This is a genomic window from Terriglobus sp. 2YAB30_2 (assembly GCF_052114765.1).
GTDB lineage: Bacteria > Acidobacteriota > Terriglobia > Terriglobales > Acidobacteriaceae > Terriglobus.
Genome location: NZ_JBFRFJ010000002.1, coordinates 571,974 through 629,644 on the forward strand (window position 1 = coordinate 571,974; position 57,671 = coordinate 629,644).

The 57,671-nt window shown below is 58.2% G+C and carries 39 protein-coding genes and 2 tRNA genes (1 of these 41 only partly in view); 30 read left to right on the forward strand and 11 right to left on the reverse strand.

The features are described 5' to 3' along the window. The 8 genes from smc to AB4Y89_RS05045 all read left to right on the forward strand — a co-directional run. On the forward strand, window positions 1-3,197 hold the 3' portion of the coding sequence (gene smc / locus AB4Y89_RS05010) for a chromosome segregation protein SMC (protein ID WP_442299792.1). Its footprint begins 682 nt before the window's first position; only the last 3,197 of its 3,879 coding nucleotides appear in the window; its start codon lies beyond the left edge, outside the window; it ends in the stop codon at window positions 3,195-3,197. Between the two features lie 107 nt (window positions 3,198-3,304). Further along, the gene (locus AB4Y89_RS05015) at window positions 3,305-4,297 is read left to right on the forward strand and encodes a YihY/virulence factor BrkB family protein (protein WP_442299793.1); all 993 of its coding nucleotides are present in this window, start codon (window positions 3,305-3,307) and stop codon (window positions 4,295-4,297) included. Between the two features lie 66 nt (window positions 4,298-4,363). Continuing rightward, a complete protein-coding gene (locus AB4Y89_RS05020) occupies window positions 4,364-5,257 on the forward strand; it encodes a phosphoribosylaminoimidazolesuccinocarboxamide synthase (protein WP_442299794.1) in 894 nt (297 codons plus the stop codon). A 65-nt stretch (window positions 5,258-5,322) separates the two neighbouring features. Continuing rightward, entirely contained in the window at window positions 5,323-5,856 is a 534-nt protein-coding gene (locus AB4Y89_RS05025; protein ID WP_442299795.1) for a CvpA family protein, read from the forward strand. A gap of 31 nt (window positions 5,857-5,887) precedes the next feature. Further along, a complete protein-coding gene (locus AB4Y89_RS05030) occupies window positions 5,888-6,178 on the forward strand; it encodes a helix-turn-helix domain-containing protein (protein WP_147648210.1) in 291 nt (96 codons plus the stop codon). A 141-nt stretch (window positions 6,179-6,319) separates the two neighbouring features. Further along, window positions 6,320-8,173 carry a hypothetical protein gene (locus tag AB4Y89_RS05035; RefSeq protein ID WP_442299796.1) on the forward strand — a complete coding sequence of 618 codons (1,854 nt, stop codon included), beginning with the start codon at window positions 6,320-6,322 and terminating at the stop codon, window positions 8,171-8,173. Window positions 8,174-8,229: 56 nt separating this feature from the next. Then, a tRNA-Gly gene (locus AB4Y89_RS05040) sits at window positions 8,230-8,304 on the forward strand. A 38-nt stretch (window positions 8,305-8,342) separates the two neighbouring features. Beyond that, window positions 8,343-8,417, forward strand: a tRNA-Cys gene (locus tag AB4Y89_RS05045). Window positions 8,418-8,690: 273 nt separating this feature from the next. On the opposite strand, the gene AB4Y89_RS05050 is transcribed toward AB4Y89_RS05045, so the two are convergent. Together AB4Y89_RS05050 and AB4Y89_RS05055 are read right to left on the reverse strand one after the other, a co-directional pair. Then, a complete protein-coding gene (locus AB4Y89_RS05050; protein ID WP_442299797.1) occupies window positions 8,691-10,661 on the reverse strand; it encodes a hypothetical protein in 1,971 nt (656 codons plus the stop codon). Window positions 10,662-10,928: 267 nt separating this feature from the next. Continuing rightward, entirely contained in the window at window positions 10,929-13,037 is a 2,109-nt protein-coding gene (locus AB4Y89_RS05055; protein ID WP_442299798.1) for a beta-galactosidase, read from the reverse strand. A 235-nt stretch (window positions 13,038-13,272) separates the two neighbouring features. Here AB4Y89_RS05055 and AB4Y89_RS05060 point away from each other — a divergent pair, with 235 nt between their 5' ends. From AB4Y89_RS05060 to AB4Y89_RS05095, 8 genes are read left to right on the forward strand one after another with little or no spacing between them, the layout of a single operon-like run. Then, the gene (locus AB4Y89_RS05060; protein ID WP_442299873.1) at window positions 13,273-14,769 is read left to right on the forward strand and encodes a B12-binding domain-containing radical SAM protein; all 1,497 of its coding nucleotides are present in this window, start codon (window positions 13,273-13,275) and stop codon (window positions 14,767-14,769) included. Further along, complete coding sequence (locus tag AB4Y89_RS05065) at window positions 14,763-16,325, forward strand: B12-binding domain-containing radical SAM protein (protein ID WP_442299799.1); 1,563 nt, start codon at window positions 14,763-14,765, stop codon at window positions 16,323-16,325. The genes AB4Y89_RS05060 and AB4Y89_RS05065 overlap by 7 nt, the downstream gene beginning before the upstream one ends. Window positions 16,326-16,340: 15 nt before the next feature. After that, a complete protein-coding gene (locus AB4Y89_RS05070) occupies window positions 16,341-17,828 on the forward strand; it encodes a B12-binding domain-containing radical SAM protein (protein WP_442299800.1) in 1,488 nt (495 codons plus the stop codon). Continuing rightward, a complete protein-coding gene (locus AB4Y89_RS05075) occupies window positions 17,825-19,222 on the forward strand; it encodes a B12-binding domain-containing radical SAM protein (protein ID WP_442299801.1) in 1,398 nt (465 codons plus the stop codon). The genes AB4Y89_RS05070 and AB4Y89_RS05075 overlap by 4 nt, the downstream gene beginning before the upstream one ends. After that, window positions 19,219-20,025: a class I SAM-dependent methyltransferase gene (locus tag AB4Y89_RS05080; RefSeq protein WP_442299802.1), complete on the forward strand. Its 807-nt coding sequence runs from the start codon at window positions 19,219-19,221 to the stop codon at window positions 20,023-20,025. The genes AB4Y89_RS05075 and AB4Y89_RS05080 overlap by 4 nt, the downstream gene beginning before the upstream one ends. Continuing rightward, window positions 20,022-21,485 (forward strand): B12-binding domain-containing radical SAM protein, encoded by a 1,464-nt coding sequence (locus AB4Y89_RS05085; RefSeq protein WP_442299803.1) that lies wholly within the window; start codon window positions 20,022-20,024, stop codon window positions 21,483-21,485. The genes AB4Y89_RS05080 and AB4Y89_RS05085 overlap by 4 nt, the downstream gene beginning before the upstream one ends. Then, window positions 21,482-23,371, forward strand: a complete 1,890-nt coding sequence (locus AB4Y89_RS05090) for a methyltransferase domain-containing protein (RefSeq protein ID WP_442299804.1) — start codon at window positions 21,482-21,484, stop codon at window positions 23,369-23,371. Before AB4Y89_RS05085 ends, AB4Y89_RS05090 begins: the two co-directional genes overlap by 4 nt. Next, on the forward strand, window positions 23,364-24,401 hold the full coding sequence (locus tag AB4Y89_RS05095; protein ID WP_442299805.1) for a radical SAM/SPASM domain-containing protein: 1,038 nt from the start codon (window positions 23,364-23,366) through the stop codon (window positions 24,399-24,401). The genes AB4Y89_RS05090 and AB4Y89_RS05095 overlap by 8 nt, the downstream gene beginning before the upstream one ends. A gap of 15 nt (window positions 24,402-24,416) precedes the next feature. Here AB4Y89_RS05095 and AB4Y89_RS05100 read toward each other — a convergent pair whose 3' ends face one another. The 4 genes from AB4Y89_RS05100 to AB4Y89_RS05115 all read right to left on the reverse strand — a co-directional run bounded on the left by AB4Y89_RS05100 (window position 24,417) and on the right by AB4Y89_RS05115 (window position 30,682). Continuing rightward, window positions 24,417-24,932, reverse strand: coding sequence for a DinB family protein (locus tag AB4Y89_RS05100; RefSeq protein WP_442299806.1), 516 nt, complete (start codon window positions 24,930-24,932; stop codon window positions 24,417-24,419). 10 nt (window positions 24,933-24,942) lie between these two features. After that, entirely contained in the window at window positions 24,943-27,669 is a 2,727-nt protein-coding gene (locus AB4Y89_RS05105) for a TonB-dependent receptor (RefSeq protein ID WP_442299807.1), read from the reverse strand. A gap of 53 nt (window positions 27,670-27,722) precedes the next feature. Next, complete coding sequence (locus tag AB4Y89_RS05110; RefSeq protein ID WP_442299808.1) at window positions 27,723-28,865, reverse strand: PepSY-associated TM helix domain-containing protein; 1,143 nt, start codon at window positions 28,863-28,865, stop codon at window positions 27,723-27,725. Window positions 28,866-29,134: 269 nt separating this feature from the next. After that, window positions 29,135-30,682 carry a cation:proton antiporter gene (locus tag AB4Y89_RS05115; RefSeq protein WP_442299809.1) on the reverse strand — a complete coding sequence of 516 codons (1,548 nt, stop codon included), beginning with the start codon at window positions 30,680-30,682 and terminating at the stop codon, window positions 29,135-29,137. Between the two features lie 216 nt (window positions 30,683-30,898). Here AB4Y89_RS05115 and AB4Y89_RS05120 point away from each other — a divergent pair, with 216 nt between their 5' ends. Next, entirely contained in the window at window positions 30,899-33,466 is a 2,568-nt protein-coding gene (locus AB4Y89_RS05120) for a TonB-dependent receptor (protein WP_442299810.1), read from the forward strand. A gap of 86 nt (window positions 33,467-33,552) precedes the next feature. Then, complete coding sequence (locus AB4Y89_RS05125; RefSeq protein ID WP_442299811.1) at window positions 33,553-34,443, forward strand: LysR family transcriptional regulator; 891 nt, start codon at window positions 33,553-33,555, stop codon at window positions 34,441-34,443. A gap of 39 nt (window positions 34,444-34,482) precedes the next feature. Here the strand turns inward: AB4Y89_RS05125 and AB4Y89_RS05130 are convergent, their stop codons facing one another. From AB4Y89_RS05130 to AB4Y89_RS05145, 4 genes are all read right to left on the reverse strand, one after another. Beyond that, window positions 34,483-35,472, reverse strand: a complete 990-nt coding sequence (locus tag AB4Y89_RS05130; protein ID WP_442299812.1) for a beta-propeller domain-containing protein — start codon at window positions 35,470-35,472, stop codon at window positions 34,483-34,485. A gap of 92 nt (window positions 35,473-35,564) precedes the next feature. Next, the gene (locus tag AB4Y89_RS05135) at window positions 35,565-35,915 is read right to left on the reverse strand and encodes a plasmid mobilization protein (protein ID WP_442299813.1); all 351 of its coding nucleotides are present in this window, start codon (window positions 35,913-35,915) and stop codon (window positions 35,565-35,567) included. Window positions 35,916-35,945: 30 nt separating this feature from the next. Then, the gene (locus AB4Y89_RS05140) at window positions 35,946-38,615 is read right to left on the reverse strand and encodes an ADOP family duplicated permease (protein ID WP_442299814.1); all 2,670 of its coding nucleotides are present in this window, start codon (window positions 38,613-38,615) and stop codon (window positions 35,946-35,948) included. A gap of 1 nt (window position 38,616) precedes the next feature. Beyond that, window positions 38,617-38,946: a PadR family transcriptional regulator gene (locus AB4Y89_RS05145; RefSeq protein WP_442299815.1), complete on the reverse strand. Its 330-nt coding sequence runs from the start codon at window positions 38,944-38,946 to the stop codon at window positions 38,617-38,619. Window positions 38,947-39,120: 174 nt separating this feature from the next. Here AB4Y89_RS05145 and AB4Y89_RS05150 point away from each other — a divergent pair, with 174 nt between their 5' ends. The 12 genes from AB4Y89_RS05150 (at window position 39,121) to AB4Y89_RS05205 (ending at window position 56,064) form a co-directional block, all read left to right on the forward strand. Continuing rightward, window positions 39,121-40,380 (forward strand): efflux RND transporter periplasmic adaptor subunit, encoded by a 1,260-nt coding sequence (locus AB4Y89_RS05150; protein ID WP_442299816.1) that lies wholly within the window; start codon window positions 39,121-39,123, stop codon window positions 40,378-40,380. A gap of 21 nt (window positions 40,381-40,401) precedes the next feature. Continuing rightward, complete coding sequence (locus AB4Y89_RS05155; RefSeq protein ID WP_442299817.1) at window positions 40,402-41,112, forward strand: ABC transporter ATP-binding protein; 711 nt, start codon at window positions 40,402-40,404, stop codon at window positions 41,110-41,112. A gap of 4 nt (window positions 41,113-41,116) precedes the next feature. After that, window positions 41,117-41,482, forward strand: coding sequence for a hypothetical protein (locus tag AB4Y89_RS05160; RefSeq protein ID WP_442299818.1), 366 nt, complete (start codon window positions 41,117-41,119; stop codon window positions 41,480-41,482). 61 nt (window positions 41,483-41,543) lie between these two features. Further along, window positions 41,544-44,096: an ABC transporter permease gene (locus tag AB4Y89_RS05165; protein ID WP_442299819.1), complete on the forward strand. Its 2,553-nt coding sequence runs from the start codon at window positions 41,544-41,546 to the stop codon at window positions 44,094-44,096. A gap of 20 nt (window positions 44,097-44,116) precedes the next feature. After that, a complete protein-coding gene (locus AB4Y89_RS05170; RefSeq protein ID WP_442299820.1) occupies window positions 44,117-44,824 on the forward strand; it encodes an ABC transporter ATP-binding protein in 708 nt (235 codons plus the stop codon). Beyond that, a complete protein-coding gene (locus AB4Y89_RS05175; RefSeq protein ID WP_442299821.1) occupies window positions 44,821-46,719 on the forward strand; it encodes a TolC family protein in 1,899 nt (632 codons plus the stop codon). The genes AB4Y89_RS05170 and AB4Y89_RS05175 overlap by 4 nt, the downstream gene beginning before the upstream one ends. 19 nt (window positions 46,720-46,738) lie before the next feature. After that, window positions 46,739-48,145, forward strand: coding sequence for a sigma-54-dependent transcriptional regulator (locus AB4Y89_RS05180; protein WP_442299822.1), 1,407 nt, complete (start codon window positions 46,739-46,741; stop codon window positions 48,143-48,145). Next, entirely contained in the window at window positions 48,135-49,583 is a 1,449-nt protein-coding gene (locus tag AB4Y89_RS05185; RefSeq protein ID WP_442299823.1) for a sensor histidine kinase, read from the forward strand. The genes AB4Y89_RS05180 and AB4Y89_RS05185 overlap by 11 nt, the downstream gene beginning before the upstream one ends. Window positions 49,584-49,738: 155 nt before the next feature. Beyond that, entirely contained in the window at window positions 49,739-52,270 is a 2,532-nt protein-coding gene (locus AB4Y89_RS05190; protein WP_442299824.1) for an ABC transporter permease, read from the forward strand. Between the two features lie 187 nt (window positions 52,271-52,457). Further along, window positions 52,458-54,272 carry a hypothetical protein gene (locus AB4Y89_RS05195; protein ID WP_442299825.1) on the forward strand — a complete coding sequence of 605 codons (1,815 nt, stop codon included), beginning with the start codon at window positions 52,458-52,460 and terminating at the stop codon, window positions 54,270-54,272. 109 nt (window positions 54,273-54,381) lie between these two features. Then, window positions 54,382-55,269: a VOC family protein gene (locus AB4Y89_RS05200; RefSeq protein WP_442299826.1), complete on the forward strand. Its 888-nt coding sequence runs from the start codon at window positions 54,382-54,384 to the stop codon at window positions 55,267-55,269. Window positions 55,270-55,320: 51 nt separating this feature from the next. Further along, entirely contained in the window at window positions 55,321-56,064 is a 744-nt protein-coding gene (locus AB4Y89_RS05205) for a 3-keto-disaccharide hydrolase (protein WP_442299827.1), read from the forward strand. 24 nt (window positions 56,065-56,088) lie between these two features. Here the strand turns inward: AB4Y89_RS05205 and AB4Y89_RS05210 are convergent, their stop codons facing one another. Then, a complete protein-coding gene (locus tag AB4Y89_RS05210) occupies window positions 56,089-57,447 on the reverse strand; it encodes a D-arabinono-1,4-lactone oxidase (RefSeq protein WP_442299828.1) in 1,359 nt (452 codons plus the stop codon). Window positions 57,448-57,671: the final 224 nt, after the last annotated feature.

A 57,671-nucleotide genomic window follows, 5' to 3' on the forward strand; every position in this document is an offset into this window, starting at 1 on the left:
GCGAGAACTACGCGATCATCGGTCAGGAGCGCATCGGTCAACTGCTGAGCTCCAAGCCGTTGGACCGCCGGGCCATCCTCGAAGAGGCCGCCGGCGTTACACGCTTCAAGACCAAGAAGCGGCTGGCTGAGCTCCGCCTTGAGGCTGCCAAGCAGAACCTTGCCCGCGTCAATGACATCTTCGACGAAGTCACGCGCCAGATGGCCAGCCTGAAGCGCCAGGCGGCCAAGGCAGAACGCTATGTGGCCCTGCGCGATGAACTGCGCACCAAACTGCGGGTTGTGCTGGCAAGTAAGCTGGCGCAGATGGACGCCGAACAGGCGAATACGGCCCAGCAGATCGCCTCTCTGACGGAAACGATCGATAGCCAGGCTGCAGAGTTCGAGACCCTGGACGCCGAGGCCAGCACCGGCCGCGCCCGCGGCTATGAGCTGGATGCCGCCATCCGCGAAGCGGGTGTCCGCTCCAACCAGACTGCCGTTGAGCTGGAGCGCGTGGTGGCTCGCACAGCCTCGAATACCGACCGTATCTCCGAGCTGGAAACACGTCTTGAGACCGGCAACGCCGAGCTCGCCCAGATCCGCCAGCAGATGGAGACTCTGGCCGCCGAACGTGCCGAGACACAGTCGTTCCTGGAGTCGGCAACGGCTGAGGCCGCTGGCGCCCGCGAGCTGGCGCAACAGAAGCAGGCTGAAGCTCAGGAAGCGGTGCGCGCCGTAGGCTCCTCAGAGCGTGAAGCCGAGGCGCATCGTCAGCAGGCCATCCAGTGGATGCAGCGTACCTCGCAGGCCCATCGCGAAGAGGCCCAGGCAGCCGAGTCGCTGGCAGGCCTGGAGCGCGAAGCCGAGCGCCTGACCGCCGAATCAGAGACGGCCCGCCAAGAGCTTGAGGCGCTGGGGCAGCGTCGTGGACAGGTTTCGATCGAGTTTGAGTCGGCCACCGATCGGCTGCAGCGCCTTGAAGCCGAGATCGCCGATCTGCGCATTCAGCTTGAGAGCAAACGGTCAGAAGAGTCTGAGACCAAGCGCCGTGGCGACCAGCTTCGCGCCGAGGTTGCCACCCTGCTGGGCCGCCGGAACTCACTGGAAGCCCTGATCCGCGAGCACAGCTATTCGACGGATACGGTCCGTAACATCTTCCGCCACAATGCCGCCACCAGCACGGTTGCGCCCATCGGAACTCTCGCCGACTTTCTGGAAGTCGATGGCCAGTATGAGCAGGTCGTCGATGAGTTCCTGCGTGACGAGTTGAACTACATCGTCGTCAAGAGCTGGGACGCCGCCGACCAGGGCATGCAGATGCTGCGGTCGGATGTTGAAGGCCGCGCGACCTTCCTGGTGCATCCTCCGGACTCACAGGCTCGGTTCCCTTTCACCGCGGGCATGGAATCCACGGCGAACACCACCGGGCACACCGGCATTGTGCCGCTGAAGAACTGCATCCGCGTATTGAACGGTTTCGGCAAATCGCTCGAGGTGGTCCTGCCGAAGCTGCGTGAGGGATATGTCACTCCGGACTCTTCCACGGCGCGTGACCTTGCGCTGCAGAATCCGGATGCCTTCTTCCTTTCACCATCCGGCGAGACCTTCCATAACGTTACGGTCACCGGCGGACGTCCACGCGGCGAAGGCCCCCTGGCGCTGAAGCGCGAGCTGCGTGAGATTCAGACCAAGCTGGAGGGGCTTGAAGCCGAACTCTCGCAGACCGAGATTCATGCCGCTACCCTGGCCCGTCAGATCACTGAACTGTCACAGCTTCTGGAGCACAAGCAAGCTGAGCGCCGCGAAGCCGAACGTGAGTCTGCTAACCAAGGCGCGGCCCTGCGCCAGATGGAGTCGGAGGCTGCCCGTATTGAGCGTCGCCTGGCCGAATGGCAGCTCTCTGTCGAGCGCAACCGCGAAGCCCGCAATGCCAAGCAGGACCTGATTAGCCGCAAGCAGGAAGAGGCTGCAAAGTACGAGGCCGAGCGCGCCTCTGCCGAAGGCCGTATCGCCGAGTTCACGGCACGCATGGACGAGCTGCGTCTGAGCCGCGAGGTGCTGCAGTCTGAGGCCGCCGCAGCCTCAGCGCAGCTCGCCGGCCTGGAAGAGCGCCGTCGCAATGCAACGGCTGCCTTTGAACAGAACCAGCGCATGTTCAACGGCCAGCAGCAACGGCTCCTCCAGATGGAACAGCAGCTTACGTCCGGAGCTACGGAGAAGCAGCGCCGCGAAGAGGAAAACCTGCAACTGGCCGAGCAGCAGACCGTGCTGGCAGCTCAGCGAGAGCAGGCAATCTCCGAACAGCAGACACTCACCTCCGAAGCGACAGCGCTACGCGCCTCGCTGACTGAGCTTGAACAAAAGCTGAAGACGCTGCGTATCGAAACCGATGCTCTGCGGGAAAAGCGCAGCGCACTCACAGCACAGGCAGCACGTCTGAGCTCGGACATCGAGCATCTCGAAGCACAAACCATGGCGGACCTGGGTGTCGAGGCAGCGGAGCTGCGTGCTGACGAACTAACGCTGCGTATCAGCGGAGATGAGCTTACCGCAGCCGGCGAAGAGACAGGGAACCTGAAGCAGAAGCTCGAGAACATGGGACCGGTCAACATGATGGCCCTGGAAGAGTTTGCCGAGACCGAGCAGCGCCACGGCTTCCTCGAAAGCCAGCGTAAGGATCTGTTGGATTCGATCGAGAACACCCACCAGTCAATCAAGGAAATCGACGAGGTCTCGCGCACCAAGTTCGAAGAGGCCTTTACACAGATCAACGAGAACTTCTCAACCACCTTCACCAAACTGTTCAATGGCGGCCAAGCCATGATGAAGCTCACCGATCCGGACAACATCTCCGAGAGCGGTATCGACATCATCGCTTCGCCTCCGGGCAAGAAGCTGCAGAACATTTTGCTGCTCTCAGGTGGAGAAAAGGCCCTTACCGCGTTCTCCCTGCTGGTCGGCATCTTCCTCTACGCTCCGGCGCCGTTCTGCATCCTGGACGAAGTCGATGCGCCTCTGGACGAAACCAACGTTGGCCGCTTCGCCAAGCTGGTAAGCGAGATGTCGGCAAATACACAGTTTGTGGTGATTACGCACCATAAACGCACCATGTCAGAAGCCGACATGATCTACGGCGTCACGATGCAGGAACCGGGCGTCTCGCGCATTGTCAGCGTGAATCTGAACCGGGCAGACCGGACAACGAACGCAGCCTAAATACAAGCAACAAAATGACAAAGGGCCTCCATCGCGAGGCCCTTTGTTTTGTCTCGTTGAGATAGGCATCCAAACCCTGCTGCGATCCAGCCATCCAACGTAGATGCATGTTGCTGGATGCCCAACCCGAGCCGAGGAGTCCTTCGGCGCCGCAGTACGTATGGGACATGGTCAACCGGTCTCCGCTGCGATCTCTATGGAACCTAGAAGGCATCAGCCTGCGTGTTGTGCTGCGACGAACCGCGCGATCGCTCCTGAAAGATGACTTGTTAGGCCGTTCGGCACAGCTGGCGTATTACTTCCTGTTTGCAGTCTTCCCCGCGCTCATCGCAACCAGTTCGCTGCTCGGCATTGCGGCCAAATCCGCAACAGGGTTTTACATGCAGATCCTGCAATATCTCGCCAAGGTGATTCCGCCGGAGGCATTCGACCTGGTGCTGCACACCTTCGATCAGACGACGGCACATTCCACCACCGGAAAGGTCACCATCGGCTTGCTGGCAGCGCTGTGGTCTGCCTCCGTCGGTGTTTCAGCCATGCAGGAAGCCTTAAATTCGGTTTACAACATCCGGGAATCGCGCTCGTATCTGCGGGCTCGCCTCTCCGCCGTGGTGCTGACAGTCGTGATCTCCATCATGCTTACCTTCTCTTTGTCGTCAATGCTGGGAGGTGACCTGCTCGGCCACTGGTTTACGGCGACGATGGGCCTTCCCGCAGTGGTGGGCTGGATGGCGCGCATTCTCGGGTATGCTGTCGGCGGTTCATTCCTGGCATTGACGATCGCCTCGCTGTACTATTTCGCGCCAAACTTCAAGGTTCGCGCCTGGCGATGGCTTACACCCGGGGGAGCACTCGGCATTACCTGCTGGCTGACGGCCTCCATTGGGTTGAGAACCTATCTGCATTTCTTCAACAACTACTCGGTGACCTACGGCTCTCTGGGAGCTGTCATCATCCTGCTGACGTGGTTTTACCTGACAGCCCTCACAATCCTGCTGGGAGCAGAGTTCAATTCAGAGCTGGAAGCGGCAATTGCCGAACGCAAGCTGGCGCGAGAGCAGCTCTCGCATCCACCTAAGCCGAGGAATGAGGCCGCCTAGAACAGATCGACGCAGCGGTATCTTCCCGCCTCGAAGTAACCACTTGATACACTCATGTTTTCCCATATGCATCAAGCACTTCTTCAAACCGACCTGCCTCTACCGCTCACTGCTCGCGGTAAGGTGCGCGACATTCTGGCGGTCAGCGACCGTGAACTCCTGTTCGTTGCAACCGACCGCATCTCGGCATTCGATCATGTGCTCGGCTCGGGCATTCCTGACAAGGGTAAGGTGCTGACGCAGCTCTCTCTCTTCTGGTTCGAGCACCTGAAGGAGGTCGTCCCCAACCATCTGATTGCAGCCGACGTCGCCAAGTATCCGTCTCCATTGCCGGACTATGCCACGCAACTTCAGGGGCGCTCGATGCTGGTAAAGCGAGCTGAGATGTTCCCAGTTGAGTGTGTCGTTCGCGGATACATCTCCGGCTCCGGCTGGAAGGACTACCAGAAGACCGGCATGATCTGCGGCATTCCTCTGCCCAAAGGGCTGCGCGAGTCCGACAGGCTACCGGAACCGATCTTTACCCCCGCAGCCAAGAACAACGTGGGGCACGACGAGAACATCTCGTTCGAAGAGGTGATCCGGGTGGTCGGGCAGGAAACCGCCACCAACCTGCGTGACCTGACCTTGGCCATCTATGCCAAAGCCTCCGCTCATGCCGAATCGAAGGGGCTGATCCTGGCGGATACGAAGTTCGAATTTGGCGTAAGCGACGGCGCCATCACGCTGGCGGACGAGGTGTTGACGCCGGACTCCTCCCGTTATTGGCCCGCCGATCTGTACTCTCCCGGCGGGGCGCAACCCTCCTTCGATAAGCAGTATGTGCGCGACTACCTGGAATCGATCCACYGGAACAAGCAGGCTCCGGCGCCCGCTCTGCCGGAGGAGGTCATCGTCAATACCCGCGCGAAGTACCTCGAGGCGTATCAACGCATCACCGGCCACCCTCTTCAGGCGTAGCCAAATTGAGGTGTAGCCAAAGAGTCAACAGCTAAATCCGCCAGCTATCACTCAAAATAAAAGTGATGACTCCGGTGGACTACGCCATCGTCGCTCTGCTTGCCTGGTCGGTGATTGCCGCCTTTCTGCGTGGCCTCATCCGGTCACTGTTTTCTTTGGCAGGCATCGCGGTCGGCATCGTGCTGGCGGGTATGTACTATCCGCAGGTCGCGGCTGTTCTGGCTCGATGGATCACGGCACGGCCAGCCGCTGAGACGGCGGCATTTCTGATCATCGCCTTTGCGGTTATGCTGCTGGCAACACTGGCCGGCCTTGCCATCCGCAAAAGCTGTGAGGCCGTTGGACTTGGCATGGCTGATCGTCTGGGAGGAGCCTGTTTTGGATTCCTGCGGGGTTGTCTGGCCGTTACGGCAATTGTCATGTCCGTTGCGGCTTTTTTGCCCAAATCGACCCTGTTTCGCCAGTCGTACCTTGCTCCCTATTTCCTAACCGCATCGCATGGGGTATCCTTCATCGTGCCAACTGATTTTCAGCAGCGCGTGATGAACGGTGTCTCGCAACTCAAAAAAGAGGCCGCTACGGTCTCCCGACATCGGTAAGAGAACGACTGTAACTTTGAATGAGGAAGAAATGAAGCGAGAACTTGAGACTCTAGTCGCACAGATGCACAATGCAGGAATCAGCTATACCGACGCTGTGCGCGAGTTCAAGAAGCGCTACATCCTCGAAGTGCTTGCGCATCATCGCGGCAACCAGTGCAAGGCCGCGGAAGAGCTGGGCATGCACCGCAATACACTCTCCCGTACGCTGGCCGAGCTGAACATGGACTCGAACGCCATCCGCAATGGCCTCCGCCGTCCCGTGCGCAGTGAGCGCAATGTGGAGCGGCCGGCATTCAATGTTGTTGTCGGCGCACGCTAGAGCGTTTTTCCTGTAGGTCTTGCGTAGGGCTTCTGCATTCATGGGCGTTTTCCGCAATGAAAACGCTGCAACACTCCTTTATCGGGATACCAAGCAACAGGAAAAACACTCTAATCCCTTTCTTTCGCGTCTAACTCTTCGATGAAGCATCTTCGCATCACCGTGGCCGCAGTTTTGTTTGCGGGCGCCGCGTGGTCGTACGTCGGTGCGCAGACTCCCGCGAAACCAGTCTCGGCAAAACAGGCCAGGAAGGCTGCCGATTCTTATTTGGACGGTGCGCGGGCACTGGACCGGAACGATCTGGTTGCCGCCGAAAAAGCCTTCGCCCGGGCTTTCAAGCTGGATCCCTCCAAGGCTGAATATGCCGCCGCCGCGCTAACTGCCCGGGAACACCGTGTCACAGGGCTCGTACAGCAATCAGCCAATGCCGGACTTTCGGGGAACCTGACGGATGCATCCCGCCTTCTGGAACAGGCACGTGCCCTTGCCCCGGACAATCCTATCGTTACGCAGCATTTCGCCAACCTTGACACTACGCCGCGTGTTGAGGCGGTGCCGACTTTGCCTGCCGATGCGGTGCCACAGCTTGCCGGTCCAATCTCCCTGGCCCTCAAAAACACTCCGATCAGCCTGCACCTGCGGGGAGGGGCCCGCGAAGCCTACATGGCAGCCGCCAATCAGGCCGGCCTCCGCGTTATCTTTGGCAACGGCCTCAGCGGCGAGCAGACGAAGATTGATCTCGACGGCCTGACCTATCAGCGTTCTCTCGATATCCTTGGCCAGCTCTTCCACACCTTCGCCGTTCCCATTGACGAACACACCATCATCGTCGCCGGCGATACCCTGGAGAATCACGACCAGTACGAGCATCTCTTTCAGGAAACGGTGTATCTTGCCGGCCTGAACAACACGCAGATGACCGAGCTGGGTAACGTTGTGCGCCAGGTCTTCGATATCAAGCTGGCGACAGTCCAGGTAAATTCAGGAAACCTGGTGGTACGAGCACCGCAGCAGTCCATCAACGCCATGAATGCCGTGCTCAGCGACCTTCTGGATGGCGGAAGCGAAGTTGTCTTTGACCTGAAGGTCTATTCCCTGGACACCTCGCGTACGCGGAATGTAGGCATCATTCTTCCAACGCAGCTCAGCGCTTACAACCTTGCATCACAGGCGCAGAGCATCATTTCGTCCAATCAGAGCCTGATCAATCAGCTCTATGCAGCCGGCATCTTCACTTCGTCGACAACACCGACACAGATTGCGCTGTACCTGTTGGCTTCGGGAGTTGTGAGCTCCAGCTTGCTGACCAATTCGTTCCTCGCGGTTGGCGGAGGCCTGACGACTACTGTCCTTTCTGCCGGACTCACACCGATACTGAACCTGGGTTTCACGTCATCTGATTCACGTGCACTGGATGACGTGATGCTGCGTGTCCGCGACCGAGAGCAATCGACCTTCCGCGCGGGAACGCGCTATCCGATCGCTACCTCTCTTTATTCGGACCTCACTTCGTCGGCATCATCAACAGCCTCATCCCTGCTGGCGCAGTATCTTGGAACCAACTCCTCCTCATCGAATCTGCTAAGCAACGCCATTCCGCAGATTCAATACGAAGACCTGGGACTGACCCTCAAGGCCGAGCCGACCATCCAGAAGACCGGGGACATTCACGTCAAGATGGACTTCAAGATCGAGGCCTTGGCTGGAACCTCGCTGAACGGCATCCCTGTACTCGCAAGCCGTCAATATGCATCAGACGTCACGACACATGACGGAGACACCATCATGCTGGTCTCGGCCATGTCGGAGCAGGAGGCGTACGCGGTAAGCGGCTTGCCGGGGCTGAGCGAGCTGCCTGGCTTCGGCAGCACCACAAACAAGCAGAGCTCACGCAGCAAGAGCGATCTGGTCATTCTGTTGACGCCCCACATCGTTCGCAACCGCCGCAAAGGAAATACAGGCCCCCTGGTTCCGATCACCGTTTCCAACAACTAAGTCACGGGCGGACTTGATTGATTTCGCCCCAATCGATATAGTTGTTCTTGGAACGGGCGGGAGTAGCTCAGTGGTAGAGTGCTTCCTTGCCAAGGAAGATGTCGCGGGTTCAAATCCCGTCTCCCGCTCCAATAAAGTCCCTCCACTGCTGTCAATCCCTACAGCATTCGGCGCGGTACCCAAGTGGTAAGGGAGAGGTCTGCAAAACCTTTATGCGTCGGTTCGATTCCGACCCGCGCCTCCAAACTCCCCAACAACTTAGCGACTTACGAAAATCCTCCAGCCGACGCTAAGCTCCAATAGAAAAACTCCCTCGTACAGATCCCACTGGATATCCCTTCCAAATGCCTCCAGAGCACTTCCCTGTTTCTGGGGTATGACGGAAGAGACGTGTAGCGGCGTTTTCATTGCGGCAAACGGCCATAGATGGGGAGCCTACACTACATCCGCAGATGCTCTAGCCTGGAACCGGCTTCCAGTTACAAACTCTTTTGGGCTGCGGTCCGACAGGCTGCTCCTATTTACTGATTCTGAGATTGTCGAATTGCACTCTCGACCAATCGCTCCCAAAGCCAACCATTCCTGAAGAGTGTGCGGTATCTTGAACCACTGCAAGTTGCTTCCCGTCTAAGAGCGCGGTGATTGAGGCTCCCTGAAACTGCAGCTCTATTCGATGCCACCCTTGTCCGATATCAATATGTCCCTGAGCAAGAGCCGTCGGAGCATTCTTGAATCGCGTCGAAAGCAGTGACCACATACCATTCGCTTCCATCTTGAGAACATAAGCGCTTGGATACATAGCCTTGTGGTCCTGGAAGACATCCGCGGAATCTATCCGCCCAAGTAGCGTTGCGACACCATTCTTAGGCACCGTTACATCGATACCAATTTTGTAGTCGCTCCACTTGATGTCACCTGCGATGGTGAATGGATCAGGCCGTGGCGACCAGGGAGTTGGCTTTTCCGTGATCTTCTGTTGCAGGCAGTGGCCGGTGCGTCCGTCACATGCAGCCGCTTCAAATGCGCCGTCCTGATCGCTCAGATACTTCGCAGTGCGACCGATTTCTACTGCTTCAAAATCGTCAGCATAAGGGAAAGGAAATGCCGCAGCTGCAGGCGGACGGCTTGTACCGCGATTTTGGCCGATAGTTGTCGTGATGGTATAGATGGAGCCCGGTTCAAAGTCATACGTCAATCCGCCGTCTTTCACGGGAATAGCAGCAACCTGTTCAAACGTCTTTGTTGCATTCGTCTGCCAGACAAACGCGGTCTCGTTGCTTAGTCCCCTGCCCACCTGCAGTGTGACGTGTTGCATACGGTTCGCGGACGTGGTCTCCAGGACGACGCTCCAATCAGCGGGCTTGTTCCCTGCCAGAGGAGCGTGCATCGCGACATAGGTGCCGCTATCGCCAGGCAAATAGCCTGTCGCAGTATTCATGTACTTCCATCCCGGGTCTACAAACTGTGTCGTATGCGCCGTTACCCAGATCGTGGATTGCACCTCGTAGTTTCCCGACCACGGCGTATTGGCATACATCAGACCGGAGTTCGGCGCTGCAAGGAGATCGTAGTACGAGGTGATTGGGCTCCAGATTTCGGTTTTGGTGAAGTGCCCCTTGATGTAGTTCTCGTTGTAACGCCGCGCCAGGATACGCCCTCCGTGAGCCCAATCTCGCGCGATGAAGGGACCGCTGCCAGGGTTTGGTTGATCTTCACTGGACCAGACGCGGCGTGGAGTGTCCTGAATCGCTGCCGGTGCAATTCCTGGAACCTCGGCAGGATAATGTACGCCAATCACGTCGACAGCTTTATCCAGCACCGGATCCGCGTTCACTTTATCCAGTACCGTATACATGCCGGAATTCGGAGTCAGGTCGCAGCAAACGATCTTGGTCTTCAGGCCATGCTGGTCAAGCACCGTGCGCAGCAACTTTACCCATTCATAGTCGGGCCGGCGCTCGTTCCATGCTCCGGTGTATTCAATGTTCAGACCTTGTTTCTGAGCTCCCGCCAGGAAGTCTGCAATGTATTCCGCCATATCCTTGCTAAAGAATTCACCATGTCCCACCCAACCAGGCGCGCCCCAGGCCAGCGTATCCAACACAATTGCCGGGTTGCGCTTTCGTGCTTCCTTCATCAACCACCATTCATACCCGCGAGAATAATCATGGTCAGCTGCTGATCGCATGTGGCTGGGCTCGGAACCATCCGTGGAGTTGACGTCCGAGCCTATTTCAACTTTCAAATGCTGTAGCGAAGCCCCGAACTTCGGCTTGAACAGGAAGTCCAGGATCTCTGACCTCTGCGGTTCCGGATAGTCAATCAGCAGGCGGGAACTGGCTCCGGCACTCACAGCGCCGAGTCCTTCAAACACCTTACCTGGGCTGGTTGCGTCCAGGCGAATCGTCGTCTGTGCCGCACAATGCATTCCGGACAGAAGTCCGGCTAAAGCAGTTAGGACAAAAAGACCGCGGTGCGTGACATTCATAGTGCCTTATTTTAGAAGAACCCATTTCAGATACTGCATCTGGATCAAAACTGCAATGGCTTACGCTCATTCACTTTTCGCAAATAATGCGATAGCTCTAGGGGTTGCGGAGGATGACGCCACCACACGATTGGTCGTCGAAAGTGTATTGCAGAATCTCTATGTAGTTATGTCGACCTAGTCGGCAAAAGAGTCCCCCTCTTCAAAGAATTAAATATGACAGTTCATGACTGAAGCCTTCGTTGTCAGTCATGAAAAGATGCGCGGCTATTGTCCGCTTTCCTCCACAATCGAAACTCCCCACGGAGCAAGCTCCAATACCTGTCCGTGATTAATCTGCTTTCCTGAGAGAAGCTCACTTCCCTTTTGATAGGCATAGCTCGCCTGCTGCTTGTCCTTCGAATAGTTCAGGAAGTAGTGGACCGGATGTCCGTTCTGCAGGATTCCGCTACGGACAATCAAAGGAAAATGAGAGCCAGGCAGCGACTCAACCCCGGCTCGTTTCGCAGCATCTCCAAGAATCTTTTCAGCCATCGCATCCGTCGGCATGAATCCCAGATATGTGACTTCACCCTTGCCATAGCTGTTGCGCGTTACGGCGGCGTACGCGGGCCACGACGAGTGCTTGTAGCGAGCAAGGACGGTTGCGGTGGTAGGTTTCAGGAACTCCATCCACCAGCGGGCCTTATTGTCCTGCTCTCCGACACCGAACGGATCACCATCCAACGTGACACCCTCCGGAATTGCGAACTCGCTGTATTTCACGCCTGCTGCCTCAGAGATTCCACCAGGCTGTGAGGCGTAGCGCACCTTCGTGTTCTCGTCGGAAAAACCGCTCTTGAAGGTGTAGACGAGGTGACCTCCGGCTTTGGCGTAGCCATTCAACTTCGCGATCTCCGCATCACTGGCCGAGTACAGCGCGGGCACAAGGATCAATTTGTAGTCGCTCAGCGGGACGGTCGACGACGGAGAGATGAGATCCACCTCTACGTTCATGCGGTAGAGCGAGTCGTAGAGAGAACGAAGCACCTGGTTGTAGCCGATGCCGCCGTCGGTATTGATGCGGAATGCGTCGAAGCCATCGAGCGCCGTATTGCTCACATATACCGCAACCTGATTGTGCTTCTTCATATTGACGAGCTTGCTTCCGAGCCGCTGTAGATCGGCGCCGATGGTCTTTGCTTCGTCGTAGGTCGGGTTGGGCTGGTAGTCCTGCGTGAGCACTCCTCTCCAATAGGTTTCGATCCCATTGGCAGTTGTGGCCCAGTGCCAGTACTCCACCATGTTGGCGCCGGAGGCGATGTGGCTGAAGGCCTGCAAACGAAGCTGGCCGGGATAAGGTGTCCAATTCGGAAACCCCTGCGCCTCGGTCTCCATAAGAAGGAAGTTCTTCCCGTTCTTCATGGAGCGGGCAACATCGCCGCCAAACGCAATCCCCGTGCCGGTGAGCTTGTCCTGGCTCGGGTAGTAGATGTCGATACCGGCGACATCGAGCGCTTTGGCGGCCTCCCAATGGTTCACTTCGGGTTGGACGCCATAGGAGTAACCCTGCCAGCTTAGATCGAAGTTCTGCGTGATGAACTGCCCCGGCCGGTAATGTGCGCGCACCAGTCCAGCCTGCCAGGCAAGGTACTCCGTTACCAAACCCCGCTGAAATTCTGAAAATGCATTCGACAGGCTGGCGTTAATCGAAGCATCTACCGAGGGAAAGTCCTCCCAGCGGTTGATGCGATTGCTCCAGTAATCGAGACCGAAGGCATGGTTGACCCCGTCCAGGCTCGGGAACTTACGCTGCATCTCCTTGACGAACGCCGCCTGCACATTCGCTCCGGTATTGCCGTATGCCTTCGTTTCATTGTCGACCTGGTACCCGATGACCGCCGGGTTGTCCTTAACGTGGTCCACCAGCGCAACAATCACCCGCTCGGCCGCTCGCCGGAACTCGGGATTGGTGATGTCCATATTCTGGCGGGGGCCATAGTGGGCCTGCCCCTCGCGGCGGACGACCAGGATCTCCGGGTGCTGGCGAGCCAGCCATGTCGGAATCGCATAGGTCGGCGTTCCGATGATGACCTTGATCCCGTTTCGTTGCATGGCGGCAAGTGTGCGATCGATGTGAGAGAAGTCGAAGACGCCGGGCTGGGGTTCCAGGGTGCCCCAGGTAGACTCCGCGATGCGGACGACCGTAATGCCGGCCGCCTTCATCATCCGAGCATCTTCTTCGACGCGGTCGACCGGGGTGTATTCGTCGTAATAGGCGACGCCAAAGAGGATCGTATCCGGCAGCTGAGCAATCGCCCGGGAAGCATGCAAGCCAGCCAGTACTAGAAGGGCGATCTTGCCGATTGAACCAAGTAAACGTTTACTTCCGATCATCTGGGTCTCCACTTTCCGGTTGCTGTTGCCGCCGTACCATCACACCAAATGAATGGCAGATGTGGCAAGCCTTTTGAAATCAGCTCCATCGGGCTCGCTTTCCCGCACAATGACAAAGCAAAAACAAGTCGCCCACACAGTTACAAATCGCTGACATGCAGGTGACATTGCCATGAGACGGGGTCTCTATCGTTTTTCTTGAACGAGGTATCCGAAACTGGCACGCTCCCGCAAAATCGTCTTCTTCTTCCCGTCGTTCGCCAGTACGGAAGCGACGGCGCCGTTAGGTATTCTTGCCGTTTCGACACCTCTGGAACGTGCCGGCTATCAGATCTGTCTGATCGATTCGACGATCACGCCTGACTTCCAGAAACGGGTTCTCGAAGAGGTAAAGGACGCCCTCTGCCTGGCCGTCTCCCTGGTCACTGGACCAATGATCCGGGAGACCGTCGCCATTGCCAGAGCCGTGAAAGAGTGGAAACCTGACTTCCCCATCGTCCTGGGCGGATGGCATCCGTCGCTGTTGCCACAGCAGACGCTCGAGGCTGCCTGCGTGGATTACGTCGTCCGCGGACAGGGCGAAGACGCAATGCTGGAGCTGGTGCAGCACCTCAGCAGTGGATCGGCACCGGATCTGATCGCAGGTATTGGTTTCAAGCGGGACGGCCGCATCATCTTTACTCCCGAGAGACCGCTACGCCCCCTCGTCGAGATGCCGCCAAAGGCCTACCACCTGGCCGACTTCGATGCCTACGAGCGCTCCTGTGGCCGCCGCTGGGCGATGTATACCTCCAGCCTTGCCTGCCCATTCAACTGCGCCTATTGCACCAACGGCGGCGTCTACGGAAGAAAGTGGAACGCCCTCCCCCCGGAACAATTTGTCGAAGAGACCGTCGATCTAAGCCGGCGCTATGAGCTGGAGATGATCTGGGTGGTCGACGACAACTTCCTCGTCGATCTGGATCGCGCACGAGGCATCGCCGAGGGCCTGGTCCGCGAGAATTCGCATTACACCTGGAGCATCCAGGCGACGACGAATCTGGTAGCAAGGCTGTCACTGGAAGACATGCGTTTGCTGCGCCGCGCTGGACTGCGGCAGGTATGCCAGGGCGTCGACTCAGGATCGCCCGCGATCCTAAAGGCGATGAACAAGGACTTCCAGGACTTCGAGTCGATCTACGAGAGCGCAGCGCGTTGCCTGGAGGCAGGCATCCGTCCCTCCTTCAACATCATCTTCGCCTTCCCTGGCGAAGGAGCGAAGGAGCGCCGCGAGACTGTCGAATTCATGCTCGACGTTTGCCGCAAGTTTCCGGGAGCGGAGTTCTGGACGAACATCTTCACGCCTTACCCGGGCTCGCCGATTTTCAAGCGCACGGCTGAGATTGGCATTGAGCCGCCGACCACTCTGGAAGGCTGGGCGGACTTCTTTCCCCGCTACACGGAACTTCCCTGGCTGAAGGGCGAGGACCATAAGCGGCTTCAGGATACCCGCGAGTACCTGCGCCTGGCCTTCAACCGTATTCCCATCGCCGCCGACACGCGTCCGCCGATCATCCGGCTGGCCCAGAAGGCAATCTCCTTACCGGCCCGCTGGCGTCTGGATCACGATGCGTACCGTTTCCCGGTCGATATCTGGCTGAACAACAAGCTGAAGAAGCGGATCCCTAAAGGAAAGCCGGCCGTGGATGCCAAGCGCCTTGCGCGTACCCCGGCGGAGGCAGCGGCATGCTGAACGTGCTGCCAGCCAGCGCCATCCGGCCGGCTCCGGCGCACAGTTCACCACGCCCATCGCCCGGCCGAAACAAGGTCGTTCTGTTTTATCCGCCCTATGACGGTCCGCCGCTCGGGGCACCACTCTGTCTTCTGGCGCTCGCCGGAGTTCTGCGTGATGCAGGTTTCAGAGTCAGTATTATCGACGCCTGCATTCATAAGGACTACCTGCAGCGCATCGTGGCGGAGAGTGCCGACGCTGTCTGCGTCGGGATCTCCGTGCTGACCGGACCGATGATTCGCGGAGCTATCTCCGCGGCAAAGGCTCTGAAGGCTTCTCGCCCCGAACTTCCGGTGGTATTTGGCGGGTGGCATCCCTCGCTGGAACCGGCACAGACCGTACGCGAAGCGTACGTAGATGTCGTTGTACGCGGACAGGGTGAGCTAACCATGCTGGAGCTTGCCCAAGCCTACACCAACGGTAGTTCGGTTGGCCCGATCGCAGGCATCCACTGGAAGCAGGATGGCGAGATCATCGAGAATCCCGAGCGCACCGTCGCTCCCATCGGCAGCTTCGCGGCGCCCGCCTACGACCTGGCGGACTTCGATGCCTATGAGCCGCTCAATGGGCATCGCAAGCTGGCCTACGCCACCAGCGTTGGCTGCCCGTACGCATGTAACTACTGCACCGACATGGTGGTATACCGGCGACGCTTCAATGCCTACGACGCGGACCGGGTGGTGGGTGAGCTCGTCGATCTGGTTCGCACGTACCGGATCGACGAGGTTGCCCTGCTCGACTCGAACTTTCCCGTGGACGTAAAGCGGGCTCTCGCGATTGCACGCGGGATCGTGAACTCCGGAGTTCGCTTCCAGTGGACCTTCCAGGCCTCGACCGATTTCCTCTGCCGCATGACCCAGGACGAGGTACAGCTCCTGGCCGACAGCGGCGTAAAGGTGATGGGCTTCGGTACTGAGTCAACCGCTCAGCGTGTCCTCAAGCTGATGAACAAGCGCCACCAGCGTGTCGACGAAATGTACGAGACGGCACGCAAAGCGCACGTCTCCGGCATCAAGATTAACTTCAACCTTATATTCGGCTATCCCGGGGAAACAGAAGAAGATAGGGTACTTACCTTCCAGACAATGAGCGACATCGTGGAACAGTACAACAATGTCCAGTTCTCTCCAAATTTGTTTACCCCCTATCCCGGCATCCCCATTTGGCCGCAACTTCGCGAGCTGGGAGTGAGGGCGCCGCAGACCCTGGAGGAGTGGATCAAGCTGCCGCTCAGCGTCAATGCCCTGCCATGGCTGCAGGGAGAGGAACTCGAACGCCTGAGGCGGATGACGGACTATTTCCTGCTGAACGGTAAGGTTCACCGCCGACATGACAAGGAGCCCTTGAAGACTGCTGTCCTTCGCCAGCTATTCAAACGCACCGTAAGCTGGCGCGTCCGCTCAAGCCATTACGGCTTTCCCTGGGAGCTCTGGGCTTCCAGACTTTCTGGACCACTTGCATCCCGCAGATCGTTGGTGACCGGCCAGGAACTTCCTGACCAGGCAGCCGCGTGTTAGCACGGAGTCCCCACGATGACAGACATACTTCTTACTCACTCCTATCACCTGGCGAACGATCCGAAGCAACTGCGGAAGATGCAGCCCTATGCCCCGCTGGGCACGCTCTACGCCGCGGCGGCACTCCGGGATTCCGGAGTGCCGGTAACGGTCTTTGATACCACCCTGCAGAATCCTCTCCACAGCCTGAAGTCGATGCTTCAGCTGGAAAATCCAAAAATTCTAGTGATTTACGAGGATGACTTCAACTTTCTCTCTAAGATGTGTCTGCTTTCCATGCGTCAGACGGCAGAACAGATCGCACGGCTGGGGAAGGCGGCAGGGGCGGTCGTCGTCGCACATGGTTCCGACGAGACTGACTTCGCGGAAGAGTACCTGAAGGCCGGCGTGGACTACATCCTGACGGGAGAGGCAGAGAACACGCTCACGGAGTTGTGCCAGGCCATCCTTGCGGGCCAGGATCCATCTGGAGTCCCAGGCTTGATCTGGAAGGATACGGCAGGTTCGCTTCATCGCAGCGGCAGCAGCCCGGTTCGTAATACCGACTGGTCGAAGATGCCGCTGCCGGCGCGTGACCTCATTGACATGAGCCTCTACCGCGATGCCTGGACCGAAGCTCATGGGCACTTCTCTGCGAATGTCGTCGCCAGCCGGGGTTGCCCCTATTCCTGCAACTGGTGCGCGAAGCCAATCTCCGGCAACAAGTACCAGCTTCGCCCCGCCGCCGATGTCGCACAGGAGCTGCGTGATCTGAAGCAGCATCACGGTGCCAAACACATCTGGTTCAGCGACGATATCTTCGCCCTCAACCGGCACTGGCTGCAGGACTTCGCCCAGTGGGTACACACCTACGATGCCGTCATTCCTTACAAGATCCAGGCGAGAGCCGACCTCCTGCGGGAGGATGTCGTTTCCCTGCTGGCTGAAAGCGGATGTGACGAGGTCTGGATGGGCGTTGAATCGGGATCGCAGAAGGTTCTGGATGCGATGGACAAACGTCTTCACGTCGCGGATGTAGTCGCGGCAAGGACCCATCTTCGCGCTGCCGGCATCAAGGCATGTTTCTTCCTGCAGCTTGGCTATCCCGGGGAGGGTTGGCAGGAGTTGCTGGAGACACTTGCCCTGGTTCGGACCACGCGCCCGGATGACATCGGTGTCAGCATCTCGTATCCCCTGCCCGGAACGGTCTTCTACGAGCGTGTCCAGGCCGAGCTTGTGGCAAAGCGTAACTGGAAGGACAGTGACGATCTGTGTGTCATGTTCTCCGGCGCCTACTCCGACAGCTTCTATCGCACGATCCGCGATGCGCTGCACCTCGAAGTCCGCGGATGGAGCAGCGGTTCGGCCAATGAGCAGGAGGTAGCTGCCGTGTGGGAAGAGATTGCCGCTCTTGAGCCGCAGGAGCGGAGAGACGTGGACCACATGCCGCAGCCCCGCTCTGGCAAGGACTCTGCGAGTTTTCTACCGCTCCATGCACTAACACCTGCTGGAGGCGCCGTATGACTCCCGACCTGTTGCTGGCCCACGGCTACTTCCTCTACGAGGACCCCAAAGAGCTGCAGATCATGAAGCCCTATGCCCCGCTGGGCATTCTTTATCTGTGCTCGCATCTGCAGGCAAAGGGCTTCGACGTCGAGGTCTTCGATACAACCTTTTCGTCCAAGGCAGCTCTGATCGAACGCTTGCAAACCGGAACACCGTCAACGCTGGGCCTCTATGCCAATCTGATGACTCGAAGCAACATCGTGGAGCTGCTGCGAATCGCACGCGAGGCCGGCTGGAGGACGATCGTTGGAGGTCCGGAGCCTGGAGCCTACGCCAAAGAGTATCTGGATGCGGGCGCGGAGTTCGTGGTTCTGGGTGAAGGCGAACTGACGCTGGAAGAGTTGATGACTGCCATCCGCTCAGGCGGGCTCGATCAGGTGAGCAAGATCGATGGCCTGGCGTATCTCGAAGATGGAGAGCTTCGCCAGACCCCGCCACGGGCACAGATCAAATGCCTGGACGATCAGCCATGGCCTGCGCGCAAGATGGTGAACATCCAGAAGTACGTCGATACCTGGCGTACACACCACGGCAAAGGTTCAGTTAACTTCATCACGGCACGCGGATGCGCCTACCGCTGCCAGTGGTGTAGCCATCAGGTCTATGGCAACACCCATCGTCGCCGCGATCCGCTGCTGGTGGTGGATGAGGTGGAGTGGCTGCTCTCCGAGTACCAGCCCGACATGATCTGGGTCTCGGACGATGTCTTCACCATCAACCACACCTGGTTACGCACGTATGCGGCGGAGATGAAGCGCCGTGGTCTTCGCATTCCGTTCGAGTGCATCTCCCGGGCCGACCGTCTGAACGAAGAGGCGATGGATCTGCTGGCAGAGTTAGGCTGCTTCCGCGTCTGGATCGGGTCGGAGAGCGGGTCGCAGCGCATTCTGGATTCCATGCAGCGCGGCGTGAAGTTGGACCAGGTGCAGCGCGCCGTAGAGTTGAGCAAGACCCGCGGCATCGAGAGCGGAATGTTCCTGATGTGGGGTTACGATGGCGAGGAGCTTGAAGATATCGAAGCCACCATTCAGCACGTGAGCCGGACGCAGCCGGATATCTTCTTCACAACCGTCTCGTATCCGATCAAAGGAACGCCCTACTACAAGAAGATCCAGGACGACCTGATTCAGCTTGCACCATGGGGCACGAGCTCCGACCGGGAGATCAAGATTCGCGGCCGCCACTCTCGCCGCTACTACAGCTTCGCCGACAAGCTGCTACGCAGTGAGGTCGCTCTCGCCCGGATGCGTGACTTCAAGGCTCCGGACGAACAGGAGGCCAGCCGCCTGGCGGAAGAGATACGCAATGCCCGCATCGGTCTGATGGACGCGGCCGCAGAGGTAGAGGCATGATCGCGGCGCACCCAGCCGGCCAGGCTTTCGACGCGATGGCCGACACGTATGACGATGATTTCACGCAGAGCCACATCGGGCAGGCGCAGCGCTCTGTCATCATGCAGGATGCGTTCCGCATCTTTCACGGCCGCAGACGGCTCCTGGAACTGAACTGCGGTACCGGCGAAGACGCTCTGCGTTTCGCAGAGAATGGCTGGAGAGTGCTAGCGCTGGACGTATCGGAGCGGATGATTGCCTGCGCCCGTGTACGGCGGGAGAGCATAGGAACGACGGAGAATCCGCAGTTCCGGCAGGTAGCCACAGAAGACCTGCGTGAGGTCGCCGGAGAGTTCGACGGCGTCTTCTCGAACTTCTCAGGGCTGAACTGCGTCAGAGATCTCGCACCGGTAGCGGTAGCACTCGAAAACAAAACCACGCCTGGCTCTTCTCTGCTTCTATGCCTGTCGACACGTGTCTGCCTGTGGGAGACAGCGTGGTATCTGCTGCACGGCAAGCCTGCAAAGGCCTTCCGCCGGTGGACGGGAAGACATCAAGCCATGCTGCAAGGGATGCCGGTGGATGTTTATTACCCCACGCTGAGCACGCTCCGTAGTGCATTCCTGCCGTACTTCAAACTCCGCAGTGTGCGGGCGATTGGGCTTTTTGTACCGCCATCGTACGTTGAGAGCTGGGTACGGAAACACCCTCTTCTGCTCCGGATCTTTGTCCGGCTGGATATGGTCTTCTCCCGATTGCCGCTGTTACGCACCCTTGGAGATCACATGCTGTTGCACCTCGAGAAGACCGGGGAGGTTGGGTGATCCTTCTCTTTCATCCCCGTGCCGTGAAACCTCGAAGCCGCAGGCTTCCCCTCGCCGTGCTTGCTTTGGCAGCGGTACTGGAAGGTCGTGAGGAGTATGAGATCGTCGACGGCAACGTCGATGATGACCCATTGGGCACGCTCCTCAGCCTGATCGACAAACATCGGGTGGAACTGCTCGGCGTCTCGGTGATGCCTGGACCGCAGATGGCTGCCGGCATGGAGGTCTGCCGCGAGATCCGCAAACTGCGACCTCACGTTCCGATCGTCTGGGGAGGCTACTTCCCTTCCATCTATCCGGAAGCAACGCTCAATGCGAAGTACATCGACTTCGCGGTTCGCGGCCAGGGAGAGGACACCTTGCTCGAGCTTCTGGAGGCGCTTCGCGGAGAACGCACCTTCGACAGCATCCTTGGGCTTTCGTACAAGGACCAGTTCGGCTTCCATCGCAACAACGCGGAGCGCCCGATGAAGGGGCCGGACGCTTTTCCCTGGTCTCCGTTCCATCGGCTTCCCGTCGAGAAGTATCTTCGGCCCTCATTCTTCGGCAAACGCACCGCAGTGCACCACGCCAGCATCGGCTGCCCGTTCAACTGCAGTTTCTGCGGTGTACATGCGGCCTATGGCAGAACCGAAAAGTTCGAGTCTCCGGCGCGCACCGAGGCGATTCTGCGTCACCTGGTCGATCGCTACGGCGCCGACTCAGTGCAGTTCTACGACATGAACTTCTTCCTGAGCGAAGAGCAAGCCCGGGAACTCATGGACCGCATCGCCCCATTGAACCTGCGCTGGTGGTGCGAAGCGCGTGTTGACATCATGGCCCGCTATAGCGATGAGACCATGCAGGCCATCCGACGCGCCGGATGCACCATGATCTTCTTCGGTGCCGAGTCCGGCTCAGACTGGGCGCTGAAAGAGATGCAGAAAGGCATCACCACCGAACAGACGCTGATCATGGCTCGCCGCACACGTGAGGCCGGCATCATTCCGGAGTTCTCTTTCGTTGTCGGCAACCCAAAAGATCCGGAGCGCGATACACGCGAGACGCTGGCGTTCATCCGCAAGATCAAGCGCATCAACCCTGATTCAGAGATCATCATTCAGCACTACACGCCGACACCGCAGCGCGGCTCGATGTACGGCGACGTCGACGACAAGATCAGCTTCCCAACCAGCCCGGGAGAGTGGGCCGAGAAGAAGTGGATGGATTTCACCCTTCGCATCGATACCCGTGCTCCATGGATGAAGGACAAGACCAAACGGCTGATCGACAACTTTGAGATCGTCGTTGCTTCGCGCTGGCCCACGGTGCAGGATATCCGTGCTCCACGCTGGGGACGCTATCTACTGCAGACACTCAGCGCATGGCGCTATACGTTCCGTTTCTATACGGCTCCTCACGAACTGGTGCTGGCGCAGCGGTTCATTGATCTCAGGAAACCCAAGCGGGAAAGCTTATGATCGCAGCTCGCGCAACTCCCGCAGTCTTTGATGAGTGGGCGCCAGTCTATGACGAGGCCCGCAATCCATTCTGCTCGTTAGAGGCAAGGCTGCTTCGTCAGCTTCTGCCAACATTGCGGGGAAAGACCATCCTCGACGCCGGCTGCGGAACCGGAAGACACTTTCCACTTCTGAGCAAGCTGCAACCAGAGTGGATTCACGCCGTAGATTACTCCGCGCAGATGCTGGAGCTGGCGAAACAACGGCTCCCGAAGAACGCTACATTTCATCATGCGGACTGCACTACTATTCCTCTCCCCGCACAGTCGATCGACGTTGTCCTCTGTTCCCTTGTTCTGGGATACGTAGGCGATCTCGGGGCCTTCTGCAGCGAGATGCGGCGGCTACTCCATCCGAGTGGCCAGATCATCCTGGCCGACATTCATCCCGATACGGCACAGCGACGCGGCTGGAATCGTTCTTTCCACCAGCAGGGCGAAGAGATCACGATTGCCTGGAACCAGATCGACATGGAAAGGCTGAGAGCAATCTTTACAGCCGAAGGGTTCCATTGCGTGTGCGATCTGGAGCCTGGATTTTCCGAAGCGGAGCGGGAAATCTTTGTACAGCAAGGTCGGCCTCGTTCCTTCGAAGAGCTTGCCGAAGAACCAGTGATGTATCTGCTTCAGCTTGTGCGAGAGGCACCCCAGGCAGAGTTCGTTATCACTGGAGGTCAGTGTGCGCTATCGGCATATGATGCGTTGCCACGCACACTTACCGTCGAGGGAGGACGGATACGCTCCCTCCTGGATAGCTCGCCCGAGCCGATGACGCAGGTTTCCCTGGATGGACACCTTCTTCTTCCCGGCCTGATCAATGCGCACGATCATCTGGAGTTCGGTCTCTTTCCACGGCTGGGAGAAGGCGGCTATGCCGATGCCCAGGAATGGGCCGGCGCAATTCACGTGCACCATGCCGAGACCATCGCACGGCACCGCAGCATCCAACGGGAGGCACGTATTCAGTGGGGCGCTCTGAGGAATCTGCTGTCCGGTGTAACGACGGTGTGCCATCACAATCCGATTACAGAAATAATGCGTGAACCCGAATTTCCAGTCAGCGTGGTGGAAGAGATGCGCTGGGTGCACTCCGCTGCATTCGATTTTGCGGGGCTTCAGGAAGAATCATCGATCGATTCTGGAGAGATTCTGATCGTACATGCAGCCGAGGGGGTAAGCGAGCGAGCGAAACAAGAGATCGAAATGCTGCAGGCGTTAGGTCTGTTGCGTCCTTCCACCATCCTTGTTCACGCACTTGCGGTCACGCCACAGATGATCGACAGGCTCAAAGAAGCAGGAGTCAGCTTGATCTTCTGCCCCAGCTCCAATGAGTTTCTCTTTGGGACGATTCCAGCCGCTACTCTTCTAGAGAATTTCGAGAATGCTGCGCTTGGAAGCGACTCTCCGCTTACCGCTTGCGGTGACCTACTGGACGAAGCGGCCTTTGTCACAGCGCGTTACGATCTGCCGGCCGCACGACTCTACTCCATGCTTACGGAGAATCCGGCAACGATGTTGCGACTGACCGAGGGTCAGGGGAAGATTCAGATTGACGGCCGAGCCGATCTGATTGCCGTACCCGATCGCGGCCTATCACCTGCAGAGACGCTTCGTCACCTGACATGGCAGGACGTCCATTTTGTGATGCGGAATGGCATCATCCAGCTTGTCGCGGAAGAACTCGCACACATTCTCCAGCCGCAGGAGCTTGCAGGGTTCACTGAGATCAATGTCGACGGCCGGCGGCGCTGGATCCGCGGGGATCTTCGACCGGCATTTGAAGCTGCCACTATGCTGCAGCAGCATGGGGTGATCCGCCTGGGAGAAAGGACGGTGGCTCTTGCCTGAGACAGCAACAATCGCGGAGACGCCTCACCTGCAGGAGCACCGCAAGACGCGGATGCCGATTCTTCTGCTGCATGTGCACAGCCGGTGCAACTGCCGGTGCGCGATGTGCGACATCTGGAAACGCGAGGAAAACCAGGAGCTCGATCTCGCTGTTCTGGAACGTCAGCGTGAGTCGCTGCTCGCGCTGGGTGTGGAACAGGTTGTCTTCACCGGCGGCGAAGCGCTGATGCATCGAAAGCTGCCAGAGCTTACGCATTTCTTCCGTGAGATAGGCGCAACGCTGACCCTGCTCACCAGTGGGCTCCTGCTGGAGAAGCACGCTGCCCTGGTTGCAGCCGAGTTCCAAGAAGTTATCGTCTCTCTCGATGGACCTCCCGAGGTTCACGATCAGATTCGCGGAGTCAAAGGTGCCTTTGCCCTGCTTTCTCGCGGAGTCCACGCTCTCAAGCGGCGAAGCACGCTTCCAGTCAGAGCACGGTGCACCGTACAACACGCAAACTTTGCGCACCTAGCGGCCACCGTAGGTGCCGCCATCGATGCCGGGCTAGATGGCCTCTCTTTCCTTGCCGCCGACCTCTCATCCACCGCCTTCAATCGGGAGCTGGTCTGGCCAATTGAGCGTCGTAGTTCTATCCAGGTGGACGCCACCGAGCTCGAGACACTCAACCGGCAGCTCGACCTCGTCGCGGAAGCCCGGGAGCGGCTAGCCCCGGCATTTTCGATCGCAGAGAGCCGGAAGAAACTCCAGCGCATTGCAGACCACTTTGCGGCAGAAGCTGGCCTGGTTCCACATCGAGCTCCGGTATGCAATGCTCCGTGGGTCTCCGCTGTGTGGGAGGTCGATGGGACCGTAAAACCCTGTTTCTTTCATCAACCTATCGGCAACCTGGGACACGGGACGTTGGAAGACATCCTTCACAGCGATAGCGCCTTTGAGTTCCGGTCTCACCTGAAGGTCGATGAGAACGAAATCTGCAGGCGCTGTGTCTGCTCACTTAACTACCAACCATCAAACGAACCCGGCGTCTAAAGGCGCGACTTCCGCTCACCTGGTCCAGGGCTTCCGATTTTGCTCGCGATAAAAGGCGATCAGGTCCATGGACTTCGGCGGCGCTGTGTCCAGCTGTCGCAGCATCGTGGTGATCTGTCCGCGATGATAGGTTCCGTGATTGACCATGTGCTGCAGCATCTGCCAAAGCACGTCGGATTGGTTGTTACCACGAAGGTCCTGGTACTCGATTGTGCGCTCCACAGCTTCCGGCCCTAATCTTGCAAGTTGTTCGCGCATCTCGCTTTCCAGTTCGGCCCACTCCTTGCGGGCTGCGTCGACATCAGGAAGGCGGTCCGGTTTCTGAATTCCCTGCAGCTTTTCGCCCTTCAACCGGGTGATCCAAATGCGCTCGGCAGCGCAAATATGCGCAATGGTGTCACGCACCGAGCTGAAGCTGTTCCCCATGGGACGAATGAACTGCTCAGGCGTGATTGCGCCTACCGCGTCGAGCACTCGATCGCGCGCCCAATAGTTGTAATCGATGAGGAGGCGGAGATCATCGTAGGTCATCGGCTCCAGTCTAGAACAGGATCCTCGTTGCAAATTGAACCTGACGGGATGGATCGCTATTCTGAATGCCCGCCTGTGGCAATAGGAAGGTGCTGCCTGGAGTTGCCGTATTTCCGTACGTCGTCGTTAGTTTTACAAAGTTATTGTGGTTGAAGACATTGGCAAACTCAGCCCGTGTCTCGACTCGTACCTTCTCGAAGAAGGAAAAAGTCCGTGTCAGAGCAAGGTCGGTCTGAGCCTGCGGCGGCCCATGAAACGAATTGCGCGAGAGCCCGACTGGACGATCACTTGCGATACCATCTCCGTCGTTGTCCACACCGGTGAGAGGGTTCACTGGCAAGCCACTCGCCGCGGTTGTGGTTCCGCTCATCCGGAAGGCATACGGAAGATCCACGACTCCATACGCCACCAGGCGATGCCGTTGGAAGAAGTCTGAAGGTCCGTTCTCTCCCGTAGTGATGCCCGACACGCTCGGCGTTCCGGTGTTGTTGCCTCCCGTAAAGAAGACATTCGTAATGTTGGAACTGTAGAGATACGAGGCCTGGAACTCGAAGTGGTTCGCGAAGTTTCTCCGGATTCGAATCTCTCCTGACGGATTACGCGAGTTGCCTGCGTTGCTTACCTGCTGCACATTCGCAACCGGAATCGTGGTGCCATCGCTGCGACTGTAGTTGAGATAAGGACGCGTCGCATTGGCTGCGGCCGCGGTGCGCGTCTGTCCCGCCGCAGTGCGTATAAACGGCGTCGGCGCATTCTGATTGACCAGAACCAACTGATGGCGCGAGGCCAGAAACGCCGCATCCATCTCCAACACAAAGCCATGCGGAAGCCGCTGCTCAATTCCAGCAGAAAGCTGCATCGTATACGGATTATTCAGTGAAGGGCTAAGGAGATAGATGTCACGGCGATCCTGTGTGCCGCTGACCGCAGGAGGCGTTGGATAAGAGGGATTTGAAATCGTGTAACTCGCGGTCGTGGCATCCGGACCAAGGTTAAGGGCGTTCCGCTGAAGCTGTCCGTAAAGCTGGTCATAAAACAGACCCGCTCCCGCGCGAATGACAGTATTGCCGTCGCCAAATGGATTCCATGCCAGACCGAGACGCGGCTGGAGGTTTGTCCTGCCGGAACCGTTCGATTGATAGTCGTACCTGAGGCCTAGATTCGCGGTGAAACGTGGCGTCAGCTTCCAATCGTCCTGAAAGTGAGCCGACATCAGTTCCTGTCCGTAGCTAAGATTCGAATTTCCGACAGTGACGTTGTAGCGCAATGGCATCTGTCCAGCCGTTGGAGCACCTGCCGCGAACGTATATGTTCCCAGCGGGGTCGAGATGAGGTTATACCCAGCCTTTTCGTGAAGGTAATCACCACCAAAGGTGAACTGATGCTGCTTCCAGGTCTTGCTCATGGTATCCATCACCTGGAATGCGCCCGTGCGCAAGTGCTCGCTGGCCGATCCGCCGGTCGTGGCGTAGCTTGGCCGGACGATCGAGATGCCTGGAGTGATCGGCGTATACCAAAGCGGAAGCGCACTGGCATAGGAGATTCTGAAATCGTTCAGCCACGTTGCAAACAGGCTTCGCTGGGTGAGCTGCCCCGCGATGCTTTGCTGCACGTCAGTGCGAGCGGCGCTCGCTTGAACAAACCCGCCGACAGTGTCGTTCAGATTATTCGTCGTAAGGTAGTCGCCGTTGAACCGCAATGTGGTGAACTGGTGTTCGCTCCATTTGTGATCGATGCGCGCCAATCCGATGTAGGAGTCCAGCTTTCCCGTGAAGAAGCCAGTCGTCGGAGACTGAATAAAAGCACCGCGCTCCTGATGAAGCTGCTCGTACGACGTCAGGAAGTTGGTTCGCCCGCGGCGTATCGGTCCACCGATAGTTGAGCCCCACTGAAGCTTTTCGTTCGGAACATGAAATGTTGAAACTGGCGGAGCCGCTTGAATTCCGGAAGGACGTACAAAGGCAAAGGCCTCTCCATGCAGTTGATCCGAACCCGATTTGGTAGCAACCAGGACAACACCGCCGCTCGCACGGCCGTACTGGGCGGGAAAGGTATTCGTCTGTACCGTGAACTCACCCACCGACGAGAGCGATACATTCTGTTGCGGGCCATTGGATAGGACGAAGTCAAAATTCGTACTTCCATCCAGCAGATACTGCGTGAAGCGGAAAGACTGGTTATTGAGCGAGAGCCGTGTTCCCGTCCGGCCATCGGATCCCGAGCCGGCAGTATTCTTTGCCCTGACATCGAGAAGCGCGAACTGCGCAAGGCTACGGCTTACGGATGGCAGTTGCGTCACTTCCTGTGACGACAGCGTCGACGAGATCTCCGGAGTCGTCTTCAGCAACTCTTCCTGGGCAAAGACCGTAATCTCCTGTTGCAGCGGATCGACGTTGAGCGCCAGGTCGAGATCGGTCTCCGCAGGCAGGACATCACTACGGCGCATCGTCTCAAAGCCGAGCGCTTCCACGACCAGCGTGTATGGAGCATCCGCCGGCAATCCAGAGATAGCAAAACTTCCTTCCGCCGACGAGGACACGGTGAAGCTTCGGCCGCTGCTGTCCGTGAGCTTCACGAGAGCGCCGGATATCACCGCGCCATCCTTAGCCCTGAGCTTGCCATGAACGGAGGACCGCCCCTCCACTTGAGCCAGCGCATCCACCTCCGCAATGACTGGCGACGTGCCCGAAGACATGAAAAAAGATAAAGCGAGGGCAAGCCCAAGATATTTAGGCACGGGAGATCCTTTCAGTTGAAACGCTGTTACTGATTAAGTCGCTGAAGCGATATTTAAACGGCCTCTAGAACTGGAGCCCGCTCTCGCGCACGAGCCTTGCGGGTTCTCCACGCCACGAACCGGCGAAGACTAAGTGCGAATCCAGTCCAGACAAGTAACACGGCGGTAAGTGCGGCGAGAAAGGCTACACTCTGCCCTACCCATCCGAAGATCTCGCCTGTGTGGAGAAAGCGGCCGTAGAGCCTCCACTGTCTGCCACGCGGAAGTTTGTCGAAGGTATCGAATTTCGTCAGCTTGCCGTTTTTGGAAAGTACAAGCTGGGTCTTCTGCTGCGGCCGCGAGCCTGAGCCTTCATCGAGCGCGAACGGAACGCTGTTGGCAGCAATGGGAAAACGCACCGTCAGATTGTTCCACCTTGGGTCTGTCTCTTTTGCAAGAGGAAGAAGCTTATCCAGCAGCTCAACGTTCCCGAGGTCAACCGTCTTCGGTCTCTCTTCCTTGCCCTGCGGCGAAGGGGTCCTCGCCGCGCGATAGAGCAGCGCATTAACCCAGTCGTAGGCCATCACCGATCCGGAGAGCGAGATCACCAACAGAGGAAGAGCTAACCAGAAACCACCAACCGTGTGCAGGTTCCAGTCGCGGGCACGAGCCTTCAGATGGCCTCGGATCATTAGCGCGTTCCGCAGGTGGACCTTCTTCCATTGACGTGGGATCCATAGGATCAAGCCGCTGAGAATAAGAATCGGAAATCCCAGATTGCCGGCGATCGCGATCGCATGCAGCGCCTCGTAGCGCTTTCCGCCGAATGCGGCATAGCGATGCAGATCTCTCACGTGTGCAAAGAATGCGCGCACCCTGCTTGGCCCATTCCCAAGCAGCTCGCCAGTGCAGGCATCCGCCAAAAAGATCCGGTCCGGAGCGGTCATCACCTGGGCCGGTGTCCGCGGATTCGCGAATACCTCGAACGAGGTTGGAGGCGCGCCGATCTGAGTCTGCAGCTTCTTGATGGATTCGCTCGGAGCGAGGCACGGAACATCCCGGCGATGTTCCGGGACGGATATCTTCCGCTCAGCACGCGCAACGATCTGCGGCTGGAATGCCATCAGGCTGCCAGTAGAGGCGAAGAAGCAGATCGTCAGCCCAACGACAAGGCCGATGACAAGGTGAAACCAAAAGAGTACTCGTCGAAGGTTCATGCGATGTCGATCTGCCCTGGCTTTCTGGAATGAAAGAACATGCTTTAACCCGAATAAGGATCAAAACAGTCCAATATCAATACCAATATACGACAGAAACAGTCCTGAATCTCACAGGAACATCAGCGGGCGACAAAAATGGCAGATTAAGTGACCAGCTGCGCGATAGAGCATTTTCCCTGTAGGTGCAGCTAGGGCTTCCGCATCCTATGGGCGTTTTCCGCAATGAAAACGCCATTGTGCGTTCTTCCGGGAAACCAGCACGGATTTCAAATCTCTTCGATGCGGCGCTCTTCCCCTCGCAGGAAGGTAAGCTCCAGCCAGTCGATCTGTTCCTGCGACTCGAGGTAGGCCTCGGTGCTGATCGCATCCTCGTCCCGCAGGCGCTCCAGCTCCCGGCGTTGCGAGAGCACCGACTCCAGTCCAAGCTCCCGTAGGCGCTGTAGCCCAACGGAGTCCTGCCGCTGCATACAGGTGTCTCGCACCAACCGAAGGCGGAACCGGAGATTGTCGGCCTCGCTGCCAGACTTATCGGCAAGCGCGTTGAGAGCCGCATCCGCAAGCTTCACTCTGAGGGCTAAGCCCTCTGCCTCCTTGGCTTGTGTAGAACTGAGGCACAACACCTGGATCAACGGAGCGAGTGTCACTCCCTGCACCACCAGCGTTGTCAGCACCACCGCAAATGCAGCGAGCACCAGTGTGTCGCGATGGGGAAATCCCTGCGGCAGTGCGAGGGCTGTCGCCATGGTCACAAAGCCTCTCATGCCGCACCAGCCGATGAAGAGACTTTCTCCCAGGGGCGCCGGCTGGCATCTCTGGCCCATACGCGCCTGAAGGCAGCGAACAGCTCGAAATGTGAGAACGATACATGGGCGAACGGCAATCACAACGGCGACGACAATGGCCGCGAAGACAAGAGCGTCATGAAGCTGCGAGCGCTCCATTCGCCCAAGGATGACGCGCGCCTGCATGCCCATCAAGAGGAACGCAAAGACATTCAGTGTAAAGACGACCGCACTCCAGACGGCATACGACTGAATGCGCATGCGTGCGTCAAGAGCGCCGGCGTTGGCTTCGGTTCGATGGGCTGCAGTCATGGCAAAGGCAACGGTGGCAAGAACCGCCGAAAGCCCGAGATGAGAGGCAATAATCCAGATGGCGTACGAGAAGACAAACTGGAGCAGGTTTCCTCCCAGCGTTCCCCGCACCAGCGGATTCACACGCATGATGAGATAGGCGCTCACCACGCCGAACAGGATCCCCCCGGGAGCAGCAAAGACAAGACGGGTTACGCTTCCCGCATCCATGTGATGGTTTACGAAGGCGAGCCCGGCGCTGAACAGCAGCAGCGCCGTCGCATCGTTAAAGAGGCTCTCGCCCTGCAGAATGCTATCGACCTCACGAGGAATCGAAAAGCGCCTCAGCACAGCCGTAGCCGCAGCAGCGTCAGGCGGCGCGACAATGGCTCCCATGACAAGGGCGGCAGAGAACGACAGGCCAAGATACAGCTTCCCGATCCACGCGACCACGAAGGCTGTAATGACTACGGCCACTACGGCATAGACAAAAAGGGGTAGGAAGAGACGGCGAGCCGCGCCCAGGGGAAAGTCGTAGGCAGCGTCGACGAGGACAGGCGCAATGAGCAGGGCGAGATAGGTCTCAGGATCAATCTCGATTCTGGGAGACCCCGGAAGAAGTGCGATGAGCACGCCCGCCGCCGCCAACAGGGCCGGGTAGGGCAGCGAGAGCCGCCGCGCCAACTGCAGCAGCACAATGGCGGCAAACATCAGTAGAAGCAGGCTTTCAAAGAAGGTCATTCGAGGTCACCAGAGCGTATCTTCTACCAACGACGCTGCTCCACACATACTAACGGCCCCTGTTACGTCGATTGGGTGCCCTGTTAAAACCCATCACAACCCTAGATCACCGGCATACAGTGCCTGCCTTGGTGAACGGATAATGATTTTTCATTCCGGGGTGTTCTCTTTCTTCGACATTTAGGCTAACCTAAATGTCGAATTAGGCAAACCTAAATGATCCGGATGAGGCACACTTCCGCCCTGGCGCTCGCTCTTCTGCTCCTGTTCGACGCTTCTTTACACGCGCAGAGCGGCATCACCGCTGCTCTGTCGGGAGTGGTGACAGATGCCACCGGAGCGGCGCTCCCAGGGGCGAAGCTGACTCTCACCTTTGTGAGAAGTGGCGCGGAAAGAAAGCAGGTTGCCGGTCCGGACGGTGGGTTTGCTTTTATTCAACTCACTACAGGCGACTACCGCCTGGGAGTTGAGGCGGCCGGCTTTGGATCGGCGCAGCAGGCGGTTTCGTATCAGGGAGCTCCTATCCATCTGATGGTGCCGCTCGGAGCCGCAGCCAGCACCGAGGTCACGGTCTCGGCGACGGATATCGTGGAGGAGCCGACAGCGCCGGCGCATGTGCTCATCACGCCGGAGGAGATCGATCGCATGCCGTCGCAGAGTGTGAGTGCTCCCTTCAGTTCCCTGATCACAATGACGACACCTGGAGTCTCGGCTGACTCCAACGGATCCTTCCATCCGCTTGGCGATCATGCGGAGGCATCCTTCTTCGTCGATGGCCAGCCGATCACCGATCAGCAGAGCCGCACCTTCTCGACACAGGTATCGCTCAACACATTGCAATCGGTAGACGTTCGCGAGGGCGCTCCGGGGGCAGATGTGGGCGATAAGACCAGCATGATCATCGCTGCGCAGACACGGTCAGGACTGGACCAGCGAAGACCCTCCGGAACGCTTCAGCTCAGCCGTGGATCTTTCTATACCACCAATGCAGGCGCCAGCCTCGGATTCGGAACAGAACGCTTTGGTTTCTTCACCGCGGCCGATGCAGTGAACAGCGCGCGCTTTCTTGATACGCCGGAAGCCGTAAACCTGCACGCGAATGGCAACGCGGAGAATACCTTCCAGCGGTTTGACTATCGGCTTACCGATAAGACGGTCCTCCAGCTTAGTGCAAGCCTGAGCCACTCGTGGTTTCAGACGCCGAACACCTTTGACCAGCAGACGCTCGGACAGAACCAGCGGCAGACCATTGTGAGCTTCAATGTCGCGCCGCAACTGGTGCACACCTTCAACGATCACGCCTTCCACCGCATCAACTTCTGGGTGCGGCAGGATAAGGTTCGCTATCGTCCATCCGGCGATATCTTCTCTGACTCTCCGGCCTACCTGGCGCAGGCCCGCCGTCTGACCAATGCGGGAACACGCACGGAGTTCACCTATACCCACGGGCGGCACAATATCGTGGCAGGCGGCGAATATAAGCACACGTTCCTGACCGAGCAGTTCGCAACAGGGCTGACCGACCCTACCTACAACAGTCCATGCCTGGGACCGGATGGTGCGCCGTCCTCCAACACCACCGTGCGCCATCCTTCGCAGTGTGTCGGTGCCGGACTAACATCCAACGCCGACTACCTTCCGGGTCTGCTCCCGCTCGATCTCACTCGCGGAGGCTCCATCTACTCGTTCCGTGGCGGAACTGATATTAAGCAGCTCGCACTCTTCGGGCAGGACTTCATTCGGATGGGACAGCTTCAGCTCAAGCTTGGCCTACGCTACGACAAGTACAACGGCATGGTGAGCACGTCCGGAGCACAACCGCGTTTGGGCATGACCTACGGAGTCCAGCGCATCCGCACCACCTTCCGTGGAGACTACTCCCGTGTCTTCCTGACGCCCTACAACGAGAATCTCATCGTCGCGAGTTCTGATGGTCCGGGATCGCCTTCTGCATCCCTCGGAGCCTCGGGTTCGCACGTTCTCAGCACAGCAACCAGAAACCAATTCAATATCGGCTTCACGACGGACCTGAAACGCATCTCCTTCAGCGGAGAGTACCTTTGGAAATTTACTTACGGAGCCTACGACTTCGATGTGCTCCTTAACAGCCCGCTGACCTTCCCCACACAGTTTGCTAAGTCCAAGATCGACGGAGGCCTGGTACGGGTAACCCTACATCCCTATCGCGGATTCGCCGGTTTCGTCACCGTAAGTCACACTCGATCCCGCCTCTTTGGTCCCCAGTTGGGAGGCGTCAGCTTCAGCGCGCCATACAGCAACGTCGTTCGGCCAGACCATGACGAGGGCCTGGCGATGAATCTCAATGCACGCTATCAGTTCGGCAGGCGCGGCCCGTGGATCAATGCTTCCTACCGCTATGATGGCGGGCTGGTTTCGGTCGCAACGCCCGACATTCCCACGGTGCTCAAACTCAGCGGAGATGAACAGCAGCAGATGGGACTGCACTGCGGTGACGTCTTTGCAACCGTCTCAACGCCGATCCGTTCCTGTGACGGAGCGATCCGCGCAACCCGCATCCGCATTCCCGTCCCAGGGACGTATGACGCGGACCGCAATCCCTCCCGCATCGCCGTTCGCAATACGGTCGATCTCTCCATCGGCAAGGATGACCTGATCTCGCACGAAAAACAGAGCCTGGGCGTACGGCTCGACATCGTGAACCTGAACAATACCAGCGCTCTGTATAACTACCTCTCGACGTTTTCCGGAACTCACTTCCTGACTCCCCGCACGGGGACGATAGCGATCCGGTATACCTTCTGAGCCCGGGTTCAAATTTTCTACTCGATCCATCACATCCTCGGGTATGCTCTTATACCGATATAAAAGTGATTACCCCCGGGGGGACGATGAACCTTAACCATCTGAAAATGCTGCAGGTATTGGAGCAGGCCGGCTCCATTTCAGCGGCAGCGGAGGAGCTGGCAACATCACAGCCCCGGTTGACCCAGCAGCTTCAGCAGGTCGAGCGTGAACTTGGAACCACGCTCTTCCATCGGTCCCCGCGAGGCCTGGAGCTTTCCGAATCGGGCCGTGCCTTCCTGGTCTATGCCAAGCGAATCAGCGCGATGTACGACGCCGGGCATGCCGCGGTCCGCCGGCTGGGCGAGGGAGCCGGCAAGACGCTTCGGCTGGGAGTCAGCCTTACCGCCTCGACGCAGTTTGTGCCTGCGGATCTTCTTGCCTTTCACAAGGAGCATCCAGACGTACAGGTCAGCGTGACCCGCAGTCTGCCCAAACATCTTGTGCGTGGGCTCGAGAATGAGCGGTTCGATCTCTGCCTGGGACTGGAGCTCCCTGAGTCTCCTCTCTTTGTCCGCGAAGATGTCTTTCGGACCCGCATGGTGGGCTTCTCCTCACAAGAGATGGCCGTACCCGAGAATCCCACCCTGGAAGAGTTCTGCCGTCACCCGCTGATCCTGCCTCCCCGCACCTGCGGAACGCGCACGCTGATCGACGATGCACTGCGGCGCGGGAAGGTGAAGGCTCAAGTAGTGATGGAGATCGATGACATTGCCACCATTCTGAACCTGGTGAAGGTGGGAGCGGCTGTCACCATTCTGCCCAGCATCGCATCCTCTACATCGGCGCTACAGCGATCGGAGTTTCGCGACTTCCACGAGGAGGCTAAGGGGCATTTTCTTTATCCGCGCAGAACTACCCCAGAGAGCGAGACCTTTATCCGCATCGCCGGGGAGCGAATCCGCTCTCGTCCGGATGGGAATGCCCCGGAAAGCTGATTTTGCGACTTCTTATATCGATATATCCGCGATCTCACTTCAGCGGAAATCGCCGAAATGGACTGCTTCCGGAGCGGAGGGCTGATCCAGAAACTGGAGGGTGGTCGAGGGACCCAGGCTTGTGGGAGGATCCCACTCGCGCAGCGCCCAGACCACCTTCTTCTCCGGCGTGATCTCGATCGCCTGAATGGTGTGCGGTCCATCCGCCGCGTAGTTCTTGCTCCACTCATTCACCCAGTTGTTGATGACGGTATTGCCGTTCGGCAATCGCCATGCCTGCTGCAGGCTGGTGAAGTGATACTCAGGCACTTCCGCCGGAGTAAAAGACCAGACCGTATCTCCGCGCCGGGTGACTTCGCGGACCCCGACCCGATCGGTGATCAGGACGTTGCCATTCTCCAACGGAGAGACACCCCAGGGACTTGTGGCTGGAAACGACCAGAGCTCGTTTCCCTCCGCGTCATACTCCACAACCTTATTGAGATCCATGTGAGCAACGAGCAGCGTTCCCTCGGGTGTCAGCCGCGCATGCCGGAACTGGGTATGAACACGGATCGGATGCTTGACGGCGAGCGTCAGCTCTTTTTCGATCGCACCCGTGCCGGTATTGACCACACGCAGCAGAGCGGAAGGATCGCCATTCTGGATGTAGAGGACGTGCGAGGTACCGATGGGAACGGCAGTGTGAACCTCATGGCCCGCGGGCGGATCATAACTCCATAGAATCTTCTTTTCAGGCGAGATGAGCTTAACGCCGTACTGATGAGCGATGAGAAGATTGCCGTTCGAAAGCAGCACGGCATCGCTGATCTCTCCCTTCTCTTGCGGGTCATCGTAGCTCCAGTCGATTTTGCCGTGTCGAACCAGAAAGACTTTGCGGTCGTGGGATTCACCGGCATAGAGAAAATCGTGGCCGGCGAGGCCTTTTCCCGGAAGCGGCACGGAAGACAGGGGCGCAGAGACCTGTGCCTGCGTTCCGTAGACACAAAAAACAACGAAGATCACGCTGAGAGATCGGGATAGGAGCATGTGTTCTCGCGGAAACGGATGGAATAGTCGAACGTCAGCCATTCTCCACCACGGAAGACGCATCGTTCAAGCGAAGGGATACCGTCGTTCTTTCATCCCTTCGATCTGAATCGCTGACGTCTGGAGTCAACGGCTATCTGCCGAACGAATGCAATCACATCGTCACATCGCCTTGCGGCGCGGGAGTCACCTGCCTGCTCGTAGCCGCTTTTTATCTTTCCGAAGAGAGCTATCACCTTCTTCCAGTCAGCTTCCGTCGCGCTGAACTCGCCAAGCATCTTCCGTGTCCATTCCGAGACGCTCATCTCACTTGCTTGAGCAGCCTCCGCGATGCGCCTGCGGTCGGTTGGCGTGAATCTGACGGGAACGATCTCACCTTTGGCTTCCCTTTTGGCGAGCTTTGGGCGACCGGCCTTCTTCTGCACAAGCGTGATGTCTGGCATCGAAACTCCTGACTCAGGAATGACTGCGTGTTATTCAGCTCGAAGCATTTCCACTGGATCGACCTTCAGTGCCCGGCGAACGGCGGGTACGGCTGCAAAAACAACAGCGAGAGCAATTGCCGTCAGCGGAAGGACTAGCATGAATGGATTCTCTGCCTTCACGCCATAAAGCAAAGACCCTACATATCGAGCTGCCGCCTTTCCGGCTACCAACCCAATTGCACTTCCTGCGCCTACGACAAGGACGATTCCGAAACTCACCTGCCGAACAATATGGGCTGCACGTGCGCCCAACGCCAGGCGGATACCAATCTCTTTTTTCTTCTCGACAACTGTGTAGTGCAGCACTCCGTACAAACCAATGGCGGCCAACAGTAACGCGACCGCACCAAAGAAGATCGAAAGCATCGCCAGCAGACGTTCACGAATCACCTGTGCCAGCCGCAGCTCCTCTTGCGTGCGTATATTCACCACGTGCATGTCCGTCCGCGCCTTGCTCACCTCTCGCCGCAAGGTTGTCGCCATCGCCATCGGATCCTGTGCCACGGTCTTCACCACAATGGTCCAGTGAGGCACGAGTCCTGCGGGTGCATCCGTCGCAGAAACAGGTTTAGGCCTAAAAAAGAATGGGATAAAAGCTACAGGCGGCATTGCATCATGAGTGTTGCTGTAGACGGCGTCCTTGACTACACCGACGACCTGCACCTTATCACGTCCGCCGTTTTCCCCTCGCTTTTCAAAGACCTTACCGATGGCGTTCCCGCCTCCCAAAAATGTCCTGACAAAGGTCTCATTTACGATCGCCACTTCGGGAAAGAAATCTCCATCGTGAAAGTCGCGTCCTGAGGTCATATCGATTCGCATGGTCTTCAGCCATTCCGGCGAGATATTGAGAAAGTATGCGAGCTGGGAACTGAACGGGCCGCCGCTAATGGCGATGGAGTCATTCCAGGCCGATTCGCTCAATAGGGGCCAGGAGCACGAAGCAACACTCTCTACTCCGGGAATCGTCCTGAAGTGTTCCACAACACTTGCCCATGCGGTCGCTTCCGTCTCCTGCCGGCCGGTTGTCTCCAGCAAAAGCAGCCTGTCAGCATTGAACCCCAACGGCTGATCCGACAATCTCTGAAACGTAGCCACGAACAATCCCGCGACAAAGAGGACAACGAAACAGAATGCAACTTGCACTCCCAGCATTCCCCGCATCCACCGGTGACGTGCCCGTGGCGCATCACTACCCTTCAAAATGCTTACTGGCTTTACCCACGATGCCCGCAACGCAGGCGCCAAGCCGAAGAGCAACATCACACCAAATGTCAGTACGATCCCGAATGCGATCACCCTGGCATCCGCCGGCAACATGAGCTGTACCGGGACATCGGGCCGGTCGATCATGAGAACAACCATCGGGGCTGACCACCAAGCCAGAATCAAGCCCGCAGCGGCAGACAGGACCGCCATCATGCCGGCCTCGACCAACATCAATTGCACGAGCCGCCAGCGCCCAGCACCGATCGAGACACGGAGTGCCATCTCCCTGGCTCTACCCGCGGCCTGCGCGGTCATCAGGTTGGCCACATTGATACAGGCAATCAACAGCACCATCGTGACCAGCACTCCAAGGGTCACAAGTGCCCTGCGGTACTCTTCCCGAAAGTCGGAGACACCGGTACTGGCCGGCAACATCACAACTTCGTTATTCAATAGATTCTTGACAATCTCGGCAGAGAGGCCCGCATCTCCTTTTAAACGCGTCTCCTCGAGGTGATAGTTAATCGCCCCTAGTTTGTCCTGGACTGGCGTTAGTTCTTGGTTCTCATGCAGTGCAACAAGCGTACGAAACCACGTCCAATTTGCCCTACCGTATCCACGGTGCATTGCCATCGGGAGGAAAATATCGGCGATTGTTCCCGGAGTGGTTCCGGTAAACCCCTTTTGCGCGATGCCAACAATCTCATACACACCGTTCTGGAATCGGAAGGTGTTGCCGATGACACCTGGATCCCGCTGGAAGCGACGTCTCCAGTAGTCGTCAGACAATACAGCATAGGGGGCCTTCCCTTGCGCGACGTCGTCGGCATCGGTAAGGAGCCTGCCCATTTGCGGATGCAGACCGAAGACTTCGAAGAGATTCCCAGAGACATGCACCACCGTTGCTTTCTCCAATTCCTGCTCCGTGGAGTACGTCAGTTCCTCACGAACGGCATACGAAATCGCAACGAGATCGGCCTGCTGCTTTACAGCTTTACGCATTTCGAGAAATGCCGGAGAGTCCCACGCGTTGTAGCTGCGCCATTTGCCATCAAAGCTGATCCCCTGCTTTGTCAGTCCATAAAGTCGTTCCGGATGTGCAATAGGAAGCGCGCGCCACAGCATCGCATCCATCAGGCGGAAGGCGCCGACGCATGCTCCCATGGCCAGGGCGAGGGAAAGAATAGCGACCGATGAGGTCACCTTGTTTCGCTTGATCTGCCTCCAGCTAAAAGCCACATCGGCGCGTAGTGCGTCCAGCCATCCTTCCACGCGCAAGGCATAGCTTGCCTCGCGCTGACGAAGCGAGTTGCCCAGAGCTTTTCGCGCCTCTGCCTCGCTACGGCCATGTTCCATAGCTTCGGCAACATGAGCTTCAAGCTCTTCTTCGATCTCGCTCCGCAGACGATCCGCACGAAAGACATTCCCGACTCGTTTCCACAAGGCCATCTCACACCGTCCTGAGAATCCGGTTGACTGCGGAGGAGACGTCCTCCCAACGTTGCTGTTCGGCGGCGAGTTGCTTCCTCCCCTCCGCCGTCACCTCATAGACACGCGCCCTTCGACCCGTATCCTTCTTGACCCATTCCGCGCTGATCCAACCCGCCTCTTCCATACGGTGCAGGGCCGGATACAGAGAACCCTCCTCGGCGCGCAGCACATCGTTCGACATCTCTCCAATGGCCGTCATGATCGCGTAGCCATGCAGCCCAGACCGGCGCGAAAGAATCTTCAACACCAACAAATCCAGCGTTCCCTGTAACGAGTCAGTCTTTCTCATACCTAGACATCTTAATAATTAGATGTCTGGGTATCTGTCAAGATCGATCTTTCATCTGTCCATTTCCGGACACGCGGACACGTTTGCGGACACAGCAGGGTTGAAGAAGACCCGTTAAACCATTGATATTGCTATGGTTACTTTGGCCCAAAAGGTGCTCCAGTATTTCTACGTATGGACATCCAAAGACCTGATATCAGGCTAAAGAAGCAACGGCGGCAGTGGATCTTAGGTGGCGTTCTGGTCCTGGTGCTGTCGGTAGTGGGGTGGGCTGTCTCCCGGTTGAAGCCTGCCGCGCCGACCGTTGACCGTGCGACCGTGTGGACCGACACCGTAAAGCAGGGACCTTTGCTGCGCCAGGTTCGCGGCCCGGGCACGCTGGTTCCGCGCGAAGATCGCATTCGCCTTATCCCCTCCGAGACGGAAGCGACCGTTGTCCGAATCCGCGTTCTTCCCGGCGCGAAGGTTGATCCGGACACCATCCTGATGGACCTGGTCGATCCGACCGTACAGCAGGAGCTGCTGGACGCCGAACTGCAATGGAAGGCCGCGCAGACCGACCTGATGAACGTGAAGGCGAAGCTCGACAGCGACCTTATGACCCAGCAGGCCGCAGCCGCCACCGTCAGTGCCGACTACAAACAGGCCAAGCTGCAGGCTCAAACGGACAAATCGCTCTTTGACCTGGGCGTCATCAGCGGTTTGACCTACAGCGCCTCCAAGGGCAAGGCCGACGAGCTAACGACGCGCGATGAGATTGAGAAGAAGCGGATCACCGTCAATGAGAAGGCGATCGAGACCCAGATCGCCGTGCAGCAGACCAAGGTGGAGCAGGCACGTGCGCTGCTTGCGCTGAAACAGCGGCAACAGGACGCCCTCAGCGTTCGGGCCGGCATCAGCGGTGTCCTGGTCGACCTTCCCCACCAGGTGGGCGAACACGTGGCGCCGGGCACAACCCTGGCCAAAGTCGTCCAGCCTGATCAGCTCAAGGCCAGCCTGAAGATCGCCGAGACCCAGGCGCGCGATATCCAGATCGGTCAACCCTCTGAGATCGACACCCACAACGGCGTCATCCCCGGCAAAGTGATGCGTATTGACCCTGCTGTAGTGAACGGAACCGTGACCGTTGACGTAGAACTAGCAGGCGCTCTTCCGCAGGGAGCGCGTCCGGACCTCAGCGTCGATGGCGAAATTGATCTCGACCGGCTGTCCAACGTACTGTTTGTGGGCCGGCCCGCATTCGGCAACGAGAACAGCACGATCAGTCTTTTCCGCCTGGGCTCTGATGGAAAAACCGCAGTTCGGGTTCCGGTAAAGGTTGGCAAAGCATCGGTGAATGCAATCCAGGTCATGGAAGGATTGCAGGCCGGAGACACCGTGATCCTGTCGGATATGAGCCGATGGGAGAACACAGACAGAATTCGCCTGGAATAGGAAGCGACAAGGAGAGATTAAATGGCAGAGACGATTATCGACATCGAGCAGCTCACCAAGGTCTTCTACACCGACGAGATCGAAACGCATGCGCTATCCGGCATCCACATGCAGATCCAGCGCGGCGAATACGTGGCGATGTCGGGCCCATCGGGTTGCGGCAAGTCGACGCTGCTCTCAATCATTGGCCTTCTGGATACGCCGACGAACGGCCGCTATCAGTTGAATGGAAACGAAGTCGCAAACCTTAACTTCTCCGACCGGTCACGTATCCGTAACCAGGAGATCGGTTTCATCTTCCAGAGCTTCAACCTGATTGGCGATCTGACCGTTGCCGAGAACGTGGAGCTACCGCTCACCTACCGTAGCGGCATGCCGGTTGCCGAGCGCAAGAAGCGCGTGCAGGAATCGCTCGAGCGCGTCAACATGGCGCACCGCATGCGGCATTACCCGGCGCAGCTCTCCGGCGGTCAGCAGCAGCGTGTCGCTGTCGCACGCGCTCTCGCCGGCTCACCCTCTATTCTTCTGGCCGACGAGCCTACCGGAAACCTTGACTCCAAAAACGGCGAAGCGGTCATGTCGCTCTTGAAAGAGCTGCATGACGAAGGCGCCACCATCTGCATGGTGACGCACGATCCACGCTTTGCCGCACATGCCGAACGACAGATTCACCTCTTCGACGGCAAGGTCGTCGCGGAGGGAGAGCTGAGCCATCTGATGGCGGAGGTTTAATGCCATGCGCAATCTGTTGAAAGATGCTGGCGACTCGCTGTATCTCACCCCCTGGACAGCAGCAGCGCTTGTGTTGATCGCGCTGCTGTCCAGCCTTTCTATCCATGCAACGACCATCAGTAATACCGAGGCAGACCGGGTAAGCCTGGTCGTCACGTATGGCGATGACACGGTGCTTCAGGCGGAAGCCCACGACCGGAACCACATGCAATCGTCCAAAGCGACGCTATCGCGACTTTCCTTCGATGCCAGGCTCGGAAGCTTGTCTCTTCGGCTGAGCGTACCGTCGGTGTCCACGCTTCCATTGCTCAGGGAACTCCCCGGAGTGCCGGCGGATAACCAGTGTCCAATGACGAAGAGCGTTGCTTAAGACTGAACCGTTGTATGACGTACGTTGACCGGATTCGCTGCCGGCGAAGGAGAGGTGCACGATGAATCGACTGGTGCAGGACATCAAGTTCGCGCTGCGGCAGCTCAGAAAGTCGCCCGGATTTACTATGACGGCCATCGTGACCCTGGCGCTGGGTATCGGCGCCAATGCGGCGATCTTCACGCTGGTGCACGCCGTGCTGCTCAAAAATCTTCCCGTCTCCGATCCCAAGCTGCTGGTACGTGTCGGCGATACGGACGACTGCTGCGTCAACGGAGGAGTTCCCGACCACCGCGACTATTCGATCTTCGCCTTTGAGCTTTACCAACATCTGCGGGAGAACACGCCAGAGTTTGAAAGCCTGGCAGCGATGCAGGCAGGCGTTGGCTATGCCGGCGTAACAGCGAGAAGCAGCAAGCCAGGCGATCTTCCGCATTCTGCGCGCGGCGAAGTAGTGACGGGTAACTACTTTCAGGTATTGGGCCTGCGGCCCTACGCAGGGCGACTCATCCTTCCCTCCGACGATGTGCAGGGTGCACCGATGGGCGTTGTGATGAGCTACCAGGCGTGGCAGCGTGACTATGCCAGCGATCCATCTGTCGTGGGAAGTACCTTCGTACTGAATACCTATCCGGTCACAGTTCTTGGCATTACGCCGCCATCCTTCTACGGCGACCGCATGACAGATACACCGCCGGACTTCTATATCCCCATGGTCATGGAGCCGAATTTCGGCCCGGGAAATCCTACAAGCTTGCTGCACCGCAGAGATGCAAACTGGCTCTACCTGTTAGGGAAGATCAAGCCGGGGACAGATATGAAGCAGCTCGAGGCAAAGATGAGCGCCTCGCTTCGCAACTATCTCGCAACCTTGCCACTCTATCAGCGCCAGGACCGGCAGCCTGACCTGGCGGGTGCGCACGTGATTCTTACGCCGGGCGGCGCCGGTATCGAAAATTTGCAGCAGGAGTATGGTGTCGGCCTGAAGATGCTGATTACGGTCTCGGCACTGGTGCTGCTGATCGCCTGCGCCAACATCGCCAACCTGATGCTGGTGCGCGGTATGGCGCGCAGGGCTGAGACCTCCATTCGCATGGCTTTGGGGGCACAGCGCACAAGGCTTATCCGGCAGATGCTTACAGAGAGCGTTGTGCTCTCCTGTCTCGGCGGCTTCGCCGGACTTCTCGTCGCCTATGCCGGAACCAAGGTCCTGCTGGCGATGGCATTTCCCCATGCGCAGAGCCTTCCTATTGAAGCGACGCCATCCCTGACAGTACTCGGGTTCGCCTTCGCGCTCTCCCTTCTTACCGGCCTGATCTTCGGTGTGGCGCCCGCCTGGGTAACGTCCCACTCGCAGCCCGCCGATGCGTTGCGGGGATCGAATCGCACCACGTCAGATCGGTCGGGCTTACTGCAGCGGTCGCTGGTGATTCTGCAAGCAGCGCTCTCTCTGATTCTGCTGGTCGGTGCGGGGCTGATGGCGAAGAGCCTAAGCAAGCTGGAGAACCAGGACTTCGGTATCGTCACAGAAAATCGCGTCGTGGCGCACTTCAGTCCCGAGAGCTCTGGATATAAGCAGGAGCAGCTTCAGGGTCTCTACGACAAAATCATCAATGACCTGCATGCGCTACCCGGGGTCGACAAAGCTGCGCTCTCGCTTTACACGCCGCTCGAAGGCAACAACTGGGGAGAAGGTGTCTATATTCAGGGCCGGCCCGAGCCCGGCGCTCAAGCGAAGAACGGCGCCTCATGGCTGCGCGTAGGACCGGAGTATTTCGACATCGTCGGTCATCGTGTGTTGCGCGGCCGCGGGATTGCAGCACAGGACACAGCGACTTCCCTTCCGGTAGTCGTCGTGAATGAAGCCTTTGTGAAGAAGTTCTTCTCTAATGGAGAGAACCCCCTCGGAGCGCACTTCGGCATCTCCGGCATGGAGAGCGTGGGCGACTGGGAGATCGTCGGCGTGGTCTCCGACATCAAGTACAACGACCTAAGGCAGCCTACGCGGGCCATGTACTTCCGGCCGCTCTTGCAGGTGGCGCATACAAAACCACAGAACGATACCCGGTCTCTGTATGCCGGGGCAATCATGCTCACGACCAAGGGTCACGTGGGCAACCTGGAATCGCAGGTGCGCCGAACTCTGGCCAATATCAACCCGAATCTCACTGTGGTGAACTACAACACCTTCGAAGAACAGGTTCGTGGTCAGTTTGACCAGGAGCGAATGATCGCCCGGCTCACGCTGATGTTCAGCCTCCTGGCGCTGATGCTTGCGGCGGTTGGACTCTATGGTGTTACCGCCTACTCCGTTGCGCGGCGCACACCGGAGATCGGCGTACGCATGGCTCTGGGGGCGGGCCGCGGCAAAGTGATCGCCATGGTGATGCGCGAGGCGATGTTTCAAGCCATCATCGGCCTGGCCATCGGCATTCCCGCCGCCTGGCTCTGCGTTCGTCTTGTACAGTCACAGCTCTATAACGTCGGCGGCCATGATGCCATGGTCATGACCGGCTCTGTCCTGGTGCTGACTGTAGCAGCACTGCTGGCAGGGTTGATTCCCGCGCAGCGAGCCGCATCAACCGATCCCGTAAAGGCACTGCGGACGGAGTAGCGAAGCAATTTGGAGACACAATGATTGACCTAAGGAATGTAGAGCGGAGCTACCGCGCAGGCGGTACCGAAACCTGGGTGCTGCGGCGAGTCTCGCTGACAATTCAGCCCTGGGAGTTTGTCACTATCATGGGCCCTTCGGGCGCTGGCAAGTCGTCGCTGCTGAATGTGCTCGCGATGCTCGATGACCAGTGGAAAGGTGAGTTCGACTTCGATGGCGTCGCTGTCCACCGCCTGAACCGCAAGCAGCGCGCCGATCTCGCTCGGCAAAAGATAGGCATGGTCTTCCAGAGCTATCACCTGCTTGACGACATGACGGTCGCTGAGAACATCGATCTTCCCCTGTCCTACAAGGACATCCCCCGTAGCGAACGGCAGGCGATGGTGGCAGACACGCTTGATCGCTTTCAGATGGTCGCAAAAAAAGACCTCTACCCACACCAGCTCTCCGGCGGACAACAGCAACTGGTGGGCATCGCCCGCGCCATGATTCATAAACCGGCGCTGCTGCTCGCCGACGAACCGACAGGCAATCTGCATTCAAAACAGGCACAAGAGATTATGGAGATGTTCCGGCAACTGAATCAGGAAGGCACGGCGATCGTGCAGGTCACGCACTCCGAAACGAACGCTGCTTACGGCACACGCACCATTGAACTGCGAGATGGATGGGTCCACTCCGACACCGCCGGCGCAGCACAACCTCCGCTGCAGGAGGTACGTTCGTGATCGGAAGAAAACTGGGATCAGCCGCACTGCTGGCGGCGGTGAGCGTAACGGCAACAGCACAGAACGCAGCGCCAGCGACACAGGCGCCCACACCGGCATTGCGTCTGGACATTCCTCACTCCAGCAACCCGATCAATACCTATCGCGCCGTGAGCGTTCCTCCGCCGAATCTCTCCAATACGCCGCGCATCGATCAACTGATCCGCAACGGCGTGCTGGAGCTAAGCCTGAAGGACGCGATCGCACTCGCACTGGAGAACAATCTCGACCTGGCAATCGCGCGCTACAACCTGCCGATCGCCGAGGCGGACGTCCTTCGTACCCGCGCCGGCGGATCGTTCCGAGGCGTCAACACCGGCGTCGTGCAGAACACACCGGGTGGAGGTGTAGGAGGCTTTGGTTCAGGAGCGGCAGGCGCGGGCGCCGGTGGTACCTCAGGCGGTGCAGGCGGAGCCGGCTCGGGAGCGTCGGGTCTGGTACAGTCGACACTCGGTACCGGCACCAACGTCCCATCGTTCGACCCTTCCATTACGGGGACCGTAAACCTCGAGCACTATACTCAGCCTCTGTCAAATATCTCGATCTACGGCGTACTGGAGCTGCAGCAGAACACGACGACCGGGAACATCAGCTACTCGCAGGCGTTCCCTACCGGAACATCTTTAGTGGCTGTCTTCAACAACGACCGTACCGCAACCAACAGCCCGCGCAGCTACCTCAACCCCACGCTGAACACTTACTACCACATCGCACTGCAACAGCAGTTGCTGGCCGGCTTCGGCTTCGGACCCAATCTTCGTTATCTGCGCATTGCGAAGAACAATCGGAAGATCTCCGACGAAGCCTTCAAGTTGCAGGTAGTCAGCACCGTTACCCAGATCGCTAACATGTATTGGGACCTGGTCGCTGCTTACGAAGATGAACAGGTAAAGAGCAGCACGCTGACATTCGCCCAGCAAACGCTCGACAGTGCCCGCAAGGAGCTCGCGCTTGAGGCGATTCCGGCGATGGATGTACTGAAGGACGAAGCTGAGGTTGCCAACCGGGAGCAGGACCTTACGGTCGCGAAGACGACCTTGCAGTTTCAGGAACTGCTGATCAAAAATGCCCTGACCAAGAACCTCGACGATCCAACTCTGGAAGCCATGCCGGTGAAGCCGACCGATTCCAGCTCGGTCGATAGTGCACCAGACACCGCCTCCGCGGCGACCGGTGACAGTATTACGCTCGCGCTGAAAAACCGCATTGAGTTGATCGAGTCGGACATCGATCTGCAAAACCGTGGAATCAGCCTCGGCGCGGCGCGCAATGCCCTGCTTCCCACCGTCTCGCTCTCCGCGTACTACGGTGGCAGCGGTCTCGCCGGCCCTCCGAATCCCTCCGCAGGTGTTGCGTCCACTCAACCCATGGACTGGCATGGAGCGGTAAACGGCGCCTTCAATAACTCTGCCCCGGACTACTATGTCGGCATCAACGTCAATATCCCTATCCGCAACAGGGTTGCCAAGTCGGACCAATACCGCGCGGAGTTGGAAACGCGCCAGGCGGAGCTGCGCACCCAGGAGCTGAAAAAGCAAATCCGCATCGAGGTGCGCAACGCGCAATACACGCTGCAACAGAGCCGTGCCCGTGTGGAGTCCGCCCGCAAAGCACGGGATCTCGCGCAGCGGACCTTCGATATTACCGCCAAGGAGCAAGAGTTGGGCGCAGGGTCAAATCTGCAGACACTCACGGCTCGGCGCGACCTATCCACGGCGGAGTCTACCCTGGTAGCCGCAATGACGGCCTATCAGAAAGCAAAGGTCGAGCTCGACCGGACTCTGGGTGTCACACTGGAATCGCACGACATTTCGATAGAATCAGCGAGAACCGGAACGGTTCCAGGCGGACAGTAAAACAGTTGGGATTGGATACATGGCAGAGGCAGTAATGGTTTCAGATGCGAAGGGATCGGATCGAAGGCAGGCCGGCAAACTACTTGTCGCCGACGATCAGCCGCACATTCTTGAGGCTATTCGCCTGCTGCTCAAGCCCGAAGGCTACGACCTGGAGCTGGTTCGGACCCCGGCCCTGACGCTGGAGGCGATTGCGCACGAGGAGTTCGACGGCGTTCTCATCGATCTGAACTATGAGCGGGACACCACCTCCGGCCAGGAAGGACTGGAGCTGGTTGTCCGTATCAAAGAGATCGACGCGCAGCTTCCGGTCATCGTGATGACGGCCTGGGGCAACATCGACCTTGCCGTCGAGGCTATGCGCCGGGGAGCCAGCGACTTCATCCAGAAACCCTGGGAGAACGCCCGCCTGCTGAGTGTTCTCCGCACACAAACGGAACTCTACCGCAGCCAGCGGCGCATGCAGCGGCTCGAGGCAGAAAACCGTCTCCTCCGCACCTCAGGCGCTCCTGACTTCATCGCATCGGCGCCGGCCATGCGCAGTGTGGTCGAGATGATGGCACGCATCGGCCCCTCCGATGCCAACGTGCTGATCACCGGCGAACACGGCACAGGCAAGGAAGTCGTCGCTCAGACGTTACATCGCCTCTCAACGCGCTCCGATCGCGCAATAGTCGCTGTCAATACGGGTGCTCTTCCTGAAGGCACCTTCGAGAGCGAGCTGTTCGGCCATGTGAAAGGCGCCTTCACGGATGCCCGTACCGACCGTATTGGACGTTTTGAGCTGGCCAGCGGCGGAACACTCTTTCTGGATGAGATTGCCAATATCCCCGTCCGTCAGCAGGCCAAGCTGCTGCGCGTGCTCGAGACCGGGGAGATGGAGCGCGTAGGATCGTCGCGCACCCAGAAGGTGAATGTACGTATGCTGTCGGCAACCAACGCCGACCTGCGAGCCGAATGCGAAGCCGGCCGGTTCCGCGAAGACCTGCTCTTCCGGTTGAATACGGTGGAGATCTCTCTTCCCCCGCTACGGGATCGCCGCGAGGATATTCCCGCACTGGCGGCACACTTCCTTGCAAAGTACGCTGCGCGCTACCGCCGCCAGCTCGAGGGCTTCGAGGCGAATGCCTTGCAACAGATGTTGCAATACGGCTGGCCTGGCAACGTCCGCGAGCTCGACCATACCGTGGAACGTGCTGTGCTGATGGCGAGAGGAACACGGATTGAAGCGTCAAACCTTGGTCTGCAGGCGCAACATCGCAGCTCTGCCTCTCAGAGCCTGGACGATATGAGTCTTGAAGCGGTTGAGGCTATTCTTATTCGGAAGGCGCTTGCCCGTGCGAACGGGAATGTGAGCCACGCGGCAGATGCCCTGGGCCTAAGCCGCGGAGCTCTCTATCGCCGTATCGAAAAGTATGGACTCTGAGCACCAGCCCGCAAGCGGACCAACGATACAACGCATTCCGTTGCAGCGCTCGAAGAAGCGGCTGAGCTTTGAGTGGCGCTTACGGGTGTTCTTCTGGGCCTTCGGAACTCCCGGTCTCGCTCTCTGCTGGTGGTTACTGTATGCGAATGCCGTCGATGTGATTGTGACGGTGATCCTGCTCGCCTTCTATCTGTTGCTCTGGGCTTTTCTCACCTCCATTGTGATGGAACAGATCACTCGCCCCCTGCAAACGCTTACCAACGTCGTAGCGGCGTTGCGGGAGGACGATTATTCGTTCCGTGCGCGAGGTGCGCGACGCGAAGATGCGATCGGAGATCTCGCTATCGAGATCAATGCCCTGGCCAATATGTTGCAGTCGCAGCGCGCCGGCGCGCTGGAGGCGATTGCGCTTGTCGAGCGTGTCGTTGACTCCATGCACTCCCCGGTCATGGCCTTTGATCCTGAGGGGCGTTTGAAGCTGCTGAATACAGCGGCAGAACACGTCTTCGGACTGAAGATACGCACTGCCCTGGGACGCACTGCACGAGAGCTTGGTCTGGAACGCTTCGCCGGCGCTGCCGATGAAGATCTGCTGACGATGGATACCGGCGCCCAACCCGGCCGATGGATGGTGAAACGCACCGGCTTTCGTCTTCACGGCGTTCCCCATCAACTGCTGGTGCTGGCAGACGTCAGTTCGGCGTTAAGGGAAGAAGAGCGGCTGGCATGGAAACGGCTTATTCGTGTGCTCGGCCACGAGATCAACAATTCCCTCACCCCGATCAAGTCCATCGCCGCCAGTTTGCGCGGACAATTGCGGCCGGGCATCAGCGCCACAGATCTGGAAGACTTCGATCGCGGCTTGGAGGTCATTGAAAACCGGTCCGAGTCGCTCAATCGTTTTCTGCAGGCCTACCGGCAACTCATGGGCTTGCCTGCTCCACGGCTTGCTCCGGTGGAGGTAAACAGTCTGCTTCAGAGAGTCGCCAAGCTGGAGACACGGCTTCGCGTTCGTGTAATCGATGGCGAGGAGTGTGTCATCCAGGCCGACGCCGACCAGTTGCAGCAGGCGCTGATCAATCTTGTGCGCAACGCAACCGAGGCCGCGTTAGGTCCGGATGCGGAGAATGCGGCCATCGCGAGCGTGTCCATCGCATGGCGGCAGGTTGACGGTGAGGTCACCATCTCCATCCTCGACAACGGCCCAGGACTAAGCAATGCGAGCAATCTGTTTGTGCCCTTTTACACCACCAAACCTACCGGGACAGGCATCGGCCTGGTGCTCGCGCAGCAGATCGCCGAAGGACATGCTGGAGCGGTACGGCTGGCGAACCGGACCGACGGAGTGACAGGCTGCGTCGCTGAGGTACGGCTGCCCGCGGGCACAGCCGAACGATCATTCCCTCAGATGGCTGCTAACAGCGCAAATAAGTCCTGAACCTTATTGTCCGGAACTGGACGCGTGATTTCACTTCCGGACATAACCGCGGGTAGCTCAACTATTGAAGTCTTTGATTTTTCGGAGTCAACGACGATGAACTGCATGGCCGTCCACATGCTGTTGTGTTCTTTGTTCATGGAGGAGTGTCTGCAATGACCACCTTTGCTCAGGATCTTCGCTATGCCTTGCGGCAGCTAAAGAAAACGCCCGCGTTTACGGTAACCGTACTGCTTACGCTGGCGTTGGGAATTGGAGCGAATGCGGCAATCTTCACCCTGGTCAACAGCATTCTGCTTCGCAGCCTTCCTGCGGCCGATCCGTCCACATTGGTACGCGGCGGAGCCATAAACGACTGCTGTGTGGGTTCCGGCTGGCGCAACGACGGCGATTATTCGCTCTTTTCAACGGAAGCCTACGAAGAGATGAAGAAAGGCTCTCCCGAGTTTGTGGAGCTGGCGGCTATCCAGGCCGGCTTCACCTTCCGTCCTGTTACCGTGCGGGGTGATGCCCCGGGCGCTCTGCCTCAATCGGTCATGGGTGAGTATGTCTCGGGCAACTACTTCCGAACCTTCGGATTGCGTCCCTATGCAGGGCGCTTGTTTACCGATGCAGATGACACGAAGGGCGCACCGATGACGGCAGTGATCAGCTATGCCGCATGGCAGCGAGACTTCAATGGAAATCCAGATATCGTAGGCAAAACCTTTTGGGTGAATACCAAGCCGGTTGCCATTATCGGCATTGCACCGAAAGGATTCTACGGAGACCGCCTCGTCGCCACTCCTCCGGACTACTACCTGCCGATCGAGACCATGCCCTCAATCATGAACGTACCGTATGTGCATGACCCGAACACGAACTGGTTGTACATCCTGGGCAGGGTAAAACCAGGAACAGCAACGCTTCCGTTACAGGAGAAACTGAGCGCACAGCTGCGGCAAGCGTTACTCAAGACACGCATCAACTTTACCTCTGAGGCAGGTAAGACGAAGCTCGCGCGTTCCCATGTGACCCTCACGCCCGCGGGCAATGGCATTATGTGGATGCAGGAGGCCTACGGTGCTCATCTCCACCTGCTGACATGGACCGCGGCCCTTGTGCTTCTGGTGGCATGCGCCAATGTCGCAAATCTGCTGCTGGTGCGCGGTATGACGCGGAAGATCGAGATGTCAGTACGCGCAGCCATGGGTGCGGGACGCGATCGTCTGATCCGCCAGCTGCTGACGGAAAGTATCTTGCTCTCCGGAATCGGTGGCCTTCTCGGGCTGGTCGTGGCATACGGAGGAACACGGATTCTGTTGTCGCTCGCGTTTCCCGGCGAACACGGAGTGCCTATTGAGGCTGCCCCTTCCACCGCGGTCATCGCATTTTCTATCGGACTCAGCGTACTGACCGGGCTATTGTTCGGCCTGGCTCCGGCATTTGTCGCGTCGAGGACGGAACCGGCGGATGTGCTGCGGAGCGGCGCCAGGACGACGACCGGCGGAACCTCGAAACTGCAGAAGGTGCTGGTCGTCACACAGGCCGCACTCTCGTTTGTGCTTCTGGTCGGCGCGGGACTATTCGCACAAAGTCTGCGCAAGCTCGAGAACACCGACATGAAACTGGAAACGCGGAATCGCTATATCGTCCATATCAATCCTCAGGCTGCCGGCTACAAGCAGACGCAGCTTGAAGCTCTGTATCGCGAGATGGAGGACCGGTTTCACGCCGTTCCCGGAGTGCAGAAGGTTGGCATCACCAGCTACACGCCGATGGAAGACAACAATAACGGCTGGGGCTGGAACGCGGAAGGCTTGCCGAATGTTAGCCACGGTGCCTCGGTAATACGTGTTAACCCGGAGTACTTCGACTCGGTGGGCACCAAGGTGCTGGCCGGGCGAAACATCGGTATCGGCGATACCCCGACCGCTCCCAGAGTTGCCGTGGTGAATCAGGCATTCGCGAAAAAGTTCTTTGGAGATACCAACCCGATCGGCAGGCGCATCGGCACCGCCGAAACTCACCCCGGAGACTACGAGATCGTCGGCGTTGTGCAGGATACCGTCTATACCACGGTGCGATGGACAGACCATCTCATGGTCTTCCTACCGACACTCCAGCGCCTGGCGACAGATGGACCCATCGAGGACGATCTCGGCCTCTATGCTGGTGCTCTGGTCGTGCAGACTGACCGGCCCATCCACGAGATGGAGACGATCGCGAGGCGAACTCTTGCCGCCATTAACCAGAACCTTACTGTCGTAAAGTTCCAAACCTTCGATGAGCAGATTGCTGACCGCTTCACTGAGGAGAGGCTGCTCTCGCGGCTGACTATGATGTTCGGCGGGCTGGCATTGTTATTGGCGGCTATCGGGCTGTATGGCGTAACCGCATACACGGTCGTACGCAGAACGAATGAGATTGGCATACGCATGGCTCTGGGAGCCGACAGGGGTGGCGTGATGGCCATGATCCTGCGTGGCGCTATTTTGCAGGTGATCATCGGCCTGGCCATCGGCGTTCCGGCCACACTGATATGCGTGCGTTTCGTGCGGTCGCAGCTATACCAGGTCACGGGTGTGGACGCAGGCATTTTGCTGGGAGCGCTCGCCATACTTGGTCTGGCGGCCTGCATTGCGGGCCTGGTTCCGGCAAGACGTGCGGCGTCAATCAATCCCGTCGAAGCTCTAAGGATTGAGTAGCTGCGTTACCTGGCAGACCAAACCTCGAATCGTCTCATTTTTAGAGGATTCGTAGAATCCTCTAAACAACCGATTGTTTATTTAGTTCGTACTTGACATTTATCTTTTGGCAGTGCTCCTATGGTGCCGCTCAAAGCTGGCCAGCTTCGGCACCATCGCATCTCACACAACTCAGAGGAGCATCTGCATGAGAATCACTCCCTTCGGCAGGCCAATGGCTCTGGCCTTCGCCATCGCTTGCGCCGTCGTCTTTGCCAGTACCATTGCCACTGCCCAGACATGGGTTCATCCGGGTATTGTTGTAAGCCCGCAACAGCTGCTTGCCACCCGCACTGCTTATCAAAATGGAGACCTCACAGTCGGCAACCAGGTGAACAAGGCCATGGCTTCAAGCTATGGATCCACGACTTACGCCGTCCAGGGTTATTACCCCGGCGGCATCAGTCAGTGCGGAGCAAACTCCAACCCCAATCATGGTTGTCAGGCCGCCGATAACGATTCCAATGCGGCCTACGTCCAGGCGCTGCTCTGGTACCTCACCGGTAACCAGACCTACGCCAACAATGCGATGAACATCATGAACGCCTGGGCGAGCTTCCAGGGCTATGCCGGTACCAACGGTCTTTCCTGCCCGAGCGGCACCGACTGCTCCAACGGTCCATTACAGTCCGGCTGGGACGCCGAAAAGTGGCCACGCGCCGCGGAGATCCTCTATTACGGCCGCACGTCCTCAGGCGCCAGTTCCGGATGGTCCAGCACCGGCTTCACCAACTTCAAGAACATGCTGATCAATGTCTATCAGCCCGTTATCCAGAATGGCTCGGGAGTCAACGGGAACTGGGACATGAGCATGATCGATGGCACCATGCAGATCGCCGTCTTGACCGAGAACCGCACACTGCTTAATCAAGCCCGCACCATGTGGCTGGGCAGGGTTCCCGATCTCTTCTATCTCAATGCGATCGACGGCTCCAGTCATGCGGCTTCGCCACGCGGCAATCCAAGCTGGTTCGGCCAAAGCATCTTCAACTCCTCCACGGAGAACGTGAATCAAGAGACCTGCCGTGACCTTACGCACACGGAAGACAGTATCTCTTCGACCATGATGGCCGCTGAGACTGACTGGATCCAGGGCGGTGAACTCTACACCGACACAAACAACTCCTCAGAGACCGGAGCCCAGGTCAAAGCGGAAGACCGGATCGTCGGCGCACTCAACCTTATTGCAGGCCTCGAAGCACAGAACCCTGGCCAGAACAACATCATCACCGCGCCCTTCGACTTCTGCACCAGCTCCGGCGGAGTTGGCATCAACCAGATCAAACTGGGCTACGGCGCGACGTACGTCATCGGTTACAACGCGTACCATAACCGCCTGAATGTCGCCGCCATGCAAAACCAGCACGGCTCCAGTGGCCAGCATGGCACAGCAAATACTTATAACTGGATTCAGAACAACGGCCTGAACCTTGCCCAGGACACAGACCACGGGAATCACATGACCTTGTTCGAGGCGCTGACGCACTCGACGGAGGTCTGCACACAGGCGAACAACTCATCCTGGAACAGCATCGCGTATATTGCGCAGACCGGCTCCCCCACGGTGAAGTTCAATGCAACTCCGTCACAAAATAATGCCAATACGGTTGTCGGCCTCAGCAGCGGCACACCGGCCGCATATGCACAGCTTGCGGCCATTGTGCGTTTCAATCCCTCCGGCTTCATTGATGCCTACAACGGCAACATTGGCGGGTATGCGGCTGTAAACTCGATTCCCTACACCGGGGGAACGAAGTACAGCTTCTGGATGGTTCTCAATATTCCCAACCAGACCTACGACGCCTATGTCACGCCCGACGGAGGGTCACAGGTGCAGATCGCTTCCGGCTACAAATTCCGGTTGACCGACACGACGCTTGACCATGCCATTTTGCATGCCGAGGTCGGTACGGACAACGTCTGTAGCTTCAACCTCCCCCTGGGAGGCAACTTCCCTCAATAACCTCGACCGCGATATGGCGACCCGGTCGGAACTGGGTCGCCATATCTTAATCCCGCAATTCACCTGCAATGTGGCCGAGGAAACGGAGACAGACTATGATGGTTGCGCGATGAAGGCACCCACTCTACTCCTCCTCCTCAGCGCTCTTCCTCTCGCGGCGCAACAACGGCCCGCGATCGACGGCATCTCTCATATCGCCGTCTATGCGCGCGATATGGCGGCTGCACAGCGATATTACGAACATGACCTGGGCTTGAAGAAGGCTGCGGATCCGGAGAACTCGGCGGGCACTCGTTATTACGTCAATGCAACACAGTTTGTCGAGGTTCTGCCGCTCCCTGCAGAGGCCGGCATTACCCGGCTGGATCACCTTGCCTACAAAACGGTCAACGCCGCAGGCCTGCGGTCGTATCTCGCCGCGAAGCACGTCGAGGTGCCGGCAACGATTCAGACGATGAATGACGGATCAAAGACCTTCTCGGTGAAAGATCCTGAAGGGTACACGGTCGAGTTTGTGCAGCCGGGAAAGGCCGATCTCAATGGCGCACAGCCCATCGGCGCGAGGATCATCCATGTCGGCATGGTGGTGCATGACCGGGCAAAGGAAGACAGCTTCTACCGTGAGATTCTCAACTTCCGGCCCTACTGGTACGGAGGCGGTACCGACGGCCGTACTTCCTGGATCTCGCAGCAGACACCCGATGCCAACGAGTGGGTGGAATATATGTTGCCGCGCGAGGGCCAGGAGCTGACGCAGAAACAGGCGGGCGTGATGAACCACTACTCCATCGGCGTGGTGAATATGGAACAGGCCGTCTCAACGTTGGCGGCGCAGGACCGCCTCAGCACCGAACATAGCCCCATGCAGATTGGCCGCGATGGAAAGTGGCAGTTCAACTCTTACGACGATGAAGGCACACGCACGGAGCTGATGGAGTTCACGCCCGTGATGACACCTTGCTGCTCGCCCATCACGGCGCCGCACCCGAAACCGTAGTTCTTCAGCGCCATGACAACAGTCGCGACACAAAGGGAGGCACGTCGGCAGATGCGTATTGCAACCTATATCTGTGCAGCGGTACTGCTGGGTAGCAGGGTCCTGGCGGCAGGCCAGTCACCGGAGATCCCCAAACACGGACGCGCCGTGAAGTTCTTTGACGGGAAGGACCTGAAAGGCTTCGATACGTTCCTCACCAGCGAGGGGCTGAACAACGACCCCAATCACGTCTTCACCATCGAGAACGGTGTCGTGCACGTTTCCGGCATGGAAATGGGCTACTTCATCACCAAGCAGGAGTACTCCAACTACTATCTGCGTGCCGAGTTCAAGTGGGGCGAAGGCACCTACGGTTCACGGCAGGGCAAGGCGCGCGACAGCGGCATCCTTTACAACATTCAGGGCCCAAACAAAGTGTGGCCCCGGTCGGTCGAGTTTCAGATCAATGAGGGATGCACGGGCGACTTCTGGATGACGGATGGCGCAGCACTGACCGGTAAGGACGGAATACGTGTGACCGGTCCGGATGGCAAAGCACTGAAGATCGATCGCTTCAACAAGGGGCCCTATCAGAACGTAGTCGGCTATCGTGACCCGGTAAACGAGGTTGAGAAGCCACATGGCGAGTGGAACGTATTGGAACTGGTCAACCGCAATGGGCACGTGTGGCAGTATGTGAACGGCAAGCTCGCCAACGAGGGAACCAATGCGTTTCCTACGAGCGGCAAGATCCTCTTCCAGTCAGAGGGCGCCGAGGTCTACTTCCGCAACATGAAGCTGTACCCGCTTAAGTAACGCGGATACAGCTGCACCGTTGTCCTAAGCGCCGAAGACGTTCTGCAGATAGGCGTTGAGGAACTTGCGGTTCGGATCATACTGCGCTGCCAGAGCGCGGAAGTCGTTAAGCCGCGGGTACAACTGGCTGAGCCGCTGATGCGACATGGTGAATACCTTCGCCCAGTGCGGACGAGCATCGAATGGCGCTAGCTTTTCTTCAATCAGCGGAAGAACGCTCCGCACCGCCTTTTCTTCCGGCTTCCAGGTGAAGTGGATCGCCACGGAATCGCGCTTGTACGCCGTGCTGAGCCACAGGTCGTCCGCGGCGATGGTGCGCAGCTCGGTGATGAAAAGATGCGGCGTAATTTTGTCGCGCAACTGCTCCACCGCCAGAATGGCTTTGTATGCCTGCGCGCGCGGAACAAAATACTCCGACTGCAGCTCTGCGCCACTGGAAGGTGTGAAGTTCATGCGGAAGTGAGGGAGGCGTTCGTACCATGGTCCCGGAACTCCGAGCTGTTCGGTGCAGTTCTCCGGGGAGTGTCCGGCCAGAGGATGGAGCTTCGTCTTCTGCAGCGTAGCGCCATAGAAGAGCGGCGGCAGAGCCGGCGTCGTCGAACCGGTGATGCTCTGTTTCAGCCACACCTGGGTTGCACGATGATGTTGCCAGTCAGTAAAGAGACTGACACTGTAACCGGAGCCAAAGATCGCATCCAGGTTATGCTCCAGTTGATCGAACGACAGATTCTCATAGACGATCTGCGAAATCTGAAACGTCGGTACCACGGCAAGCGTGATGCGGATGATAACGCCCAGCGCGCCCAACGCCACAACAGCCCCATTAAACTCATCAGTGTTGGTCGCGCGGGAAAGCGTCTTGAGTTGTCCCGAGCCGTCCACAAACTCGATAGCGCGGACCGCCGTGGACAGATTTCCATTATGAATGCCGGAACCGTGCGTAGCCGTGGCGCACGCTCCGACCACGGAGACGTGTGGCAGAGAGGCCAGGTTGTGCACGGCAAAACCCTGTGCATCGAGCCACGGCGCCAGTTTGCCGTAGGTAACCCCTGCCGCAACCGTGACCGTACGACCTGCCTTGTCCAACGTCATCTCGGTCATGTTTTTGAGCGAGATCTGGTCGCCGGAGGAGTCGGCGATATCGTTGAACGAATGGCGTGCTCCCAGGGCCTTGGCATTTGAAAGTGACGTAACCAGCCGTTGGACCTCCTGCGCGCTGCCGGGTTCGTCCAGCCGTGCTGCCTTATAGGTGTAGTTGCCTGCCCAGTTAGTTCGGTTCGCTCTAGCCGCCGCCTCTTTTTGCGTCTGTCCGAAGCCCATTCGCGAGAGCAGAGCTCCCGCCATTGCAGAACCAGACGCCTTTAAAAACTCACGTTTATTCATCCTCGCGCCTTTCTTTGTAGCCAGTCACACTGCGGCTATGTCGCTTGGTAGCGGTCGCAGTTGGTTCATTCCTCAACCGAAATGTTTCACTGCTCGTTGCGGAGCTTTCCGATGCTAGTAAAGGTCCGCAGACATCGTCAACAACGCCTCTGCACTTGGAGCCAGGCGAACTACTTTGATGCACTGGCAACGCCCACAAGCCGCCATGTGGTGGGCAACCCATC

What these genes read in the sequence shown, in the direction of transcription:
- AB4Y89_RS05145 (WP_442299815.1), bottom strand. Translation starts at nt 38,946, where the DNA reads ATGAGAAAGACTGACTCGTTACAGGGAACGCTGGATTTGTTGGTGTTG.
- AB4Y89_RS05075 (WP_442299801.1), top strand. Translation starts at nt 17,825, where the DNA reads ATGACTCCCGACCTGTTGCTGGCCCACGGCTACTTCCTCTACGAGGAC.
- AB4Y89_RS05100 (WP_442299806.1), bottom strand. Translation starts at nt 24,932, where the DNA reads ATGACCTACGATGATCTCCGCCTCCTCATCGATTACAACTATTGGGCG.
- AB4Y89_RS05110 (WP_442299808.1), bottom strand. Translation starts at nt 28,865, where the DNA reads ATGAACCTTCGACGAGTACTCTTTTGGTTTCACCTTGTCATCGGCCTT.
- AB4Y89_RS05065 (WP_442299799.1), top strand. Translation starts at nt 14,763, where the DNA reads ATGCTGAACGTGCTGCCAGCCAGCGCCATCCGGCCGGCTCCGGCGCAC.
- AB4Y89_RS05125 (WP_442299811.1), top strand. Translation starts at nt 33,553, where the DNA reads ATGAACCTTAACCATCTGAAAATGCTGCAGGTATTGGAGCAGGCCGGC.
- AB4Y89_RS05035 (WP_442299796.1), top strand. Translation starts at nt 6,320, where the DNA reads ATGAAGCATCTTCGCATCACCGTGGCCGCAGTTTTGTTTGCGGGCGCC.
- AB4Y89_RS05120 (WP_442299810.1), top strand. Translation starts at nt 30,899, where the DNA reads ATGATCCGGATGAGGCACACTTCCGCCCTGGCGCTCGCTCTTCTGCTC.
- AB4Y89_RS05185 (WP_442299823.1), top strand. Translation starts at nt 48,135, where the DNA reads ATGGACTCTGAGCACCAGCCCGCAAGCGGACCAACGATACAACGCATT.
- AB4Y89_RS05080 (WP_442299802.1), top strand. Translation starts at nt 19,219, where the DNA reads ATGATCGCGGCGCACCCAGCCGGCCAGGCTTTCGACGCGATGGCCGAC.
- AB4Y89_RS05190 (WP_442299824.1), top strand. Translation starts at nt 49,739, where the DNA reads ATGACCACCTTTGCTCAGGATCTTCGCTATGCCTTGCGGCAGCTAAAG.
- AB4Y89_RS05135 (WP_442299813.1), bottom strand. Translation starts at nt 35,915, where the DNA reads ATGCCAGACATCACGCTTGTGCAGAAGAAGGCCGGTCGCCCAAAGCTC.
- AB4Y89_RS05150 (WP_442299816.1), top strand. Translation starts at nt 39,121, where the DNA reads ATGGACATCCAAAGACCTGATATCAGGCTAAAGAAGCAACGGCGGCAG.
- AB4Y89_RS05155 (WP_442299817.1), top strand. Translation starts at nt 40,402, where the DNA reads ATGGCAGAGACGATTATCGACATCGAGCAGCTCACCAAGGTCTTCTAC.
- AB4Y89_RS05055 (WP_442299798.1), bottom strand. Translation starts at nt 13,037, where the DNA reads ATGATCGGAAGTAAACGTTTACTTGGTTCAATCGGCAAGATCGCCCTT.
- AB4Y89_RS05030 (WP_147648210.1), top strand. Translation starts at nt 5,888, where the DNA reads ATGAAGCGAGAACTTGAGACTCTAGTCGCACAGATGCACAATGCAGGA.
- AB4Y89_RS05070 (WP_442299800.1), top strand. Translation starts at nt 16,341, where the DNA reads ATGACAGACATACTTCTTACTCACTCCTATCACCTGGCGAACGATCCG.
- AB4Y89_RS05090 (WP_442299804.1), top strand. Translation starts at nt 21,482, where the DNA reads ATGATCGCAGCTCGCGCAACTCCCGCAGTCTTTGATGAGTGGGCGCCA.
- AB4Y89_RS05140 (WP_442299814.1), bottom strand. Translation starts at nt 38,615, where the DNA reads ATGGCCTTGTGGAAACGAGTCGGGAATGTCTTTCGTGCGGATCGTCTG.
- AB4Y89_RS05210 (WP_442299828.1), bottom strand. Translation starts at nt 57,447, where the DNA reads ATGAATAAACGTGAGTTTTTAAAGGCGTCTGGTTCTGCAATGGCGGGA.
- AB4Y89_RS05170 (WP_442299820.1), top strand. Translation starts at nt 44,117, where the DNA reads ATGATTGACCTAAGGAATGTAGAGCGGAGCTACCGCGCAGGCGGTACC.
- AB4Y89_RS05130 (WP_442299812.1), bottom strand. Translation starts at nt 35,472, where the DNA reads ATGCTCCTATCCCGATCTCTCAGCGTGATCTTCGTTGTTTTTTGTGTC.
- AB4Y89_RS05025 (WP_442299795.1), top strand. Translation starts at nt 5,323, where the DNA reads ATGACTCCGGTGGACTACGCCATCGTCGCTCTGCTTGCCTGGTCGGTG.
- AB4Y89_RS05160 (WP_442299818.1), top strand. Translation starts at nt 41,117, where the DNA reads ATGCGCAATCTGTTGAAAGATGCTGGCGACTCGCTGTATCTCACCCCC.
- AB4Y89_RS05200 (WP_442299826.1), top strand. Translation starts at nt 54,382, where the DNA reads ATGAAGGCACCCACTCTACTCCTCCTCCTCAGCGCTCTTCCTCTCGCG.
- AB4Y89_RS05015 (WP_442299793.1), top strand. Translation starts at nt 3,305, where the DNA reads ATGTTGCTGGATGCCCAACCCGAGCCGAGGAGTCCTTCGGCGCCGCAG.
- AB4Y89_RS05195 (WP_442299825.1), top strand. Translation starts at nt 52,458, where the DNA reads ATGAGAATCACTCCCTTCGGCAGGCCAATGGCTCTGGCCTTCGCCATC.
- AB4Y89_RS05165 (WP_442299819.1), top strand. Translation starts at nt 41,544, where the DNA reads ATGAATCGACTGGTGCAGGACATCAAGTTCGCGCTGCGGCAGCTCAGA.
- AB4Y89_RS05205 (WP_442299827.1), top strand. Translation starts at nt 55,321, where the DNA reads ATGCGTATTGCAACCTATATCTGTGCAGCGGTACTGCTGGGTAGCAGG.
- AB4Y89_RS05115 (WP_442299809.1), bottom strand. Translation starts at nt 30,682, where the DNA reads ATGACCTTCTTTGAAAGCCTGCTTCTACTGATGTTTGCCGCCATTGTG.
- AB4Y89_RS05180 (WP_442299822.1), top strand. Translation starts at nt 46,739, where the DNA reads ATGGCAGAGGCAGTAATGGTTTCAGATGCGAAGGGATCGGATCGAAGG.
- AB4Y89_RS05050 (WP_442299797.1), bottom strand. Translation starts at nt 10,661, where the DNA reads ATGAATGTCACGCACCGCGGTCTTTTTGTCCTAACTGCTTTAGCCGGA.